This is a genomic window from Herbaspirillum rhizosphaerae (assembly GCF_046025915.1).
GTDB classification, from domain to species: domain Bacteria; phylum Pseudomonadota; class Gammaproteobacteria; order Burkholderiales; family Burkholderiaceae_D; genus Herbaspirillum; species Herbaspirillum rhizosphaerae_A.
This window is the reverse complement of the sequence record NZ_JAQQFR010000001.1, coordinates 285846-340750: the sequence shown is the minus strand read 5'-3', so window position 1 is coordinate 340750 and position 54905 is coordinate 285846. Positions and strand designations below refer to the sequence as shown.

At 57.4% G+C, this 54905-nt stretch carries 59 protein-coding genes and 1 pseudogene (1 of these 60 only partly in view); 33 read left to right on the top strand and 27 right to left on the bottom strand.

What is annotated here, in order from left to right:
- Window positions 1-34 precede the first annotated feature (34 nt).
- From PQR63_RS01600 to PQR63_RS01560, 9 genes and pseudogenes are all read left to right on the top strand, one after another.
- On the top strand, window positions 35-511 hold the full coding sequence (locus PQR63_RS01600; protein WP_408165361.1) for a DUF3455 domain-containing protein: 477 nt from the start codon (window positions 35-37) through the stop codon (window positions 509-511).
- A 176-nt stretch (window positions 512-687) separates the two neighbouring features.
- Window positions 688-1248 carry a sigma-70 family RNA polymerase sigma factor gene (locus PQR63_RS01595; protein WP_408165046.1) on the top strand — a complete coding sequence of 187 codons (561 nt, stop codon included), beginning with the start codon at window positions 688-690 and terminating at the stop codon, window positions 1246-1248.
- 26 nt (window positions 1249-1274) lie between these two features.
- Window positions 1275-1955: an anti-sigma factor gene (locus PQR63_RS01590; protein ID WP_408165044.1), complete on the top strand. Its 681-nt coding sequence runs from the start codon at window positions 1275-1277 to the stop codon at window positions 1953-1955.
- 423 nt (window positions 1956-2378) lie between these two features.
- Window positions 2379-2489, top strand: a pseudogene (locus PQR63_RS01585) (aldehyde reductase); the annotation flags it as partial.
- Between the two features lie 162 nt (window positions 2490-2651).
- A complete protein-coding gene (locus PQR63_RS01580; RefSeq protein ID WP_408165042.1) occupies window positions 2652-3164 on the top strand; it encodes a sigma-70 family RNA polymerase sigma factor in 513 nt (170 codons plus the stop codon).
- On the top strand, window positions 3154-4155 hold the full coding sequence (locus PQR63_RS01575; RefSeq protein ID WP_408165041.1) for a FecR domain-containing protein: 1002 nt from the start codon (window positions 3154-3156) through the stop codon (window positions 4153-4155). The genes PQR63_RS01580 and PQR63_RS01575 overlap by 11 nt, the downstream gene beginning before the upstream one ends.
- A gap of 124 nt (window positions 4156-4279) precedes the next feature.
- Window positions 4280-6664: a TonB-dependent siderophore receptor gene (locus PQR63_RS01570; RefSeq protein WP_408165039.1), complete on the top strand. Its 2385-nt coding sequence runs from the start codon at window positions 4280-4282 to the stop codon at window positions 6662-6664.
- A gap of 227 nt (window positions 6665-6891) precedes the next feature.
- On the top strand, window positions 6892-7953 hold the full coding sequence (locus PQR63_RS01565) for a M29 family metallopeptidase (protein WP_408165037.1): 1062 nt from the start codon (window positions 6892-6894) through the stop codon (window positions 7951-7953).
- A gap of 60 nt (window positions 7954-8013) precedes the next feature.
- Window positions 8014-8571: a sugar O-acetyltransferase gene (locus PQR63_RS01560; RefSeq protein WP_408165035.1), complete on the top strand. Its 558-nt coding sequence runs from the start codon at window positions 8014-8016 to the stop codon at window positions 8569-8571.
- 86 nt (window positions 8572-8657) lie between these two features.
- Here the strand turns inward: PQR63_RS01560 and PQR63_RS01555 are convergent, their stop codons facing one another.
- The 3 genes from PQR63_RS01555 to PQR63_RS01545 form a co-directional block, all read right to left on the bottom strand.
- Window positions 8658-9452 carry an HAD family hydrolase gene (locus PQR63_RS01555; RefSeq protein WP_408165034.1) on the bottom strand — a complete coding sequence of 265 codons (795 nt, stop codon included), beginning with the start codon at window positions 9450-9452 and terminating at the stop codon, window positions 8658-8660.
- A gap of 61 nt (window positions 9453-9513) precedes the next feature.
- Window positions 9514-11052, bottom strand: a complete 1539-nt coding sequence (locus tag PQR63_RS01550; protein ID WP_408165032.1) for a methyl-accepting chemotaxis protein — start codon at window positions 11050-11052, stop codon at window positions 9514-9516.
- A 296-nt stretch (window positions 11053-11348) separates the two neighbouring features.
- Window positions 11349-12176: an AraC family transcriptional regulator gene (locus tag PQR63_RS01545; RefSeq protein ID WP_408165030.1), complete on the bottom strand. Its 828-nt coding sequence runs from the start codon at window positions 12174-12176 to the stop codon at window positions 11349-11351.
- Between the two features lie 223 nt (window positions 12177-12399).
- Between PQR63_RS01545 and PQR63_RS01540 the strand changes: the two genes are divergently transcribed.
- The 4 genes from PQR63_RS01540 to PQR63_RS01525 all read left to right on the top strand — a co-directional run bounded on the left by PQR63_RS01540 (window position 12400) and on the right by PQR63_RS01525 (window position 16168).
- Entirely contained in the window at window positions 12400-13161 is a 762-nt protein-coding gene (locus PQR63_RS01540) for an SDR family NAD(P)-dependent oxidoreductase (RefSeq protein ID WP_408165028.1), read from the top strand.
- Window positions 13162-13177: 16 nt separating this feature from the next.
- Complete coding sequence (locus tag PQR63_RS01535) at window positions 13178-13585, top strand: VOC family protein (protein ID WP_408165026.1); 408 nt, start codon at window positions 13178-13180, stop codon at window positions 13583-13585.
- 41 nt (window positions 13586-13626) lie between these two features.
- Complete coding sequence (locus tag PQR63_RS01530; RefSeq protein WP_408165024.1) at window positions 13627-13938, top strand: hypothetical protein; 312 nt, start codon at window positions 13627-13629, stop codon at window positions 13936-13938.
- A gap of 340 nt (window positions 13939-14278) precedes the next feature.
- The gene (locus PQR63_RS01525) at window positions 14279-16168 is read left to right on the top strand and encodes a methyl-accepting chemotaxis protein (RefSeq protein WP_408165022.1); all 1890 of its coding nucleotides are present in this window, start codon (window positions 14279-14281) and stop codon (window positions 16166-16168) included.
- A 33-nt stretch (window positions 16169-16201) separates the two neighbouring features.
- On the opposite strand, the gene PQR63_RS01520 is transcribed toward PQR63_RS01525, so the two are convergent.
- Window positions 16202-17599, bottom strand: a complete 1398-nt coding sequence (locus PQR63_RS01520) for an aminotransferase-like domain-containing protein (protein WP_408165020.1) — start codon at window positions 17597-17599, stop codon at window positions 16202-16204.
- A gap of 251 nt (window positions 17600-17850) precedes the next feature.
- On the opposite strand from PQR63_RS01520, the gene argE reads away from it, so the two are divergent.
- The 3 genes from argE (at window position 17851) to PQR63_RS01505 (ending at window position 21880) form a co-directional block, all read left to right on the top strand.
- A complete protein-coding gene (argE, locus tag PQR63_RS01515; protein WP_408165018.1) occupies window positions 17851-19086 on the top strand; it encodes an acetylornithine deacetylase in 1236 nt (411 codons plus the stop codon).
- Window positions 19077-20441, top strand: a complete 1365-nt coding sequence (locus tag PQR63_RS01510; protein ID WP_408165016.1) for an MmgE/PrpD family protein — start codon at window positions 19077-19079, stop codon at window positions 20439-20441. Before argE ends, PQR63_RS01510 begins: the two co-directional genes overlap by 10 nt.
- 170 nt (window positions 20442-20611) lie before the next feature.
- Entirely contained in the window at window positions 20612-21880 is a 1269-nt protein-coding gene (locus PQR63_RS01505) for an MFS transporter (protein ID WP_408165014.1), read from the top strand.
- 27 nt (window positions 21881-21907) lie between these two features.
- On the opposite strand, the gene PQR63_RS01500 is transcribed toward PQR63_RS01505, so the two are convergent.
- From PQR63_RS01500 to PQR63_RS01490, 3 genes are all read right to left on the bottom strand, one after another.
- Complete coding sequence (locus PQR63_RS01500) at window positions 21908-22822, bottom strand: cupin-like domain-containing protein (protein WP_408165013.1); 915 nt, start codon at window positions 22820-22822, stop codon at window positions 21908-21910.
- On the bottom strand, window positions 22819-23763 hold the full coding sequence (locus PQR63_RS01495; protein WP_408165011.1) for a Na/Pi cotransporter family protein: 945 nt from the start codon (window positions 23761-23763) through the stop codon (window positions 22819-22821). Before PQR63_RS01495 ends, PQR63_RS01500 begins: the two co-directional genes overlap by 4 nt.
- Before the next feature lie 84 nt (window positions 23764-23847).
- A complete protein-coding gene (locus PQR63_RS01490) occupies window positions 23848-24924 on the bottom strand; it encodes a rhodanese-like domain-containing protein (RefSeq protein WP_408165009.1) in 1077 nt (358 codons plus the stop codon).
- Between the two features lie 247 nt (window positions 24925-25171).
- Here PQR63_RS01490 and PQR63_RS01485 point away from each other — a divergent pair, with 247 nt between their 5' ends.
- Complete coding sequence (locus PQR63_RS01485; RefSeq protein WP_408165007.1) at window positions 25172-25342, top strand: hypothetical protein; 171 nt, start codon at window positions 25172-25174, stop codon at window positions 25340-25342.
- Between the two features lie 195 nt (window positions 25343-25537).
- On the opposite strand, the gene PQR63_RS01480 is transcribed toward PQR63_RS01485, so the two are convergent.
- The gene (locus tag PQR63_RS01480; RefSeq protein ID WP_408165005.1) at window positions 25538-25696 is read right to left on the bottom strand and encodes a hypothetical protein; all 159 of its coding nucleotides are present in this window, start codon (window positions 25694-25696) and stop codon (window positions 25538-25540) included.
- Window positions 25697-25772: 76 nt separating this feature from the next.
- On the opposite strand from PQR63_RS01480, the gene PQR63_RS01475 reads away from it, so the two are divergent.
- The 3 genes from PQR63_RS01475 (at window position 25773) to PQR63_RS01465 (ending at window position 28831) form a co-directional block, all read left to right on the top strand.
- A complete protein-coding gene (locus tag PQR63_RS01475; protein ID WP_408165003.1) occupies window positions 25773-26591 on the top strand; it encodes an IclR family transcriptional regulator in 819 nt (272 codons plus the stop codon).
- Window positions 26592-26787: 196 nt separating this feature from the next.
- Entirely contained in the window at window positions 26788-28125 is a 1338-nt protein-coding gene (locus PQR63_RS01470; RefSeq protein WP_408165001.1) for an MFS transporter, read from the top strand.
- 40 nt (window positions 28126-28165) lie between these two features.
- Window positions 28166-28831, top strand: a complete 666-nt coding sequence (locus PQR63_RS01465) for a hypothetical protein (protein ID WP_408164999.1) — start codon at window positions 28166-28168, stop codon at window positions 28829-28831.
- 108 nt (window positions 28832-28939) lie between these two features.
- Here PQR63_RS01465 and PQR63_RS01460 read toward each other — a convergent pair whose 3' ends face one another.
- Both PQR63_RS01460 and PQR63_RS01455 read right to left on the bottom strand, forming a co-directional pair.
- Window positions 28940-29344: a carboxymuconolactone decarboxylase family protein gene (locus PQR63_RS01460; protein WP_408164997.1), complete on the bottom strand. Its 405-nt coding sequence runs from the start codon at window positions 29342-29344 to the stop codon at window positions 28940-28942.
- A gap of 156 nt (window positions 29345-29500) precedes the next feature.
- Window positions 29501-30835 (bottom strand): aminotransferase-like domain-containing protein, encoded by a 1335-nt coding sequence (locus PQR63_RS01455; RefSeq protein WP_408164995.1) that lies wholly within the window; start codon window positions 30833-30835, stop codon window positions 29501-29503.
- Between the two features lie 101 nt (window positions 30836-30936).
- Here PQR63_RS01455 and PQR63_RS01450 point away from each other — a divergent pair, with 101 nt between their 5' ends.
- Window positions 30937-31554, top strand: coding sequence for a DJ-1/PfpI family protein (locus PQR63_RS01450; RefSeq protein WP_408164993.1), 618 nt, complete (start codon window positions 30937-30939; stop codon window positions 31552-31554).
- 35 nt (window positions 31555-31589) lie between these two features.
- On the opposite strand, the gene PQR63_RS01445 is transcribed toward PQR63_RS01450, so the two are convergent.
- Window positions 31590-32537, bottom strand: coding sequence for a GlxA family transcriptional regulator (locus PQR63_RS01445; protein ID WP_408164991.1), 948 nt, complete (start codon window positions 32535-32537; stop codon window positions 31590-31592).
- 202 nt (window positions 32538-32739) lie between these two features.
- Here PQR63_RS01445 and PQR63_RS01440 point away from each other — a divergent pair, with 202 nt between their 5' ends.
- From PQR63_RS01440 to hutG, 4 genes are all read left to right on the top strand, one after another.
- Window positions 32740-33540: an SDR family NAD(P)-dependent oxidoreductase gene (locus PQR63_RS01440; protein ID WP_408164990.1), complete on the top strand. Its 801-nt coding sequence runs from the start codon at window positions 32740-32742 to the stop codon at window positions 33538-33540.
- A 61-nt stretch (window positions 33541-33601) separates the two neighbouring features.
- Window positions 33602-34360, top strand: a complete 759-nt coding sequence (locus tag PQR63_RS01435; protein WP_408164989.1) for an SDR family oxidoreductase — start codon at window positions 33602-33604, stop codon at window positions 34358-34360.
- 170 nt (window positions 34361-34530) lie between these two features.
- Window positions 34531-34821, top strand: a complete 291-nt coding sequence (locus PQR63_RS01430; protein ID WP_408164987.1) for a putative quinol monooxygenase — start codon at window positions 34531-34533, stop codon at window positions 34819-34821.
- A 101-nt stretch (window positions 34822-34922) separates the two neighbouring features.
- Window positions 34923-35729 carry an N-formylglutamate deformylase gene (gene hutG, locus PQR63_RS01425; RefSeq protein WP_408164985.1) on the top strand — a complete coding sequence of 269 codons (807 nt, stop codon included), beginning with the start codon at window positions 34923-34925 and terminating at the stop codon, window positions 35727-35729.
- Window positions 35730-35825: 96 nt separating this feature from the next.
- Here the strand turns inward: hutG and PQR63_RS01420 are convergent, their stop codons facing one another.
- Both PQR63_RS01420 and PQR63_RS01415 read right to left on the bottom strand, forming a co-directional pair.
- A complete protein-coding gene (locus PQR63_RS01420; protein WP_408164983.1) occupies window positions 35826-36323 on the bottom strand; it encodes a Csu type fimbrial protein in 498 nt (165 codons plus the stop codon).
- Between the two features lie 372 nt (window positions 36324-36695).
- Window positions 36696-37379 (bottom strand): GntR family transcriptional regulator, encoded by a 684-nt coding sequence (locus PQR63_RS01415; protein ID WP_408164981.1) that lies wholly within the window; start codon window positions 37377-37379, stop codon window positions 36696-36698.
- 101 nt (window positions 37380-37480) lie between these two features.
- On the opposite strand from PQR63_RS01415, the gene PQR63_RS01410 reads away from it, so the two are divergent.
- From PQR63_RS01410 to PQR63_RS01395, 4 genes are all read left to right on the top strand, one after another.
- On the top strand, window positions 37481-38206 hold the full coding sequence (locus PQR63_RS01410; RefSeq protein ID WP_408164979.1) for an HAD family hydrolase: 726 nt from the start codon (window positions 37481-37483) through the stop codon (window positions 38204-38206).
- Between the two features lie 88 nt (window positions 38207-38294).
- Window positions 38295-39200 (top strand): amino acid ABC transporter substrate-binding protein, encoded by a 906-nt coding sequence (locus tag PQR63_RS01405; protein WP_408164977.1) that lies wholly within the window; start codon window positions 38295-38297, stop codon window positions 39198-39200.
- Between the two features lie 80 nt (window positions 39201-39280).
- Entirely contained in the window at window positions 39281-40312 is a 1032-nt protein-coding gene (locus PQR63_RS01400) for a threonine ammonia-lyase (protein ID WP_408164975.1), read from the top strand.
- Between the two features lie 51 nt (window positions 40313-40363).
- Window positions 40364-40780 carry a VOC family protein gene (locus PQR63_RS01395; protein WP_408164974.1) on the top strand — a complete coding sequence of 139 codons (417 nt, stop codon included), beginning with the start codon at window positions 40364-40366 and terminating at the stop codon, window positions 40778-40780.
- Window positions 40781-40805: 25 nt separating this feature from the next.
- On the opposite strand, the gene PQR63_RS01390 is transcribed toward PQR63_RS01395, so the two are convergent.
- From PQR63_RS01390 to PQR63_RS01380, 3 genes are all read right to left on the bottom strand, one after another.
- Entirely contained in the window at window positions 40806-41174 is a 369-nt protein-coding gene (locus PQR63_RS01390; RefSeq protein WP_408164972.1) for a VOC family protein, read from the bottom strand.
- Window positions 41175-41366: 192 nt separating this feature from the next.
- Entirely contained in the window at window positions 41367-41756 is a 390-nt protein-coding gene (locus tag PQR63_RS01385) for a hypothetical protein (protein WP_408164971.1), read from the bottom strand.
- Window positions 41757-42050: 294 nt separating this feature from the next.
- Window positions 42051-42359, bottom strand: coding sequence for an ArsR/SmtB family transcription factor (locus tag PQR63_RS01380; protein WP_408164969.1), 309 nt, complete (start codon window positions 42357-42359; stop codon window positions 42051-42053).
- Between the two features lie 111 nt (window positions 42360-42470).
- On the opposite strand from PQR63_RS01380, the gene PQR63_RS01375 reads away from it, so the two are divergent.
- The gene (locus PQR63_RS01375) at window positions 42471-43559 is read left to right on the top strand and encodes an NADH:flavin oxidoreductase/NADH oxidase (RefSeq protein WP_408164967.1); all 1089 of its coding nucleotides are present in this window, start codon (window positions 42471-42473) and stop codon (window positions 43557-43559) included.
- Between the two features lie 238 nt (window positions 43560-43797).
- On the opposite strand, the gene PQR63_RS01370 is transcribed toward PQR63_RS01375, so the two are convergent.
- Window positions 43798-43920 carry a hypothetical protein gene (locus PQR63_RS01370; protein ID WP_408164965.1) on the bottom strand — a complete coding sequence of 41 codons (123 nt, stop codon included), beginning with the start codon at window positions 43918-43920 and terminating at the stop codon, window positions 43798-43800.
- Window positions 43921-44040: 120 nt separating this feature from the next.
- Complete coding sequence (locus tag PQR63_RS01365; protein WP_408164963.1) at window positions 44041-44400, bottom strand: hypothetical protein; 360 nt, start codon at window positions 44398-44400, stop codon at window positions 44041-44043.
- Window positions 44401-44589: 189 nt separating this feature from the next.
- Here PQR63_RS01365 and PQR63_RS01360 point away from each other — a divergent pair, with 189 nt between their 5' ends.
- The 3 genes from PQR63_RS01360 (at window position 44590) to PQR63_RS01350 (ending at window position 47159) form a co-directional block, all read left to right on the top strand.
- Window positions 44590-44979 carry a hypothetical protein gene (locus PQR63_RS01360; RefSeq protein ID WP_408164961.1) on the top strand — a complete coding sequence of 130 codons (390 nt, stop codon included), beginning with the start codon at window positions 44590-44592 and terminating at the stop codon, window positions 44977-44979.
- Window positions 44980-45258: 279 nt separating this feature from the next.
- The gene (locus tag PQR63_RS01355; RefSeq protein WP_408164959.1) at window positions 45259-46050 is read left to right on the top strand and encodes an SDR family NAD(P)-dependent oxidoreductase; all 792 of its coding nucleotides are present in this window, start codon (window positions 45259-45261) and stop codon (window positions 46048-46050) included.
- A 329-nt stretch (window positions 46051-46379) separates the two neighbouring features.
- Window positions 46380-47159, top strand: coding sequence for a substrate-binding periplasmic protein (locus PQR63_RS01350; protein WP_408164957.1), 780 nt, complete (start codon window positions 46380-46382; stop codon window positions 47157-47159).
- Window positions 47160-47365: 206 nt separating this feature from the next.
- Here PQR63_RS01350 and PQR63_RS01345 read toward each other — a convergent pair whose 3' ends face one another.
- From PQR63_RS01345 to PQR63_RS01305, 9 genes are all read right to left on the bottom strand, one after another.
- Complete coding sequence (locus PQR63_RS01345) at window positions 47366-48142, bottom strand: DUF4189 domain-containing protein (RefSeq protein WP_408164955.1); 777 nt, start codon at window positions 48140-48142, stop codon at window positions 47366-47368.
- Between the two features lie 445 nt (window positions 48143-48587).
- Window positions 48588-49094, bottom strand: a complete 507-nt coding sequence (locus PQR63_RS01340) for a GNAT family N-acetyltransferase (RefSeq protein ID WP_408164954.1) — start codon at window positions 49092-49094, stop codon at window positions 48588-48590.
- Between the two features lie 221 nt (window positions 49095-49315).
- Window positions 49316-50077 carry an ABC transporter substrate-binding protein gene (locus PQR63_RS01335; RefSeq protein WP_408164952.1) on the bottom strand — a complete coding sequence of 254 codons (762 nt, stop codon included), beginning with the start codon at window positions 50075-50077 and terminating at the stop codon, window positions 49316-49318.
- A 219-nt stretch (window positions 50078-50296) separates the two neighbouring features.
- Window positions 50297-51019 (bottom strand): DUF4088 family protein, encoded by a 723-nt coding sequence (locus PQR63_RS01330; protein ID WP_408164950.1) that lies wholly within the window; start codon window positions 51017-51019, stop codon window positions 50297-50299.
- 360 nt (window positions 51020-51379) lie between these two features.
- Window positions 51380-51889 carry a hypothetical protein gene (locus tag PQR63_RS01325; protein WP_408164948.1) on the bottom strand — a complete coding sequence of 170 codons (510 nt, stop codon included), beginning with the start codon at window positions 51887-51889 and terminating at the stop codon, window positions 51380-51382.
- Window positions 51825-52277, bottom strand: coding sequence for a YeeE/YedE family protein (locus PQR63_RS01320; RefSeq protein ID WP_408164947.1), 453 nt, complete (start codon window positions 52275-52277; stop codon window positions 51825-51827). Before PQR63_RS01320 ends, PQR63_RS01325 begins: the two co-directional genes overlap by 65 nt.
- Window positions 52278-52287: 10 nt before the next feature.
- The gene (locus tag PQR63_RS01315) at window positions 52288-52782 is read right to left on the bottom strand and encodes a YeeE/YedE family protein (protein ID WP_408165360.1); all 495 of its coding nucleotides are present in this window, start codon (window positions 52780-52782) and stop codon (window positions 52288-52290) included.
- Window positions 52783-52827: 45 nt separating this feature from the next.
- Window positions 52828-53514: a GntR family transcriptional regulator gene (locus PQR63_RS01310; RefSeq protein WP_408164945.1), complete on the bottom strand. Its 687-nt coding sequence runs from the start codon at window positions 53512-53514 to the stop codon at window positions 52828-52830.
- Between the two features lie 149 nt (window positions 53515-53663).
- Window positions 53664-54905, bottom strand: the 3' portion of a protein-coding gene (locus PQR63_RS01305; RefSeq protein ID WP_408164943.1) for an amidase. It continues 18 nt past the right edge of the window; the window shows 1242 of its 1260 coding nt (coding positions 19-1260); its start codon lies off the right edge, out of view; it ends in the stop codon at window positions 53664-53666.

Below are 54905 nucleotides of genomic sequence, written 5' to 3'. Positions count from 1 at the left end.
TGTTGTCGCCTGTGGATTGTCTGCGTGCGCCCCTATGTCCCCCATGTATTCCCAAGACAAGCTTCCGGACGGTGTCAAAGTTCCGGCAGGCAACAGCGTTGCCATGCAGACGGTTGGCGTCGGTGAGATCACCTATGAATGCCGCCCTAAGAAAGATATGGCCGGACAGTACGAATGGGTATTCATCGGGCCGGACGCCGTTCTGAATGACCGCAAAGGCATGCAAGTCGGCAAATACTTCGGTCCGCCAGCCACTTGGGAGAGCAAGGACGGATCCAGGATCACTGGCGCACAAGTTGCCGTGGCGCCGAACGGAGCCGGCAATATTCCCCATCAGCTCGTGAAAGCAAATCCAGCCAACGGTAGCGGCGCGATGACCGGTATCACATACATACAACGGGTTGCTACCGTCGGCGGCGTTGCACCTGCGATGCCATGCGATGGTAACAAGATCGGTGCAAAGCAGAATGTGCATTACCAGGCTGACTACATCTTCTGGAAGGCATCCTGAGTTTTCGTCGGGGCAGACAAGGCGTTTGCCTGGCATCACTCTTTGATGCCAGGTAGGTCGCCCCTGGCCAGGCCGCCTTCGATGGCATTGCTATAATCCGGCAGTGCTCTTACTCTTGGCTCATTCTCTCCATCAAGCGCTCACCGAAGCGCTCACTGCAGACATCTCTCATCAACGTGGCCTACGACACTTCATTGTTTGACCATCAATCCGCACTGCTGGCATGTGCTGCCGGCGATCGTCGGGCATTGGAGCGTCTGTACGCTGAAGAAAGTCGCTATCTGTTGGGGGTGGCGCTGCGCATTGTCCGACAACGTGCGTTGGCAGAAGATGTTTTGCATGATGCCTTCGTCAACATCTGGACGCGCGCGGGCAGCTTCGATCCTGAGCGGGGTTCTGCAAAGGGATGGATGTATTCGGTGGTGCGGCACCAGGCACTTGACACGGTGCGCGCTTCGCAGCGTGACAACCTCAGTGAGGTTGCGGTCGAGGATATCGCTTCAGATGAAGGGGATGATGACAGTTCAGTCAGTTGCTCAATTGACTTGCGCGCGTCCCTGGGAAAGCTGGATCAATGCTTAACCCTTCTTGACGAAAAAAAGCGCACAAGCATTGTCTACGCTTATGTAGATGGCTGTTCGCACAGCGAGATTGCTGAACGACTCAAGGCCCCTCTGGGATCCGTCAAGGCGTGGATCAAACGTGGCCTTGCCGCGTTACGGGAGTGTATGACATGAATGAATCGGACGCTGAATTGCAATCCTTGGCGGGCGAATATGTCCTTGGGACATTGACGATGGCGCGTCGTCAGGAAGTCGAACATCGCTTGCTGGTCGATTTGAAATTACGCCAGGAAGTGGATGCCTGGGAGCATCGCTTGCATCCACTCACCGCACTTGCCGAGCCACAGCAGCCAAGCGGCGGATTGTGGCCACGAATCGAACGCAGCTTGTTCATGCCCGCCGCTGTCAGAAAACAGGGCGGCTGGCACGCATGGTGGAACAGTTTGCATTTCTGGCGCTGGACAGCTGCCGCAAGCCTTGTCGCTTCTTCATTGCTGGCGGTGCTGATGGTGAGCGGAAATCCATCAACGCGTGCACCTGAATTCATGGTGGTGCTGGTCGCGCCGCAGGACAAGTCGCCTGGCTGGATCGTACAAACAAACAGCCATCAGCAACTGGATTTGATACCACTGACAAGCAACCCGCCTCCCGACCAAAAAGCATTTCAATTCTGGACCAAGGGCGACAATTGGAAAGGGCCGGTTTCTCTTGGCATCGTCAAAGCGGGCCAGTCGCAACGCATCGGTTTGAGTCAACTGCCGGCCTTGCAGCCCAACCAACTTTTCGAGATCACGCTTGAACCCAGCGCAGGCTCGTCGACTGGCAAGCCGACCGGTCCTATCTTGTATATCGGACGAGCAATCCAAGTTGTCTCGTCTTGAGCGTATTTGCGCTTTCCAGAATCTCATGATGATCCCCGATCAGCAATTGCTCTCGGCGACTCTGTTCACGACATGATTGCCACGCCGGAGATTCCGGATACGAATTTCTTCCAGATCACATGCACGTGCCGAGGCCAACATTCAATGCAATTCAACATTCAGCCAGAGACACGCCTTTGTTGAGATCGACGCCGCTAGAGCACTTCGTCGCTCAGCTGCTTGGCATTTTCTCTCGCATCTTCCATTTGCCTCCTGGTATCTACCTTCGCTCGCCGATGTGCCACATATCTCAGAGATTACGAAGTCTTAAAGTTGTGGATAGATATTTCATGACCTACAAGCATCAGGTGATGATGAGTCGCAAGGCTTGTAGTCAGCCCCGTCTGGGTGAGGCCGCCGTGCCGCTGCTGGAAATCACTATGAGCGACCGGTGAAAAGGCCCAGCGTCTGCTCGTCTGGCCTCCGCGCCTGCGAGAAGAGGTGATAGTTGCAACTGCCGAAAGCCTCCTTCGACTGGGGTTGTTGCAAGGCTAAAGATCCTGGGGAAAGATGCCGAACAGCCGTGTTTCAGCCGGAATCTGACATCCGGAAATCGCTGCGCCGGGTGTTCGAAAAAAACAACTAAGCCCGCGCGCACGTTGGCGTGGCTTGTTTTACCGACTATAATGAGAACCATTCTCATTATTTTCTGTCGTCATGACCGACGCCGTACGTCCCCATTTCCAAGACGTCGCCGGCCTCTACACCGGCCATCATCGCTGGCTGCTGGGCTGGCTGCGTCGCCGCACCGATAATCCGGAACTCGCGGCCGACCTGGCTCAGGATACCTTTGTACGGATCATGATGTCGCGCCGCGACTTCTATCTGGAAGAAGCACGTACTCTCCTGGCAACCATCGCGCGCGGGTTGATGATCGATCATTTCCGCAGGTGCGCGCTGGAAGCCGCCTTCCTCGATATGCTGGCGCAATTGCCGCCCGAGCACATTCCTTCGCCCGAAGCGCGGATGATGGTGCTGGAGACGCTCAACGAAATCGACGCCATGCTGGCCGCGTTACCGGCCAAGGTGCGCCGTGCCTTTCTGCTGTCTCAGCTGGATGGCCTTGGCTATGCCGAAATTGCCAATCGTCTGGAAGTCTCCCTGAGCTCAGTGCAGCAATACATGAAGCGCGCTTTCCTCGCTTGTTATCGCGTCCAGTATGGCGAATGATTCCCTCGCCGCGGGCGACCACATCGTAATGGTTGCCATCGACTGGATGGTGAAGTTGCAATCCGGCGTCGCCACCGAACAAGAACATGAAGCCTGCCGCCGCTGGCGCGCCGAAGAAACGCGCCACGAGCAGGCATGGCAGCGGCTGCAATCGCTCAGCGATCGTGTTTCCACCTTACCCCGCGCACTGGCCCACGGCAGCATTGGCGCCGGCGATACCCGGCAGCGCCATAACCGCCGCTTTGCCCTCAAGACCTTGTGTGTCGCCATGGGTGTCGGTCTGGTGGTCGCCAGCGGTAGCGATGTCGTACCGTGGCGGGCGCTGATGGCCGAATACGCCACCGAAGCCGGCGAGCATCGGCGCGTGGTGCTGGCTGACGGCACGGCGGTCGAACTCAATACAGCCACAGCCATCGATACGACCTTTGACGAACAACGCCGCATAGTACGTTTGCACCGAGGAGAAGTCCTGGTTACCACGGCCAAGGAAAACGATCGCGCATATCGTCCCTTCGTGGTTCACACCCGCTTGGGTCAGGCGCGCGCGCTGGGTACGCGTTTCCAGGTGCGCGACAGCGAGGTCGGCATGCGGATCGCGGTATTCGAAGGCGCGGTGGAATTCCAGCCAGCCGGTGTATCCAGCGGCAACAACGGCCTTCGTGCGATCCGCATCGACGCCGGACATCAAGGCTTGTTCAACCGGCACGGACTGGTCGGCGACCTGTCACCCGCCAATGAAGATGCCGTGGCCTGGACCGACGGCTTCATCGTGGCCGACCGCATGCCGTTGGGCGAACTGGTAGCTGAACTGGATCGCAATATGCCGGGTAAGCTGCGCTGCGATCCGGCCATCGCCAACTTGCCTATCTCGGGCGTGTTTCCGCTCGACCAGCCTGCGCATATTCTTGCCGCTGTCCGACGAACCTTGCCGGTGCAAATTGATACCTTCACTTCTTACTGGATCACCTTGCGTCCGCGCGCCGGGACTTAAGCCCGGAAAAAGTTGCAACACGTCAGAAATAAGTAAGTCGAAAATTTTTTCAATTTCTTCTGCAGGTTTTAGCGGCTCGTTCGGTTTACCTGGTAGCACCTTTGCCAATTACTGTAAAAACCGCATGAAAACCCTGACTCGTTTCCCTTCCCGTCCGACTTTGGCCCGATTGGCAGTACTGGCCGCCTTCGCCATGCCGATGGCAAGTCTGCAAGCGCAGGCCGTCGACAATCAACGCCAGGCCTACGACATTCCGGCCGGCCCGTTGGACCGCGTTTTGAACAGCTTCGCTCGCCGCGCCGGCGTCCTGCTCTCGTTTGATCCCGCGATTACCCATGACCGTCAGACCACCGGCCTGTCCGGCCGTTATACCGTGACTGAAGGTTTCGCCACGCTGCTGAGCGGCTCCGGCTTGCAAGCGGTGAAAAACGCCGACGGTGGTTACGCACTGGCCGCGACAGCGACAAGCGGCAGCAACAGCAATGCGGTGCTGCCCACCGTGACCATCACAGAAAGCGCTGATCCCACTGCACCCTATGCCGGTGGCCTGGTTGCGCGCGGCGGCAGTCTGGGTGTGCTCGGTACCGCCAGCGTCATGGATACGCCGTTCAGCACGACCAACTACACTTCCCAAGGTATCGAAGACGTGCAGGCGCGCGCCATCGGCGACGTGATCGCCAATGACGCTTCCGTGCGCAATACCAACGGCAATGGCGGCTTCGGCGACAGCTATCAGATCCGTGGTTTCACCATGTCGGCCAACGATGTGGCGTTCAATGGTTTGTACGGCATGGTGCCGCTGACCCGCATGCCGATCGCGATGGTGGAACGTATCGAAGTACTGAAGGGACCTGGCACACTGATGTACGGCATGGGCCCGGCCGGTGGCGTCGGCGGTGCGGTCAATCTGGTCTCCAAGCGGGCGCATGAAGATCCGATTTCCAGCGTGACGGCGACTTACCTTTCCAATTCACAGTTCGGCCTGAAGGGCGACATCGGTCGCCGTTTCGGTGAGAACCAGGAATGGGGTATCCGCGTCAATGCGCTGTACGCAGATGGCAATACCGGCCTGTCCGGCAGCAACCAGCAGCAAAGCATGGGTTCGGTGGGTCTGGATTACAACGGCAGCCGCGTGCGCTGGAGTCTGGATGCCTATACCCAGCACGAAGACACACGTAACTTCCGTCCCCAGTTCAGCCTGGGAACCGGCCTGACCTCCGTGCCGGATGCACCGTCGGGCAAGAGCAACCTGTATCCGGGCAACACCATGCAATCGGACGACAAGGCAGTAGCGTCCCGTCTGGAAGTTGACATCAACGACACACTGACCGCCTACGGCGCCGTGGGTTATCACGTGGCTCAGTCGGCACAGAACTTTCCGCGCGCAACGATCACCTCGGTGCAGGGCGCTACCAGCGTGACCAACGGCTACTACGATCAGAAGGTCACCTCAACGTCGGCGGACATCGGTCTGCGCACACGCTTCAATACCGGTGGTATCAAGCACACGCTGATCGCGGGCGCCAACATGCTCGATCAGCAGACCGACTACTTCTATCAGATGTCGCCGACAAGCGTGACGTCGAATCTGTATACGCCGGTGTCGCTGGGTGCCATCAACTTTGCCCGTGGCACGGAAACACCACAAAGCCAGTCCCGTCTGACCAGCTTTGCGTTGACTGATACGGTGCAGATGTTCGATGACCGCTTGCGCATCAGCGCCGGCCTGCGTCGCCAGCAGGTCTACAACCACAGTCTGACGACAGCTTCGCAGACTTCCAACACGACGGCCATTTCGCCGGTATTGGGTGTTGTCGTCAAACCGGTGGAAAGTCTTTCTCTGTACGCCAACTACACGGCGGCACTGACAGCCGGCGGCTTTGCCGGTGCGCAATACGCCAACGCTGGCCAGGCTTTCGCACCATCCAAGTCCAAGCAATATGAAACCGGCGCCAAGGTTGACTGGGGTCGCGTCACGACCACTGCCGCAGTGTTCCAGATCGAGCAAAAGAACAGCTCCACTGAGGTGATAAACGGTCTGACATATGCTACCCAAAATGGCCGCGCGCGCATTCGCGGTCTGGAGCTGGCGGGCTACGGCGAGATCCTGCGAGGATTGCGTTTTAATGCCAGCGCCACTTTCTTCGATACCGTGCAATCGCACACCGCAGGCGGCGCAACCGATGGCAAGGAAGTCGGCGCCGTACCGGGCAACAACTTCAACCTGGGCCTGGATTGGGATACCCCCTGGCTGCAAGGACTGGCGTTGAACACCCGCGTTACCCGTACCGGTTCCATGTGGTACAACAACACGAATGCACTGAAGGTGCCGGGCTGGACCCGCGTTGATGCAGGCGCCCGCTATGTCACCAAGACCGCTGGCCAGGTCGTGACCTATCGCGCCAACATCGAGAACCTGTTCGACAAGAACTATTGGGTGATGCAGAACGGTTATGTCGGCACTTCATCCGGCCGCACTTTCGTGTTGTCGGCGCAAGTGGACTTCTGATGTCGTCGAGGTGAGCAGTGCAAAAAAACGCCCGCGATGTTTGCGGGCGTTTTTCTTTGGAAGTATCACGAGAGCCATCACCTATGTCAGTCCGTGTCGCTGAGACGTATTTTCCTGCCGGCAAGGCCCTGCGTGCAAGACGCCGCCCAATGTCGATTAAAATGCAGCCTGGCAGGAAATAACGCGCCTTTCCACGACTTCCTGACGCGACACATTGACCCTTGACGATGCACCCAATAGACAATCAGAAAACCGCTGTGCACTCCTTCGGCACCATCGCCAATGCGTCGGTCGATATGGCGCAAAAGCATCTGCACGATATCCTCAGCATTGCGATCGAGCATGCGCCTCCGCATGCCGCCGTGGTGGTATTCGATACGCGCTGCGATCTCGCGGTTGCCTTGACGGAAGCTTATCGGCGCTGCCTGCCGACAGCGACGTTCATCGATTTTGATGCGGTCGCGCCGGATGCCGTGCTGGGCGCCTTTGCCACGCTTGCGCCAGACGATCTGGTGATACTGATTCAATCCACCAACTTTCGTCTGGAGGCGTTTCGCCTGCGCGTCGAGCTTTTCAAGCGCTCGCTCAAGGTCATCGAACATCCTCATCTGTCGCGCATGCCCGGAGCGCAAGCCGATCACTATATTGCGTCGCTGGCCTACGACCCGGCGTATTACCGCGACGTCGGTTATGCATTGAAGGCGCGTATCGATCGCGCACGCAGCGGCGTAGTCGATAGCGGCGGTGAGCGTCTGGTCTTTGGCGCTCCGTTCGAATCGGCAAAGTTGAATATCGGCGACTACAGCGAGATGAACAACGTTGGCGGCCAGTTTCCCATCGGTGAAGTGTTCACCGAATCTCAGGATCTGGAAGCGGTGAACGGGCGCGTGCGTATTTTTGTTTTCGGCGATACCTCATTCCGGGTGAACAAGCCCGAGCAAGCCATTACCCTGGTAGTGACCAAAGGCCGGGTAAGCGAGGTAATCGATTCAACGCCGGACTTCGATCAGGTACTGGACAAGATCCGGGCCGACGAAGGAGAAGTATGGCTGCGCGAACTTGGCTTCGGCATGAACCGCGCGTTTTCACGCGAGCGCATGGTCGATGACATTGGCACCTACGAGCGGATGTGCGGCATCCATCTCTCACTCGGGGCCAAACACGGGGTCTACAACAAGGCCAATATCCGACGCACGACGGCGCGCTATCACATTGACGTGTTTGCGGTGACCGAGGCGGTCTATCTTGATGACGAGCTGGTGTATCGGGATGGGGCCTGGCGGGTTTGATGAAGCTTACCCAGACCATTCGCAGATGGCGTACCAAGCAAGGTTGTGCGGGAGCAGCGAATGATGAATGACGACCATATCAGGGTGATTCCAAGGAAGACGCCGGAATCCGCAGCCATGGTTGCGAATGTTCAGAGAGCGATGGCAATCACCGCCATGCTTAACCGGCTGACATTCAATGACGCAGAGGAAATCCGTGCAGTTTTCAGCGATCTCATTGGCAAGAAGGTCGACGAAAGTTTTATCTTGATTCCGCCGTTCTATTCGACGGGCGGAACCGATATCCGCATCGGCCGGAACGTTTTTATCAATCAGAACTGCACCATGTATGACCTCGCTGGTCTCGATATTGGTGATGATGTGATGATAGGATCGAACGTGAGCATCATCACGAGCGGCCATCCCATTTCTCCGTCTCAACGACACACCGCTGTTATCGCCAAGCCTATCAGGATTGAGCGAAACGTCTGGATCGGCGCTGGTGCAACCATCATCGGTGGCGTGACGATTGGCGAGAATTCCGTGGTGGGAGCAGGGTCGGTCGTTACCAGAGACGTGCCATCGAATACGCTCGTCGGCGGCAATCCGGCGAAAGTCATTCGTTCCATTGCGGACTAAGCTATCGCATCACGGAGTGCTACTGACTCTTAACGCGTCAATAACTCATCAATGCATCAGCGTACGCCATCGACTCAACCATCAACTCAGGCACGCTTGTTTGCGCCGATATCGTTTAACACGGCTTGCGCCGCTTCAACAAAGCCAGCACCGCCAGGTCCTTCTGTAATCCACGCTGGTGCTTTCGGCAATTGCGTCAGGCATTGCCGTATGGTCGAGACACCGACCGTATGCCGGTAATGCACAAACATTGGTGCATCGTTGAGCGAGTCACCACTGTAAAGCAGCGATTGCTGCGCCAGGGCATCATCGATCCCATAGTGTTCCGACAGCACTTTGCGTGCGGCGGCAAGCTTGTCGTAACCGCCTGTCCAACCCAGAATCCAGAGATTGTTGATGGTGGTCGTCAAACCTGCTGCGGCCAGCGCAGCGGCAATGTCACGTTCCAGTCCGGCATCTGCGCTGCGGGCAAAGGCGAGGCTGGTCAGGCGGAAGGTCTGATCGTCGGCAAACCGGGCTTGCGGTATCTGGCGCATGATGTCGTTCGCCGTGGCGAGGAGCTGCGGCATCATGTCCGCGGCTTTGGTACCGTGCCAAAACGTTCGGTTCAGTCCGTGCCCATCCTTGTCGCGATAAAAGAATAGCCCGCCATTCTCACCGATCACACCGTCGACCGGCCACATACGCGCCATCTGATCGCACCAGCCTGCCGGTGCCGCAGTCACCGGAATGACAGTGACGCCGGCATGCTGCAATCGCTCCAATGCGCTATAAGTCTCAGCGGCAAGGCGACCGTTAAACGTTAATGTTTCGTCCATGTCGGTCAGCACGAAACGGACGGAGGAAAATAGGCCGGCAGGGCGTTCTTGGATTGGCGTCATCAGTAAGTTTGAAAATCTTTCGGAATAAACTCCGTCAGCAGCGGGAGGGCGGGTATTCGCCTCAATGCTGACCTGCCTTTTCTTCCAGCACAAACCGGCTCATCAACTGCGCCAGGTTGGCCGCTTGTTCCTGCATGGAGGCCGCAGCCGCCGCGGCTTGCTCCACCAAAGCGGCATTCTGCTGAGTCACTTCGTCCATCTGCGTGATGGCGCGGTTAACTTCTTCGATTCCCGAGCTTTGTTCCTGGCTTGCCGCACTGATTTCTGCAACCACGTCCGAGACTTGTTTGACGCTGGTGACGATCTCCTGCATGGTCGTACCTGCCTGCGCCACCAGCGAAGAGCCGGTATTGACCTTGTTGACGGAGTCTTCGATCAAGGCCTTGATTTCGCGCGCCGCACTGGCGCTGCGTTGCGCCAGGGTACGCACTTCAGAGGCCACGACCGCAAATCCTCTGCCTTGTTCGCCGGCGCGCGCCGCCTCGACTGCCGCGTTCAACGCCAGGATATTGGTCTGGAAAGCGATGCCATCAATGACCCCGATGATGTCGGCAATTTTGCGGGACGAATCGTTGATCTCGGCCATGGTGCCGACCACCTTCTCAATCACCATGCCGCCGTTGCTGGCGACCCCAGATGCCGATACCGCAAGCTGGTTGGCCTGGCGCGCATTGTCGGCGTTCTGACGGACGATGGAGGTGAGTTCTTCCATCGACGATGCCGTTTCTTCCAGAGCGCTCGCTTGCTGTTCGGTGCGCGACGACAGGTCGAGGTTGCCGGCAGCGATTTGGCTGGAGGCTGTTGCGATGGTGTCCGTGCCTCTGCGTACGCCGGTCACCATCGAGGACAGGTTGTCGCGCATGGATTTGATCGATTTGAGCAGGCTGTTGCGGTCATTGTCGCGCAAGCCGATTTGCACCGACAAATCCCCCTTGGAGATGCGCTCGACGATGCCCATGGCGTTGGCCGGCTCACCGCCCAATTGCCTCAGGATGGAGCGCAGCATGTAGGCGGCGATGGCGGCAATCACGGACATCAGAGCCACACCAATCAATAGCAGTATCAGGGCATTGTGATAGAAGGCCTTGTTGATGTCATCGATATACGCACCGAAACCAACGGTCCAGTCCCATGGCTCAAACTTGATCACTGCGTAGAGCTTTTGCACCTTTTCGGTCGTATTGGGACGTGTACCCACCGCTTGCAAAATGCCGATCTCGCGGCCAGCCAAAGCGGCGCGATATCTGTCGCCATCTTCCTTGGCGGTCTTGTCCTGTATGCCGACACGCTTGGGATTGGGGTGGACGTAATTGACGTCATCCGTATAGCCACGTACGAAGAAGTAATTCTGATCCTTGGCATAACTGCCGATGATCAGTTTGGCCTGCGCCTGCGCTTGTTCGCGCGTCAGCTTTCCGCTTTGCTCCATGCCGTAAACTTTTTCCAGCGAGGCCTTCGCCAGCGTGACCAGCAACGACAGCTGTGCTTCCCGCTCATCGAGCATGGTGTTCTTCAAGGTGTTCAGCGAGACCATGGCGATGATCAGAATGCCGAGCAGGGTTGGAGCACACAGCAGGATAATTTTTGTACGTAATTTCACGAACTTCCCCTTCGATTTGAACACTTGTTCTTGTGTCGTAATTTGAGCAATACGATCTATAGAATGTACCGTAAAGTCATCGAAGAACATGCAAGAAAAAGTTAATCGAGTCGAATTTTTTAATGCGCCGATAGATGCGCAGACTAGTGCACCGTGACCAATCGTGCCGTTAAGAATTGAGCGGCAGATGGCCGGGACCGATACAGCGACGCATGGTCTTTCTTCTCCAGGTCGACATCAGACTGCGCTGCCTGTTTTCAGATACACGAGCGTTTCGAGATGGCGCGGTTGCGTCTTCAGCTCTGCAAGCCTGCCGAAACGTTTCGCATGTCGGCCACAATGCGAGCAGCATCGCGTGCTGGCGACAGACCGAAGGCTCTCGCGTATTCGCGGCTGAACTGCGTCGGACTTTCGTAGCCGACTTCGAAGGCGGTGGTGGTGACGCTTTTCCCGCCGACCGTCAATAGCGTGCGTGCTTGCAGCAGACGAATACGCTTCTGGTATTGCAGCGGGCTCATCGCAGTGACGGATTTAAAGTGACGATGAAAGGCGGAGACGCTCATCATTGCTTCTTCCGCCAGCGAGTCGACCGGCAACGGTTCGGCGAAATCACGGCGTATCAACTGAATGGCACGGTTCACACGTGCCATCGCGGTATCGGGGGTAGTGATCTCTCTCAACATACCTCCATGCGGCCCTTGCAGCACTCTGAATAAAATTTCCCTCTCGTACGCCGGCGCCAGTGCAGGAATATCCGCAGGCTTGTCCATGAGCCGCAGCATGCGCACCCAGGCATCCATCAATTCTTCGGTCATCGCCGCCACGGAGAATCCTGCCGCAGCCGCATCGGAATGAATAGATTCAGGCAAGTCCCCGAGCAAGCTTGCGATCACAACCGGATCCAGTGTCAATGCGACGGCAAGGTAAGGCGCGCCGGAAGCCGCCGGCCATACCGTGCCGACCGCGGGAAGATCGACGGACATGACGAAGTAATTGGCCGGGCAGTAATGCAGGACGCGTTCGCCCACCGTCATCGACTTGCTGCCTTGCAGGATCAGGTTGACCATGGGTTCGTAGACTGCCGATAACTCATGCTCCGGAATCGCGCCTTGCACCATTGCCACGCGGGGGATTCCCGTTTCTGTTCGACGATTCTCGGCTCTCGCCGCCAAGGTCCGAAGTTCGTTTAATTGATTGTCCATAGGCGACATCTAACCGCAGTAAGGCCAATGCTGCAAGCCAAAAGCAGGAATAGGCAGGTTTGAGGCAGGAAACGGCATGCGCCGGCCGGTGCGGACTTTTACCATTCATGGATGCCAATCAAGCCCTATTCGAAGGGAATCAAACATGAATGACATGAACATTGTCGTAATCACTGGCGGCAGCAGAGGCATCGGCGCTAGCGCCGCATTGCAATGCGCAAAGAAAGGCATGGGTATCATCGTGACCTACAACAGCCACCCCGCAGGCGCTGAATCGGTTGTCCGAAAAATTGAAGTACAAGGCGGCAAGGCTGAGGCGATTGCGTTGGACGTGACCAAGATCTCTTCCTTTCCGGTTTTTCGCGAGAACCTCGCTGCTGTCCTCGCGTCAACATGGGGCAGAAATAGCTTTGATGGCCTGGTGAATAACGCCGGCTACGGCAACTTCAACGCGATCGAGGGAGTGACGGAAACGGAGTTTGACGGTTTGCTGAACGTGCATCTGAAAGGGCCATTTTTTCTCACGCAGACATTGCTGCCATTGATGGCCGACGGATCGCACATCATCAACATGACAAGCGCGACGACCCGTGTGGCAACCCCAGGTGCAGCGCCGTATGCCGCATGTAAAGGCGGTCTGGAAGTGTTGACGCGCTACATGGCGAAGGAATTCGGCCCGCGCAGGATTCGCGCAAATGCGATTTCTCCGGGAGCAATCCGTACCGACATGACGAGCGAGGCATTTGACCAGAGTCCGGAGTTTGAAAGCATGCTGGCCGGACAAACCGCACTCGGCAAGATCGGCGCGGCAGATGACGTAGGGCGTGTGATCGCCGGCCTGCTGTCTGACGACAACGCTTGGATCAATGCGCAGACGATCGAGGTCGGCGGCGGCTACAATATTTAACCCAAGGAGAACATCGATGCTGGATCACGTATTTATCTCGGTAAGCGATATCGGGCGATCCATCGCGTTTTACACCGCAGCGCTGACGCCGCTGGGCATCGTCAACCGTCTTGACTATGACGGCAAAGACGGTCCGCCGGGGCATCCGGATCTCAAAGGATTTGGCAGCGACGGTCGTGTCTATTTCTGGCTGCGGGAAGGGACGGTCGAGGGAAAAGCCGCGCATGTCGGTTTTGTTGCCAGGAGCAAGGAAGAGGTCGATGCCGCCTACCAGGCAGCCATTGCCGCCGGCGCCATCGATAACAGCGCGCCGGGAGCGCGTGTTTACTATGATCCGCGCTACTACGCCGCCAATTTCATGGACCCCGACGGCTACAGCATCGAGGTGGTTTACAAGAGCTGGCAGCATTCGCCGCCTGTGTGAAAACGGATAAGGATCGCAATCAAGCGAGGAGAAATGGCGTCATGACCGAAGCAATTGAAATTACAACTTTCCGGCTGACCAAAGGGCGGACATGTGAAGAGTTCGTGGCGGGCAATGCCGATGTGGATGTCTGGCTAAAAAAACAGTCCGGCTTTCGCTCGCGCCGGATCGCACAGCGTGACGATGGCGTGATTGTCGACATGTTGATCTGGGCATCCGTCGATGATGCCACGTCAGCCATGCACAGCTTGATGGACGAGCTGCATGACAGTGCGGTTCACACCTTGATTGATCAGCGTACGGTGACGTGGACGGTGTCGTCCACGTTTCACGTTGTTGATTCACATCGTTGACTAAGCCGCCGCGCGCAGGCGAGCGTTAGTACGGGTATCCGTTCAACGATCGGGCGCGCCTGCGGCCCGGCTCTACCTCTACCGCGATCCCGGTTCAGATCCCCGGTCAACGGCAAGAGAAGTTATTTCCAGCAAGCATTTCTGTCATGCCCGATCAGCAGTACAGCGGCAAAAAGAGAAGCACGGTCTGTCCATCGCTCCTACCTTCTGTAGTGGCTATCATCGACTCAATGAACAAGACCGTGTAACGGGACTGTTCATACGGACTTGTAGTCGCAAGACGCCGTCGTCAGTTTTTTCAGATCGCGACACCGTCGCGACAGTCGAGCGGGAGCCAGACATGATTTCTTCTATCCGTACCAAAATTCTTCTTATTGCTGCAGGCACCGTCATCTTTTCGCTGGCGTTGACAAGCGGCGTCATCTACGCGCTGGTGCGCGCCGACAATCTGGACACCATTCGCCATCATCTGGAGTCCCTCACCAGCGCCAATGCACTGGCGGTCGCGGAATGGAGCAACGCCAAGGCGGTGGCCGTCGCTGCGACCGCCGCCGAAGTCGATTCCGGCGACCCGCGCGCCATCGTCCAAAGCCTCCTGAAATCAGGTGGCTTTTCGCTCACCACAGCCGGCTGGCAAGACAAGTCTTTCATTTCGTCAACGCTGGGTTTGCCGGCCGACTACGATCCCACCACGCGTCCCTGGTACAAAGAAAGCATCCGCGAAAAGACTTCGCTCATCACCAAGCCATATCGATCCGCGACGGGTGTCGTGCTGGTCTCCTTCACCGCGCCGGTGCTGCGTAACGGCAAGGTGGAAGGAGTGGTCGCCGGCGGCGTGTCGTTGGAAAAAGTGCGCGATGTCATTGCGGCGATCCATCCCACGCCATCAAGTATCGGCTTTGTCGTCGACAAAGAAGGCACCGTCATCGCACATCCTGATGAAAAGCTCTTGCTCAAGCCGGCTACCGAATGGCTGACCTCGCTCACGCCGGATGCGCTCAAATCAATGGCGACCAACGCCGATGTAATGGAGGCCGACGTCGATGGTGCAGCCAAACTGTTGCGCGCCAAGTCCATCCCCGGCACCGACTGGGTGCTGATCGTCTCCCTTGACCGGCATGAGGCGACCGCAGGCATGCGCAGCGTACTGAATGCATCCGTCATTGCGCTGGTGCTGCTGGCGGCGTTGGCGACCTTGCTGAGCAGTGTGTTGACCGCCCGCTCATTTCGCCGGCTGTCGGAAGCGCGCGATGCCATGGATGAAATCGGCTCCGGCACCGGCGATCTGACGCGTCGCCTGCCGGTCGTCGGCCACGACGAGGTCGCTCAGATCGCCACCTCATTCAATACCTTTGTCGAAAAGATTGCGGATGTGCTGAAGCAGATTCGTGACGGCAGCGAATCGGTATCGATGGCGACCAGCGACATTGAATCCGGCAACCGCGATCTTTCATACCGTACCGAAATGGCGGCTGGAAACTTGCAGGAAACATCGGCATCGCTGGAGCAGCTGACCGGCTCCGTCGATCAATCCGCGGAAGCATCCACGCAGGTCGCCCGGCTCGCCAAGGCTGCCAGCGAGAGCGCACTTACCGGGCATGAGGTGATGGCCGGCGTGGTGGCCACCATGAACGACATTGCCAGGTCTTCGGCCAATATCGTCAATATCATCAGCGTGATTGACGGCATCGCTTTTCAGACCAACATCCTCGCACTCAACGCCTCCGTGGAAGCCGCCCGTGCCGGCGAGAACGGCCGAGGCTTTGCGGTGGTTGCCAGCGAAGTACGCAATCTTGCCCAGCGCAGTGCCGCCGCCGCCAAGGAAATCAAGAGCCTGATCACGGTCTCCGAAGCCAGCGTCAGATCAGGCAGTGCGCGCGTGCAGGAAGCCGGCCGCAACATGGTGGAAATCGTCGACGGCATTCAACGGGTAGCCGACATTGTCAACGAGATCAACGTATCGATGCGCGAGCAAAGCCAGGGCATCGGACAGATCAATCTTGCGGTCGCGGAGATGGATCACTCCACACAGCAAAACGCAGCGCTGGTCGAACAGGCCGCAGCGGCATCCATCACGCTCAAGCAAGAAGCTGCCAGACTCAACCAACTGGTGGCGTCGTTCAAGCTGGACAGCGAACCGGAGGAAGCCACGATTGCCCCCGTGCGGGCGCCATCCATGAAGACGCTGCCGGACCGCCGTCCTGCCATGCTTGCTATTCAGCAGAGTTGATGCAGCATCAACGACACAATCTAAAACGTCCGCTCAGCAAATGGATTTCAAAAATTTGACCAGCACCGGCTCGGTGCCATAGCAGACATTGAGCCGGAACCAAGGCGTTTCCTGCATGCTGTTGCGAAAGACCTTGCCCGGCGCAATGACGATGCCGGCCTCGGCCGCCAGCTTCCAGATGTCGGATGAGCTTTCGAAATTGGGATGGCGCACCCAGACGAATTTCCCACCCAGCGGCTGGCAGAACAGCTGAAACCCCAGCGGGCGCAGCATCTCGCAGGTCTCTATCATGCTGGTGGAAAGACGTGCACGCAGACGTTCCGCCGAACGCCGGTACAAGCCTTCGGTGAGCGCGTGGAAGACGAATTTCTCCGCCAACTGCGAACTCGTGATGCTGGTAATCATCTTCATGTTGGCCATGTCTCTGATCGCATTGGCCGGTGCGGCAACAAAGCCGACCCGCGCCGATACCGACAGTGTCTTGGAAAAGCTGCCGACATAAAACACGCGCGACAACTGATCCAGCGTCGCAATGCGCGGCATCGGTTCCGACAGCATGTCAGCGTAGGTATCGTTCTCGACAATGCGGAAATCATATTGCTCGGACAGGCGCAGCAAGCGATGCGCATTACCGGCGGAGATCGTCGAACCCGTCGGCGTCTGCAATACCGACTGCGTGAACATGACCGAAGGCCGATGTTGCTGCGCAAGCTTCTCCACCATATCCAGGTCGGGGCCGTCGTGATTACGCCGCACCGGCAAAGGTTCGATTCCCTGCATCTGCAGATTGCTGAACAGGTTGAAATAGCCGGGATCGTCCACCATCACTTTATCGCCTTGCCGCAGCAGGTAGCGGATGATCAGATCGACGGCCTGCGAAGCGCCGGTGGTCAACAGCATCTGATCGAGTTGCGAATGAATTCCCAGATCGCTCAGCCGTGATTGCAGCAGCACGCGCAAAGGTAGATAACCGTAAGGGTCGCCATATTGCAGCAGGCCGGAGTCGATCTTCGCAGCGACCGATTTCAGACTAGCCTTGATCATGTCGGTGTCCATCCACTCGGAAGGCAGCTTGCCGGAAGTCACGTTCAAAAACCCGTCTTCATTGGTCAGGTGAGAACGCAACTGCCACAGATGGTCGAAGGCCTTGGCAAATTTTTCGGTGGGATTGCGCTTCTCATGCAAGGTATGGGGACGCCGGATGAAGAACCCGCTGCGTGGACGCGACTCAAAATATCCCTGCGCCACCAGCCGCTCATACGCTTCCGCCACGGTATGCACGCTCACCATGTGCTGGCGGGCAAACAGGCGTATCGACGCGGCCTTGGTGCCGGCGCGCAGCGAACCCTTGTCGACGAGTTTTTTAAGTTGCTCGACGATCTGTTCCACCAGAGAAATCTTCGATTCGCTGGATAGCTGTATCAGTGCCATATGCCTCCCCAATCTGTACTGCTCCATCACCGCCACAGCGTCGCGAAGTTAATCATTGTCTGTATATCGCTCTGCGCGGCAAGCCTCACTACCATGGGGTCATTCTAATGAATCATCTGCATCGCGGATACGAAAATCTGCCGTTTTCATGGAGACGGGATTGGCGCGTGATTGTCTGCCATCTGTCAGAAATCTGTCATGGCCCGGCGGGGGAATCCAGGTGCTTATTTTGATGGAATTTGACTGAAAAAATGCACAACACACCATTGATCGTGCCGGACGTTCCTTCCGCCGACACACTGCTCATGCTGTCAAAACTGATCGGCTTCAATACCGTCAGCCGCGAATCCAATCTCGGTCTGATCGAATGGGCACGCGACTACCTGCAAGGACTGGGGGCCAAGGTACGGCTGACCTATGACAGCAGCAAAAAGAAAGCCAATCTGTTTGCGACCTTCGGCGACGGCCCGTCGTTCGGTACCGTCTTCTCGGGTCATACCGATGTGGTGCCGGTCGACGGCCAGCAATGGGATACCGATCCTTTTGTCGCGACCACCATTGGCGCTCGTATTTATGGGCGGGGCACCTGCGACATGAAAGGTTTCATCGCTGTCTGCCTGTCGCGATTGGCGCGTTTTTCTGTGGCGGAACTACATACACCGATTCATTTTTCGTTCTCTTACGATGAAGAACTCGGTTGTCTTGGCGTGCGGGGTTTGCTGGACGATTTACACGCTAACGGCATTGCCCCGACGGCTTGCGTCGTCGGCGAACCAACGATGATGCAAGCGGTCATGGCGCACAAGGGCAAGCGGGCGTATCGCTGCACGGTACATGGCCATTCGGCACATTCTTCATCGCCGCATCTGGCGATCAACGCCGTCGATTTCAGTGCCGAGCTGATCGTCAAGATCCGCCAGATCGCCGAACGGATTCGCGACAAGGAAGCAGTCGATACGGACTTCGATGTGCCTTACTCGACCATCGTCACGACAGTGGTGCAGGGAGGTACCGTGATCAATACGATTCCCGCCTCTTGTGAATTCGTTTTTGAGCATCGTTTCCTGCCGGGTGTCGATCCCGAGCTGGTTTTCGGCGAACTGCAAGCCTATGCGGAGCAGGTCATGCTGCCCCGCATGAAGTCGGGTAGCAATGACGGTCGGGTCCAATTTGAGATCTTGTCGTCCTATCCCGGTCTTAATGCCGCGCCTTCGGACGTACTGGTGCAGCGCGTCATCCGCATACTCGGCGCCGACCGCGCACACAAGGTCGGTTTTGGCACCGAAGCCGGTTTGTTCAGCACCGCAGGAATTCCCGCCGTGATCTGCGGCCCCGGCGATATCGCTCACGCACACAAGCCCAATGAGTTCGTCACTCTGGAGCAGCTTGCCCGCTGTGAAGCGTTCTTCGACGACTACGTTAAAGCAACCAGCGTGCACGGTGCGCCGCGCCTCAGACAAGCGCAAGGAGCGGCATCATGGATCTAAGCCGTATTCTGGCGGCGTGGTGCGCCGATGACCACAAAGTATTTCCAGAGTCCGCCATCGAGCGCGCGGAAGCAGCCATTGCCGATGTCGTCGGCTGTCTGCTGGGCGGGCGCCATGATCCGGCCGTGACCGGCGCCGGCAAGATCGTTCGCAGCACCGGTGCCGGCGGCAAGTCGAGCGCCGTGACGCATGCCGTCTCCGTGACGGCGCCATGGGCTGCGCTGATCAACGGATGCGCCGCGCATGCGCTCGATTTTGATGACAACTTCTTCCCGCCGGTGACGCATGCCAGCGCGGTACTGGTGCCCGCCTTGTTTGCGCTGGCCGAAGAAATCGATGCAAGTACCGACGCCATTGTGGATGCTTACATCGCGGGGCTGGAAGTGGAAGCCCAGATCGGCAAGCTGGTCAATCCTTCTCACTATGAGTCAGGCTGGCACGCCACATCCACCATCGGTGCAATTGGCGCGGCGGCGGCATGCGCGGTGCTGATGCGCCTCGATGAAGCGGGCGTGCTCAATGCCATCAGCATCGGTTCCAGTCTTGCCGGCGGCAGCAAGCGCCAGTTCGGCTCGATGGTGAAACCGATGCACGCCGGATTTGCCGCCATGCATGGCGTGCTGGCAGCACAGCTGGCCGCCAGCGGCGTGGTGGGTGTTGAAAACACCTTGCAAGGGAAATGGTCGTTCGAAGAACTGTATGCAGGCAGCGGCAATGTCGGCGTTTTTGCACCACGGCTGTTCCCGGATGCACCGCTCGCCATTGACGAGTACGGCCTGGTAGCGAAGCTGTATCCGTCTTGCATGTCTTCGCACCTCGGCATCGATGCGATGCTGGCACTGTCTGCTAGGCACCGTATCGACCTGTCGCAGATCGCCGCCATCGATATTCATCTGCCGGAATTCATGATCGCCAACCTGCGCTATCAGAAACCCGGCAACGCCATGGAGGCGCGTTTCAGCATGAACTATTGCGCCGCCGTGACCCTGGTGCACGGCGTACCGCGCATGCATCATTTTGCTGAGCCGGCCCTTGCTGACGCCGAGGTTGCAAGACTCCTGCCGCTGGTACACATGCACGTGCGCGAAACCTTGCCCGAGGCCGCTTCCTTGCCGTGGGGCGGCGATTGTCTGGCACGCATTACGTTTGCGGAGGGCAGCGTCATCGAGCATCGCGCCGTCTATCCGAAAGGATGTCCGCAGAATCCGCTCAGTCCGGCACAGCAACGCGACAAGTTCATGGATTGCGCCAACGGCAATGTGACGGGCCGGAACGCTGCGGCGTTGTTTGAGAAGCTGAGAAATTTCTCTCGTCTGGCGTCATTGCAGGATGTGGTTGCGGCCATGCGGGCGTAGCAGGTTCGCGGCAAGAACATCTGCGGCAAGAAAACCGGTCAGGCATATATCTTGCGAACATTGTGTTCGCAGCGTGACGATGCAGGTCGGAATGTAAGGTGTAAGGGCATCTCCATCGACCATATTGTGGCGATGGGATATTTCAATATCGATCTTTGTCAGGAACCGAAATGTCTCAACTTTCCGATCTGTCTGTCTCTTCCATGCCGGTCTCGCCGGCAGGATCGTTGGCGCAATCGGCAACCGCGCTGTATGGTCGCCGGCAAAAAATCTTCGTGCTCGTCACGTTATTGTTTTCATGGATACTGGCCAATGCGGATCGTATGGCGATGAGCATTTCCATCATCCCCATCACCAAGGAATTCGCGCTCGACGCACAGGCGGCTGGCATGGTGCTCGGATCGTTCTACGTCAGCTATGCACTGATGCAACTGGCAGCGGGCTGGCTGGCGGATCGCTTCGGTTCGCGCAAGGTGCTGGTCTTCTGTGTGGCCTGTTGGTCGGTGTTCACCAGTCTGACCGGCGTGGCGGGGTCATTATTCGGTCTGATCCTGATCCGTGTTCTGTTCGGTATCGGCGAAGGTGGGTTTGCACCGGCCAGTACTGTGACGATTGCTGAAGCTTTTCCGAAGAAAGAGCGGGCCCGCGCCAAGTCGCTCATCATCGGCGCTTCTTTTCTCGGCAGCGCTGTGGGTACCGGGGCGATAGCCGCATTGATTCATGCTTATGGCTGGCGCTTTGCTTACCATGCGTTCGGTCTGATCGGTGTCGTCGTGGCCGTGGTGCTCTGGTTCGCCGTGAAGGATTCGCCGGCACGCGTACGCGGCGAACGTCCCAAGGGATTATTCCGCACCTTGTTTCGCAAAATGATGTTGAAGAAAACTATGGTCATCTTCTTCTTCAGCAATATCGTCTACGTTGGCCTGATCTCCTGGATGCCGACATTCCTGATGAAGACGCGCGACATCGATATCGTGCACGTGGGTGCGGCGTCCGCCATTCCTTATCTGGTTGCGTTTGCCTCGCTCAATGTCGTTGGTTGGCTGCTGGATAAAGCAGGGCAGGGGCGCGACCGGTTGTTCATGATGGTCGGCGCCGCGATGGTCGTGATCTTTCTCGCGCTGATGGCGGTGGCGACATCCTTGCCGGTGTTGCTGACGTTCTGGACATTGAGTCTGGTCGGCTACACGGCGGTGTATGGCACAGTGTTTGCGATCCCGCTGAAACACTTGCCCGATGAATCCGTCGGCACCGCCTCAGGCATCATCAACTTCGGCGGCCAGGTCGCAGCCGGTATTGCACCGGTCGTTATCGGCATGCTGGTGGGTTTTGGCAAAGGCTCTTTCACTTTGGCGTTCACCTTTTTGCTGGCGGCAGGTGTGGCGGCTTTGATGATTGCATTCACCTGGAAGGCGGAGGATCACGACGCAAGCGCATGAACCACGTGAGCAGCGGTGCGCGTCAATCTAAACAACTTTCAGCGTAGCGTCGTCCTTCAACACCAACGGCAAGCCTCTGGCCCAGCGATTGGCAGACAAGGAAAAACTCAGTGCGCGCACCTGGTGATACCAGCCTGCAGGTAAATACAACAACTCGCCCGGCTGCATGATGCATTCAATCATGCTGGCCTGGCGAGCCAGCGGAAATTGATCGTAGTCCGGTGCCTCGGGGTTGAAGGGCGAGCCGAACAAGATAGCGTTTGCTTCGCACGGGTAGAGGAATTCATCGTGATGTGGGGGCGACAGGAAGATCCGTTTGCTACCCCAGATCTGCGCAAAAATATTATCGTCATAGTCGCAATGCAACGGCGTCACCGTTCCCGACGGGCCGAGCCAGAAGCGCGGTGGTCCCATCTTTTTGAAATAGCCGGGCCAGTGGCAGAGCGTATTCAATTCGCGCATTTCCAGATTGCCGACATAAGGCGGCAAGTCCTGCACGCTGTCGGTAGCTAGATCAAGAACCAGATCAAGATACGCCAGCAGAGACATGTCCTGCATTGCCCGGTCGGGTGCGAAAGCAGTATTGATGTAGTCACCGGTTCTTGCTCGCACATGTAGCCCGCCAAATCTGTCGCGCAGCGTTTGCGGCGTCAGAGAAGACAACGGCCATTTGCCGACGAGTCCGGTGATGATGAATGGCAGTCCCTCCGCTGTACGCTGCACGAAGTCTGCAGACTTCGGCACGCCGATGCGCGGTACCGCAGAAATGGCCGGCAGATTGCGACTGGCATGCTTGATTGCCTCCCGCATGTCCTGTATTGACACCACGCCGCGAACCAAGGCGTCTTTTTGTTCGCGCGCGTGTTTTCTGGCGAGCGTGTCTGCGGGGGAGGCCTCTGCCGACAGTGGTCGCGGTGGCAAAGATCGTAGAGATCGCGTCATTCTTTGGCGACAGGTTGAGAACGGTCGGGCATCAAGCGAACCAAGCGCTGCTCGATCACGCCGATGAAGGGAAGAAAGATCACCGCAATCGTGAGATTAAAAAGCAGATGCACGATCGCCACGACCAGGCTGGCTTCGGCCAGACCACCGATCAGCAATGCCACGGGCTGGATGGCCAGATAGAAAAGAATCGCGCCGACCAGATTGAACATCAGATTGGCCAGCGCCGTTTTCTTGGCCGCGCTGTTCATCGCCATGCTGGCAATCAGCGCTGTCGATGTCGATCCCACATTGGCCCCTACAACGATGGCAATGGCGGCGACCGGCGACAGAAAACCCTGCTGAACCAAGACAATCGCCAGTCCGGTCGTCACGCTGCTGGACTGCACCAGCGCGGTAAACAATGCGCCGATCAGCATACCCATCAAGGGCGTTTCCGCCTTCAGCAGCATCGCTGAAAACCATGCCTGGTCTCTCAGCGGTTTGAGTTCCGTCGAAATCAGATCCAGCGCGAAGAAGATCAGACCAAAATAGAAAATCGCTTTGCCCGCCAGTTTGATACGCCATGGCACGACCGAGATCAGGGTGCCGGCGACAATCAGGATAGGGCCGATGCCGGTCAGCTTGAACGATACCAGCCAGGCCGTGGCGGTGGTGCCGACATTTGAGCCAAGTAGTATGCCGAGGCTGGCGCGCAAGCTGAGCACGGACGCGTCGACTAATGTCGCCGTCAGCGAAGTGACGGCGCTGCTGGATTGCAGCAGCGCCGTAGCGAAGACACCAATGCCAAAGCTGGCAAACCGGTTTGCGGTCAGACGCGGCAACCATTTGCGCAGGCTGTCTCCTCCCGCCATCTGGAGCTCTTTACTGAATCCTTGCAATCCGTAGAGAAAGAGGACGACAGCAGAAATGGCGGCGAAGATGAATTGGAGATGGCTCATGGCGCAATGATTGAATGATCTGAGGATTGAACGGAGGATACCTTCAACTTCCCACGCTGCACATCGCCAGATGAAAATGCCGGCCTAACTGCGCTCGCCGTCACACACCACCGGCAGCGACTCGCTCCGCCATTTCAACATGCCGCCTGCCAGATTAGCGACTTGGGAAAAACCTGATTTGGCCAGCAACGCACTGGCCTGTGCCGAGCGCACGCCTGAGCGGCAGACCGCCACGACGGGGCGGCTTTGATCCAGCTCATTGAGGCGACTGCTCAGTTCGGACAGCGGAACCAGCCGCGCACCGGCGATGTGGCCGATGCTGTCGACGAACTCGGGCGCTTCGCGCACATCCACGATCTGCACCTTGGCAGCGTGTTCCAGCAAGCTCATCGGCTCAATTTCCCAGATGCCGCTGAAGCGCAAGGTGAGCGGCGCCCATGCAGGTGTCTCGGGCGTTGGCGCATCGCCATCGGGTTTGCCGCAACGCAGGTTGGCCGGCACGGCGACATCCATCAGTTTGGGATGCGGCAGATGCAGATTGTTCATGTACCCGGCGAAGTCGCCGACATCCGCATCGCCGCCCAGACGAGGATTGAAGCGCCGCTCTTCGGCGACGCTGCTGACGGTAATGCCGCGATAGTCGTGCGCAGGGTAGAGCAGGCAATCGTCGGGCAGCGTCAGAATTTGTTCGCGCACGGAAGAGAACAATTGCTGCGGGCTGCCTTGTTGAAAATCGGTACGGCCGCAGCCGCGAATCAGCAGACTGTCGCCGGTAAAGGCCATGCGCTGATCGTCCAGTACGTAGGTCAGGCAACCGCCGGTGTGGCCGGGCGTGGCGCGCACGCTCAGGGTACGGCTGCCGAAGCCGATGTGGTCGCCATGACTCAACAGTTGGCCTACCAGGGCGGTATCGGCCGCGGCTGCTGCCGACAGAGCGATACGGCTACCGCATCGTTCATGCAAGCGCCAGGCCCCGGTCACATGGTCGGCGTGCACGTGTGTGTCGAGGGTGGCAACCAGCCTCAGGTCGAGTTCTTCCAGCAGCGCCAGGTCGCGCGGCACCAGTTCGAAGACCGGATCGATCAGCACAGCCTGGCCACCGTCACCCAGCAGATAGGTGTAAGTGCAGGAAGTCGGATCGAAAAGCTGGCGAAAAATCATTGCGGACTCTGAAAGTGGATAGGTGCGGACAGGCGTCGCACCGACGCTTCCATCATAACAAACGCGTCCGGTTGAGCCACGCCCGTCCAGATGAAAAGGGCGAAGGACTGTTGATTCACCGGTGTTGTAACGTGGATAAATTATTGATTTTCGGACAATCTCGGCTGTCAAATATAACAAACTGGTGAGTATAATGTTCCCAAAAGAATGCTTGTCGCTGGGCCGGACACCGGTCCACGGGGGAAAGATGAATCAAATGGGAATGCCGTTGCTGGGGGTTCTGCTGTCCGCACTTTGCTTGCTGATCGTGGGACTGGGCGCGCTCGTGCGCCAAAAGTTCGCCAAGCGTCGCTTGATCCAGCTGCGGGCCGAGTACGAGGCCAAGAAGTGTTGCCGTACCAAGGAAGAAGGTCGCTGAGGTCGCGCCGTCAACCTGCGCCGTATATCACTAAGCGTTTTAGCCCGCCGTTTCCACTTCCGGCAACACATGCACCAGCTCACCCGAGGCGAGCAAGGCTGCGGCATCGTATGTGGCTGGACGTGTCCTGCCGCTGCTGACTGATCGCCGGGTTGAGTTGTTGCAGGATCGCGTTGCTGCATGATGCTGTCTGCTCTACCGACGCCCACATAAAAGCCCGCGCAAGCGGGCTTTTTGTTGTCCGCAGTGAATCTCTTTGTGCGCAATCCTTCCTGAAGGAAATAAAAAAACAATCGAAACAACGAAGATTTTTCTAAAAATGGAAAGAGTTTGCAAAATGGAAGAAGTTTCCATAAAATTGATTCCATTCAATAACGCGTCGTGTGATTTGCTTTACCCGATCACTTGACCGAACTTTGCAAGGAACAACATGACCGCCGTATTGCAACGCAGTTTTCGCATACTTGAAGAGTTGGCCGTCGCTCCCGAAGGCAGAACGCTCACGGAGCTGGTGAGCGAGCTGGGACTTCCCCTGAGCGCCACGCACCGCTTGCTGGCTGATCTTATCGAGCAAGGCTATGTCCGCAAAGACGAACGTCGCGGCGAGTTTTTGCTGACGATGAAGATGCCGTCGCTGGGTTTGCGCTTCCTGAGCGCAGCCGGGATTGCCGATATCGCTCAGCCTATTCTTGAGAAGCTGGCCGCGCAGTGCGGCGAGCTGGTGCGGCTGGCGATCGTCGAAGACGATCAACTGATCTATGTCGCCAAGGCGCAAGGCGCCCGTCAAGGCATCGTGTATGACCCCGAGATGGGACGTCCGGTGACCTTGTCCTGCAGCGCGGCCGGTATCGTCTGGATGTCGACCAAGTCGGATGAAGAAGCCATGGCGCTGGTATCGAAGCAGGGCTTCGGCACGCCGGCCGAGTTCGGCCCACGTGCGCCGACCACCTTCAAGGCGCTGTTGCCGATGATCGCGCTGGCTCGCGGCAACAACTATGCGACTACACAGGACATGTTTTTGCCGGCGATGAGTTCGATGGCTACGCCCGTTCTGGGCGCGGCAGGAGAAGTCCGGGCCATTCTGATCATCGCCGGGCCGATGTCCAGATTGGGAGAAGAGCGCATGAAAGACCTGGCGCCGATCATGCAATCGACGGCCCTGGAGCTTTCTGAAGCCAGCAGTGTGTCGCCGATGTTCAGACGATCGCTGGGCATGCAGCACGGCAAGCAGGGCGCCGTCACATCATAAAAAAATAGTCATCCAAAACTAAGCAAGTTTCACCCAGTTTTCATTCCGATCAGTTCACCCAGGTGCGCTGAGGGGGGAAGTTTTGCGCGCGAAAAAGCCTGGCGCGAGAACAAAACCAAGATCAACAAGGCCATCAGAAAAATTTCATAAGGAGACACAGATGAGTAGTTCATCGAATCACACGGATAGCACTGCAATGGCAAACCGGGCAGTCAGCGCGGCGACGCTGGGCACGGCCTTGGAATGGTTTGACTTTACCTTGTACGGCGCCGTAGCCGCCACGATCCTGCCCAAGTTGTTCTTCCCCGCGATGGAACCGACATCGGCACTGCTGGCATCGCTGGCGACTTTCAGTGTGGGCCTGGCGGCACGGCCGCTGGGCGCGATCATCTGCGGCTACTTCGGCGACAAGATCGGCCGCCGCAATCTGATGCTCGGCACCGTCTCGGTGATGGGGATCACCTCGGTACTGATGGGTTTGCTGCCGACCTATGCGCAGATCGGCGTGTATGCCCCGATCCTGCTGGTGATCCTGCGCATCCTGCAGGGTTTCGCGCTCGGCGGTGAATCGACCGGCGGTCAGCTGATGGCGCTGGAGCATGCGCCGGCAAGCCGCCGTGGACGCTACTCCGGCATCATCGGCATGTGCGCGCCGCTGAGTCAGATTCTGGCCAACGCGGTATTGCTATCGCTATCCGCCTTCATGACGCAAGAGTCGTTTGAGAGCTATGGCTGGCGGATTCCGTTTGTCGCCAGCTTCATTCTGGTGCTCGTGGGGATCTATATCCGTGTCAAAGTCAGTGAGACACCAGCGTTCGTCGAGATGAAAAAGACCAGCGCCTCCAAGGCCGGTCGTCCACTGCGTGATGCTTTCCGTTTGCACTACAAAACCATCATTCGCATGATGCTGTTTTTTTGCGGGCCGACAGCGTTGTTCTATCTGGCGGTTGTGTTCACGCTGAGCTATCTGACCAATACGCTGGGTGTGCCGAAGCAGACCGGATTCAAGTTGCTGATGATCGCCAATGCGTGCGCCATCGCGGGCTCCATCGCCGGCGGCATCGTGAGCGACAAGATCGGTCGCAAGCGCGCTCTGTTGATCGCGTCTGCCGCCACCTTCGTCATCGCGCTGTGCTATTTCCCTGCGTTGGAAACCCGTAACTTCGCGGTGATGGCCATCGCGATGGGCTTGTTCATGGCCTTCACCCAGGTACAGACAGGTATCCAGCCGGTCGCCTTTGCCGAGGTGTTTCCTACCAATGTCCGCTACACCGGCTCCGCGCTTGCCTTCACCGGCGCCAGTCTGTTTGCCGGCGGGCCTGCTCCGGTAGTAGCGACCTGGCTGGTGAAGCAGGGCAACGGATCGCCGTGGGGTCTCGTGGCGCTTGTCGCGGCGCTGAACATTCTGTCCTTCGTGATGATCGCCATCGGTCCGGAAACCAAGGGCAACGACTTGAACCGCGTGGATACGGATTTCGGCGATAACGATCAGTACGCCGGGGTGGCACCGACGGAAAAACGCGCGTCGGTCTGAGCCGCCGAATGTGAATCAGACTTTGAAACAAGGAACAAACATGACCGTAAATGGAACGGGTCTGCTGGCCATCTGGAGCACCGTGGCGGCAGACGTCGAAACCGATTATCTGCACTGGCTGACGCGGGAGCACGTCTTTGAACGCGTCGGCATCCCCGGTTTCAGCTCGGGGCGCGTTTTTCGCCGCCGGGGAAGTGCGCCATCGGAATACCTGATTCTCTACGAGCTGGCCCATGCCGAGATCATGGGCAGCCTCGACTATCAGGCCCGTCTGAATCAGCCGACGCCATGGACGCAGCGCATCATGCCGGTGCTGCAACAATTTCGCCGTGGCGGTGGAACAATCGTGAAGCGCGCAGGCAGCGCCAATGCGTTCGGCACTTGCCTCGCAGTCGCCAGATTCGACGAAGCCATTCCTGCCGGCCTGAAGAACGACGCCTCACCGCAAGGACTGGCGCACATTGCCGCACAAGATCGTGTCGTGAACACCTATTTGATGGAAGTCTCGGCCGACGGCACGCAGATTGCCACCAAGGAAAAATCGATGCGTCGCGGTGGCGAAGGAATCTACTCAGGGATCCTGGCGATTGAAACGCTGGATGACGTCACGCTGGCCAAGTCCATCTCGGCGAGTGCCGCCAGCCTGTCCATTCCCGAGGCGACATTCGAGCAATACGATCTGATATTTTCTACTGTAAAGCGTTAACTCCGTCGTACCTTGAAACTTCAATCCACATGGTCTCCATGTGGATTTTTTTTGCTCGCAGATCGATACGTCCTGGCGGGCACTTATTCAAACTCGTCACCCACCGCGTTAATCAAGCTTCGGAATAAATTGCTCGTCGACCGGTATCCGGTAGCCATTCGCAAGCCGGTTGGTTTCGTTCGCCAAACCAACAACCGCAAGCAGCTCTGCGAACATTTCGTCCGTCATGCCTTTTGCTTTTGCCGCCGCAGTGTGCGAGTGGATGCAATATTCGCAGTTGTTCGTCACGCTCACCGCGATATACAGCATCTCCTTGGTCAGCGGATCGATCGCTCCCGGCGCCATCACCTGCTTGACGTTGGACCAGATGCGCTGGAGGGTGGCAGGGGAGCTTGCCAGGACTTTCCAGAAGTTGTTGATCCAATCCGACTTGCGTGTGGCCTTGATATCGTCGAACACTGCTTGCACCTCTTTCGGCGCAGCGCCATCTTCCACCATTTTCACCATCGCCATATGCGGCTCCTTGTAAAGATCTCTGTCAAATTTCGAATAGACGTCCGAGTCTGCTGATTTCATTTCAACTACAACCGGACATTCTACGTGGTGCCTGCGCAAGCGTTCGTGGACGAACTTTATCCTGGCAACACCGTGGAAATCTTGATCGCATTGTTAATACGCATAGCCCTCGATAACTTTTCTTACTGTCCTGAGCGCTGTCTGCAATGCGTCGGGTTCCACCGACCCCAGTGCGAGCCGGATGGCATGCGGCACGTGTTCGCCGACGGCAAACGGTTCAGCGGTCGAGACGGAGACATTTTCTTGCAATAGCGCCATCGCGACCTGATCGGCGCGGACTTCTTCCGGCAGCGGCAGCCACAGAAAATAAGACGCCGGATGCGAGATGGTACGCAGGCCCTTGAGGATTTTTCGGGCCATCGTCTGTCTGCTCCGTGCGTCGGCGCGTTTGTCTGCTTCCAGCCGGGCAATGCTGCCATCCTCAAGCCAGTCGCAGGCAATCGCCGTCATGACGCCGGGTGTGTTCCAGGTGGTGGCGCGGATGGCGCGTTCGATCTTTTGCACCAGCGGCAGCGGGGCGGCGACAAAGCCGACGCGCAATCCGGTCGCGACACTCTTCGACAATCCCGAGACATAGATCGTAGTTTCCGGCGCCAGCGCTGCAAGTGGCGGAGGTGGATCTTCCGCGAGAAAGGCGTAAGCGGCATCTTCGATAATCAGCAATCCGTATTGCCGGACGATCGCCACCAACCTTTTACGCTGCTCCAGATTCATCACCCAGCCCATCGGATTGTGCAGCGTCGGCATGGTGTACAGCGCACGCACACGCCGCTTCCTGCACAGTTTTTCCAAGGCATCCAGATCGGGGCCGTGTTCGGATAAAGGAACGGCCGCCAGCTCCAGCCGTTGCGCCTCAGCGAGTACCTTGAATCCCGAATAAGTCAGCGCATCCGTCGCCACCACATCGCCGGGATTGAGCAATGCCATGGCTGTCACCGCGAGGCCATGCTGTGCGCCACTGACAATCAACACCTGTTCGGCTGCGACGGACAATCCCCGGCTCGCGAGATGCTGCGCCACGGTGGCGCGTTCATGCGGACGTCCGGCATGCGGCTGGTAGCGCAGCAGCGCTTCCAGATCACCGGAGGACGCGAGCCGGCGCAAAGCGGTGCTCAGTAGCCGGGTTTGCTCAGGCAGGGAAGGGTAGTTGAAGTTGAGATCGATCACGCCCGCCGCCACCGCTTGCAAATCGACGCCCTGATCAGGCGGCAGGGCGGTCTCGCGGACGAACGTGCCGCGCCCGGTTTCCCCGCTGACCAGCCCCATTGCATCCAGCTCGGCATAGACCCGCGTGGCGGTGACCAGCGCCAATCCTTCCTTTGCGGCGAGCTGGCGGTGTGTCGGCAAGCGCGTGCCGGGCCTGAGCAGGCCGGAGCGGATATCTGCAGCGAAGAGATCGACCAGTTGTTTGTAGCGTGCGTGCGCCATGTTGTGGCTTGTCCTATGTATCCATGACAATAATTTGATTGTACTGATTGCGGGTTCTATGATGCCTCATCGCCATCGGACTTGAACAGGAAAACCGCGCCATGCACATCAGCATTCTGACCTTTGACGGCTTCAACGAACTGGATTCGCTGATCGCCTTCGGCATCCTCCATCGCATCAAGAAGCCGGATTGGCGCGTCTCTATCGCCGGGCCGACCAAACAGTTGCGGTCCATGAACGGTCTCGACATCGAATCTCACATTACGCTGGAAGAGGCTGGACGCGCCGACGCCGTCCTCGTCGGCAGCGGCATCAAAACCCGAGACGTGGTGGCCAGCGAAGAAATCATGGCGCGCCTGCAACTGGATCCGTCGCGGCAACTGTTGGGGGCGCAATGCTCCGGCACGCTGATATTGGCCAAGCTCGGTTTGCTTGACAAAGTGCCGGCCTGCACCGATCTCACGACCAAGCCGTGGGTACAGGAGGCGGGTGTGGAAGTCTTGAATCAGCCGTTCTTCGCCAGAGGCAATCTCGCCACGGCAGGCGGGTGTCTGGCATCAAACTATCTGGCGGCGTGGGTGATCGCGCGGCTGGAAGGAATCGATGCGGCACAAAGCGCCATCCACTATGTCGCACCGGTGGGTGAGAAGGATGAATACGTTGCGCGCATGATGAAGAACATCGCGCAGTTTCTGCCGCAGCCGGTGGCAGCCGCATAAATGCAAACGTAAGGCAGAGTGCTCAACCGCCTCTTCTATTTGGCTTCACGCACATCGCGCCGGATCGCTTGCGGCGGCACACCGAATCCGCGCATGAATACTTCCCGCATGTGACGCCGGTCACGGAAGCCGGTCTCTCTGGCGATCACTTCCAGCGGATGGCGGCTTTGCTCAATCATCAGTCGCGCCGCTTCCAGGCGCAATCCTTCGATGGCCTTGGCCGGTGATTGTCCGGTTTCTTCGGTGAACACACGGCTGAACTGACGCGGACTGAGATTGACGGATTCCGCCAGCTCATCGACTGTCAATTCCTTGCTGAGATTCTTGCGCGCATAGTTCAGTGCATTCTGAATGCGATCCGACTTCGGCGACAGATCGAGGATTTCGGAATGCTGCGATTGTCCGCCCGAGCGGCGCTGATACATCACCAGCTTGTGCGCGACCGAGCGCATCGCGTCGCTGCCCAGATCTTTCTCTACAATCGCCAGCGCCAGATCCAATCCTGCCGTCATGCCTGCCGACGTCCAGATCGGACCGTCGACGATGTAAATCCGATCATCTTCCACCTGAATATCCGGAAAGCGCTTCTGCATCTCGCGCGCAAAGTACCAGTGCGTGGTGGCGCGCCGTCCTTCCAGCAATCCCGCCTCCGCCAGCACGAACCCGCCGGTACAGATCGCCGCGACACGCCGCGCGCGCGCGGCGGCTTTTTTCAGGAAAGCTTGCTCTTCATCCGAGGCCGGAAAACTCAGCGGGTCACCGACGCCGGTGACGATCCAGGTATCTACCTGCGTCCGCGCAGTCGGCACCCGCGTTTCGACGCGCAAGCCGAGGGATGAGCGCACCTCATTCCCGGCCAGCGAATAGTTCTCGACCTGATAGAAGGTTTCTCCGGCGACCATATTGGCGTACTCGAATACCGCCTGTGTCGCCACCGCCATGATCTGAAACCCATCCTGCAGCAAGTATCCGACGCGATGCATGTTTGTTCCTTGTCCAATATTGTCTGAATATCGGCCTATGTCTTAAAACATGACCATAAACGTCATTTGAGACAACGTCAAGCGTCCCTATCATGTGTCCATGCATTCAAACAACTGAGCATTTGTCCTCAAGCCGGCGCTTAGGCCAACTTATCCGACGTATCTGATTTATCTGAAACACGACCAACACAGGAGCAACATCATGACGCAAGCACACCAAGGTACTGCCCTCATCACCGGCGCCTCTTCGGGCATCGGCGCCATCTACGCCGACCGCCTGGCCAAACGCGGTTACGACCTGATTCTGGTTGCCCGTAACCGTGACCGCCTCAACGCACTGGCCGACCGCATCACCAACGAAACCCGCCGTACCGTCGAGGTGCTGGTTGCCGACCTCAACGACAGGTCCTCGCTGGCGCAGGTAGAAGCCAAGCTGCGCAACGACGCCAGCATCACCTTGCTGGTCAACAACGCCGGCATCGGTACCCACACGCCGCTGCTGTCGAGCGACATCGACAAGATGACGCAACTTATCGACCTGAACGTCACTGCACTGACCCGTCTGACTTACGCCGCAGTACCGGGCTTCGTGGCACGCGGCAAGGGCCGGATCATCAATATCGCGTCCATCGTTGGTATTGCACCGGAAGTCCTCAATGGCGTCTATGGCGGCAGCAAGGCATTCGTCTACGCCTTCAGCCAATCGCTGCACCACGAACTGGCCGCACAAGGCGTGCGCGTTCAGGCCGTGTTGCCTGGTGCCACCGCGACTGAATTCTGGGAGCTGGGCGGATTGCCGGTAGAGCATCTCGACCCGAATATCGTCATGACTGCGGAAAACATGGTCGACGCCGCGCTGGTCGGATTTGATCGCGGCGAGCTGATCACGATTCCTTCGCTGCCCGATGTGAGCGAGTGGGAAGCCTATGAAGCTGCCCGCCAGATCATGTCGGCACATTTGTCGAACAAGGCCGTGGCGCCACGTTACCTCACTGCGAACTGATCCCGTCAGCCCGACTTCCTTATCAATTTACTCAATTTACTCAATTAACGAAAGAGCCATCATGAAACTCACCGACAACACCATCTTCATCACCGGCGGCGCCTCCGGCATCGGCCGCGGACTGGCCGAAGCGCTGCACGCACGCGGCAACACCGTCATCATCGGCGGTCGTCGCAAAGCACTGCTGGATGAAGTCGTCGCCGCCAATCCCGGCATGGCTTCCATCGAGATCGACATCGCCGACCCGGCCAGCATCGATGCCGCTGCAAAGACGCTGACGGCGCGTTATCCGGCGCTGAACGTGCTGATCAACAACGCCGGCATCATGCCCTTCGACGACGCCGGTGCACGGATCGACGACGAGGTATCGCGCAGCATTCTCGATACCAACCTGCTTGGCCCGATTCGTCTGACTTCGGCGCTGATTGATCAGCTCAAGCGTCAGCCGCGTGCGACCATCATTCACAACACGTCCGTGCTGGCGTACATTCCGCTGGCGACGACGGCGGTGTATTCGGCGTCCAAGGCCGCGTTGCATTCGTATGCGATGTCACAGCGCTTCATGTTGCGTGACACCGCCGTACGCGTGCAAGAGATCGCCCCGCCATGGGTGGATACTGATCTGGTCAGGAAGAGCGGCGATCCGCGCGCCATGCCGCTCGACGCTTTCATCGCGGAGACCATGGTTGCGCTGGAAAGCGACGCCGAGGAAGTGATCGTCGAAGCGGTACGTCCGCTGCGCGCCAATCCGGGCCCGGGCGAACACGCCATGTTCACCGGCTTCAACTTGTCGCTGATTGAGAATCCGATTCCAGTTTGACCTCGTCAGATGCTGGTCTGATTTCGATCTGGATCGTGTAGCAAATCGCCGCCTGTTCAGGGCGGGGATTTGTCATTTTTCATTGAAACTGAAACAAATCGGGCCTGCCGACGCCATGTGCCAATATCAGCGACAATGGCCGGACGTATTCACCACGCTAGGAAACCAAAATGACTCAACCCATCGCCGTCGTCGCCACCATCACCGCGCATGCGGGCCATCGCCAGGCGGTTATCGACGCGCTGCGCACGGCTGTAGCTGCGGTGCGCCTGGAACCAGGTTGCGAACAATATGTGTTGCACGAAGATATGGATGAACCGAACCGGCTGATCATGATTGAGCGCTGGAGCAGCATGGCAGATCTGGAGGCGCATGGACGCGGTGCGGCATTGGCAACCCTCGGTGGTGCCTTGAAGGACCGCGCCGATCTGCAGATCAGCAAACTGATCCCGGTGAGCTGACGCATCTGACGCACCAGCATGGCCAGATCCGCTTTGCCTGTCGTGTTCGGCAGGCACGAGCGCAGTCGCGGCATATTGATTGAATGATGAACGGAGCAGCAATGGCAGTCGATTTTTTCAATCTCACACGTGGAGAGCAGCCCCTGCTCATTTCCATACCTCACATGGGCACGCACATCCCCGACGGGATCGCCAATCGCCTGACGCCCGCTGCGAATCTGCTGGCGGATACCGACTGGCATTTGGCGCAGCTTTATGATTTCGCCAAATCGATGGGCGCGAGCATCTTGCAGGCGACGCACTCGCGCTATGTGATCGACCTCAATCGTCCGCCTGGTGACGAGAGCCTGTATCCCGGCCAAGCGACCACATCGCTTTGTCCGACCGAAACCTTTCCCGGTGAATCGATCTATCAGGACGGTCAGGCCCCCACAAAAGAAGAGATCGCCGAGCGCCTGGCGACATACTGGCGTCCCTACCACGACCAGTTACAGGCGGAACTTGCGCGACTGCGTGCACTGCATGGCGCCGTGTTGCTGTGGGATGCACATTCCATCGCGAGCCGTTTGCCGCGTCTGTTCGACGGCAAGCTGCCTGATTTCAACCTCGGGACCAACGAGGGGCGCAGCTGCGCTCCTGCGGTGCAAGACGCCATTGAACGTGCAGCGGCTGTCGCCGTCGGCCAGCGCTTTACCTCGGTAATGAACGGCCGCTTCAAAGGCGGCTACATCACTCGCAACTATGGACGGCCGCAAGACAATATCCACGCTGTGCAGCTGGAAATGTGCCAGTCGACTTACATGAACGAAACACCGCCTTTCGGCTATCGGCCAGACCTGGCGCAAGAGTCCGCTCCGGTTATCCGGGTCATCATGGAGGCTGCGCTGCAGGCCTTGCCGCGACCTTGACGCAGGCCACTTTGCGGTTTCATTGCCTCGTTGCCTAATGAAAAAAGCCCGACATCATGCACTGATGCCGGGCTTTTTGCTTGCTGTGAAACTGAATCAGTAAGTCAGCGTAACCGTCACTGTGTCCGTATAGACGCCGGCCAGCGGGGTCTGTGCGCTGGCGATACGGCCGTAGACAGTCAGGTTTTGGATCAGGCCGTTGCCGGTGCCGGCTTGTGTGTCGGTGCCGATAGTCGAACCCCAGTTGTTGGTGCGGCCGGAATCGCGATACAGCGCGTAGTTCAGGTTGCCGCCCAGCGAGCCGGTCAGTTTGCGCACGCTGGTGGTAGCGCCGGTGCCGGCGCCTGCATCCAGGCCGATGGTGTACGAAGTACCGTTGGTGCAGAGCACTGCAATGTTGCCGGTTTGGTCAACTTGCGAGCTGGTGTAGTTGCCGAAGGCGATGGTCGAACCGACCACAGTGCAGGAGGCCAACACGGTTGCAGTGACAACCAGGGTGCCAGTTGCGGTAGCAGCCATGACCGGAGCGCCGGAAGCCAACATGGCGGCAGCGAGGGTGGCGCAGATGACACGATTTTTGTTGATGGTGAACATGGCATTCTCTCCTGATTGATTGGCGCTTTCGTTCTTGTCCGATTACAAGAATTTCGAATTCGCCGGGCACAGGTGAACTTTACGTTTTCCACATACCCGCAGGTATCGGGGGAAACCTGACATGCTTGTCAATTCCATCGGGGAATTCCTGAGGAGCGTTGGCGTAGTGAAACAGCGGGAGGGCAGTTAGCCGCAAGCGTATTGGTGCGAGCGCTTATGCCGAAGTGGTCGGCAGCAGGGGGGAAGGAGCGGGGGAAGCCAGAAGGGCGCTTCAGGTCAACGAGGGATTGAGGCGCAGCCGATGTGAAAACACATTCAGCCTGCGCCAATTGCAGATGCGAAGGCAGATGCAAAGATGAGGGCGGTCAGCCGTCAGCTGTTCGTTGCAAGGCTCTTGAGCAAATCCTCAATCTCGCGACCAGTTTTCTCGATATGCACTCTGAGGAATTTCTCCACCTCGGCAATTTTCTTTTCCCGGCACAGCTCAAGAATCTTTTTATGATCGTCCTGCGATTGTCTCTTGTAGCCGGTCTTGTTCCATAGCAGGCGCAAGTAGGGTTCCAGGCTGATTCTCAGGCGGTCGAGAATGGCCGTCGTGCGCGGGCGGTTGGCTTTGCCATAGAGACATTTGTGAAAAACCACGTTTAGCGCAATCAGCTCGTCGATATCGCTGGTTTGTTCAAGCTGCCTGATCGTCGCTTGAGCCATTTCAAAATCCTGTGCATTCAGAGATGGCATCGCCGCCTTGATCAGGCTGCCTTCGAGCGTGGCGCGCAAGTCGGTGATTTCTGCCACATCGTCCGGCGACAGTGAATACACCACGGCGCCGCGCCGCGCCGCGACCTCCACCAATCCTTCATGTTCCAGGATCCGCAACGCCTCGCGAACCGTGACCTGGCTGACCGCGAACTGCTTCGCAATGGCGTCCTGGCGCAAAGGCTCGCCGCCCTTGAGCACGCCTTTCAGAATGGCATCGCGCAGCGCATCGGCGATCGACGCGGTGGCAGGTTGCCGTTTGGCAATGACGTCCTGTGCAAATGATTCCAATATTTTCATGTTCACCTCTCGGGCGACATTTTAACAAATTTGGTTGACGTCATCGATTATCGATAATAGCATTATCAATTATCGATAATCGATTAATGAAAGGAAGTCACATGAAACTAGACCTGACGCAATTCGACGCCTTGACGTTTGACGTCTACGGCACCCTGATCGACTGGGAACCCACGATCATTTCCATGTTTCACAGCACCGCCGACCAGTACGGCGTCACGCTGTCCGACGAGCAATTGCTGATGGAATTCGACAAGGCGCGGGCCGCTCTGCAAAAGCAGCGTCCCGCCTTGTTGTATCCCGACGTGTTGCGGGCCGCCTATGGCCAGTTCTGCCGTAACTACGGGATTCCCGAGAACGCGCAAGAGCGCGAGGTGTACGCCAACTCCGTGATGCTATGGCCAACGTTCGCCGACACACGCGCCGCCATGGCGCATCTGCAACAGCACTTCAAGATCGGCCTGCTAAGCAACATCGACAACACCTCGATTCAATTCTCCGAACGCAAACTGGGCATCAAGGCCGACGTTGTCGTCACCGCCGAAAACGTGAACGCCTACAAACCGGATCACGCGCATTTTCATGCAGCATTTGAAAGCTTCGCTGCTTTAGGCATTCCCAAAGAAAGAATTCTGCACGTAGGCCAGAGCCTGCGTGCCGACGTCATTCCGGCAAATCAGCTTGGCCTGTCGAACGTCTGGATCAAACGTCCGGGCCGTAGTCTCGGCTCACGCCCGGAAGACGCAGTCGGCGCCAAGCCCGACCTCAGCTTCGACACGATGCAGGAACTGGCGCTCTATCACCAGGCGCATCTGGCGTTGGCGTGATCGTAATCGCAATCCAGATGAAATCCGAGCTTGTACTTAAGTTTGGACTCAACCTCGCACTCAACTAGTTTTCAAACGGGAGAATGGTATGACCGGCAAGAACGCAGAATCGAAAACCTGCAGCAAATTCGCAGGCAGTATCGCTATCGTGGCCGCTTTGTTTTGCAGCGGCGTTCAGCTTCAGGCCCAGGCGCAAACAGCGGATTCGACCATCGCGCGCATCAAGGCAAGCAACAAAGTGAAGATCGGGGTGCGCGACTTCAGCGTGCCGTTCTCTTATCTGGATGCCAATCAGAAGCCGACCGGCTATAGCGTGGAATTGTGCGAAGCCGTGGTGGAGTCCCTGAAGAAGGAGTTGAATCTGCCGTCGCTGGAGGTGGTCATGCAATCAGTCGACCTCTCCACACGCATCCCTTTGATCCAGAACGCCACCATCGACATGGAATGCGGCTCCACCGTCAATACGCTGACGCGCCAGAGACAGGTCGATTTCTCGTATGTGACGGCGGTCGCCTCAGATCAGCTTCTGGTCAAGGCATCCTCGTCCATCAAAGAGCTGGAAGACCTCGCCGGCAAAGTAGTCGCGTTACCCAATGCTTCTACCAGCCTGGCAATGCTGACAAGCATCAACAACAAAAAGCATCTGAACATGCGCCTCATGTCGGTACGCGACCAGGCGGAAGGATTCCTCGCCGTACAGACCGGCCGCGCCGATGCCTACATCACGGACAACACCATCCTCTATGGACTGCGGAAAGACGCGAAGAATCCGGCGGAATTCCGGATCACCGGCCGTCCCTTGTCTTACCTGCCTTACGGGATCATGGTCGCAAAAAATAACTCGACGCTGCTGGCCATCATCAATCGCACGATCGCAGAGAAATTCCGTAACGGCGATGGAAAAGTCATGTACGACAAATGGTTCGGCCAGCTGAACATGCCGCTCTCGCCGTTGACCAAAGCGGCTTTCGACATCAACGCCATTCCCGAGTGATTGCATCACGTGGCCATGTGCCGTCCCAACTTTTGGGCGGCGCATGGTGCTTACCTAAACTTATCCATTGAGGCATTTCCATGCATGCCCTGCACGCCAACCCGAGTCAGAGTATCCGGCATTCATTGCTCGGTGAAATCAAGGTGCCTGTATTTCATGATGTCGAACAGGCCGCACAACGCATCAGAGACCACGTCCGCCGCACGCCTTTGCTGCGCTCTCCCGTGCTCGATGAAATCGCCGGCGCACGCGTCTGGCTGAAAGCAGAAAACCTGCAGATCACCGGCTCGTTCAAGGCGCGCGGTGCATTCAATGCATTGCTGAGCATGTCGCCGGACCAACGATCCCGCGGCGTCATCGCCTATTCGACCGGCAATCACGGACAGGCGATCGCCTGGGCGGCGAAGCAACTCAATACAAAAGCCACCATCGTCATGCCATCCGATGCGCCGAAGAACAAGATTCTCGGCGCCTTGAAGCAGGGTGCCGAGGTCAGGCAATATGATCGCCGTCACGAAAGCCGCGAAGCAATCGGCATGCAGATACTGGAAGAAACCGGCGGCACCCTGATTCCACCGGGTGATCATCCTGACGTGCTCGCCGGACAAGGTACCGTCATCCTCGAAGCAATCGCCGATCTGCAACGTGAAACGGAAGAGGGGCTGGACAACTTCATCACGCCTTGTGGTGGCGGCGGGCTCGCTGCCGGCAGCAGTCTGGTGCTCAAGGCCCTGTCGCCATCGACAGGCATCTTTGCGGTCGAGCCGGGGGACTTCGACGACACCGTGCGCTCGCTCGCCAGCGGCCGCCGCGAAAGCAACCCGGCCGGCAGCCAATCGATCTGCGACGCACTGCAAGCCGTGACCCCTGCCGAATTACCCTATGAAATCAATCGGCACGCCCTGACCGGTGCGGTGGCCGTAAGCGATGAAGAAGTCGCCGCAGCGATTCGTTTCGCGCTGGAGCAACTTCACGTCTTGGTGGAGCCTGGCGGCTGCGTCGCGCTGGCGGCTGTCCTCGCGGGAAAGCTCGCGCTCAATGGCGGCAACACCGTGCTCGTTCTGTCCGGCGGCAACATCGATATGCCTTTACTGGAAACCATGCTGCGCTAAATCCGGTATCGTTATGACCAAATCGCGCAAATTTCATCATCAAGGATTCCCATGAAGTCACTCTTTCATCTCGCCTACCACGTCCACGACCTGGATGTCGCACGCGATTTCTACTGCAAGTTACTCGGCTGTGAAGAAGGCCGAAGCACCGACACCTGGGTGGATATTGATTTCTTTGGCCATCAGCTGTCGCTGCATCTCGGCAAGCCGTTCGAGGTGACGAATACCGGCAAGGTCGGATCGCACATGGTGCCGATGCCGCATCTGGGCGTCATCCTGCAAATGGACGACTGGCGCAAGCTCGCCGACTCCTTGTCGGGAAGCGACGAAGTGAAATTCGTCATTCCTCCCAGCATTCGTTTCGCGGGTGAAGCAGGTGAGCAGGCGACCATGTTCTTCAGCGACCCATCGGGCAATCCGATTGAGGTGAAAGGGTTTGCTGATCTGGCGCAGGTCTACGACAAATAAATCTGGCGCTATTGACCGCAGAGCGTCAAATCGTCCGGCGATAAGCGCGGCTGGAGATGGCGACCGAGTTGCCGTCGGGATCTTTGACATTGGCAAACGCATAGCCGTGGGCTTGATGCGTGCTGCCGAAAACCAGGCCGCGCTGCGCGCTTTCTTCCTTGAAACCATCAACATCGCGCACGCTGAACATGAGTTTCACGCCGACTTGCCCCAGCTTCACGGTTTTGGCGGCCTGATGGATCAGGATGCTTGTTCCGGCGTCGGGCGCGTGCAATTCAATCAGTCCTTCCAGCATCTCTCCGGTGGTCTCGAAACCGAAGAACTTGCTGTAGAACTCAGCGGTGGCGGAGGGATTTTTTGCGTAGATGAGGATAGTGTTGAGTACGGCCGACATGGCGCTCCTGACGATGTGGTTGAAATCTACGGGATCGCCACTCTAACAAGAAAGCTATTTTTTTCAGCGCTAAATTTAAGCATGAGTTTAGCGTAAGTTCAGCATAAATTATGCTCAGATCGGACAATGAAAAAAGGCCGCCATCGGCAATATGGCGGCCTCAATGTCTCTAAGGATGATGGCACTAGCGCATCAATGCTGCTTCGATCCCGGATTGGACTTTTGATCGTTGCCGCCTGCCTGTTGGTTCTGCCCGCGATTTTGTTGGTCTTGCTGCTTTTGTGCAGTGCCGCCGGCGTTGCGTTGCTCTTCCGCCTGGGTGTGCTGGCGTCCACCGCCCTGAGTGATGCTGGAATCCTTGAAGTTGCCGCCTTGTTGTTGACCGGCGCCGGAGTTTTGCTGATTTTGCTGGTTGTGCTGATTGTTGCGTGTTCCCTGATCAGCACCACCTTGCTGTTGATTTTTCCCCGGCGAGCTCTGATCTTGCTGTGCCGATTTTTGTTGGCCAGCTTGATTGGATTGACCAGCTTGTGCTTGTTGTTGCTGGTTATCGCGTTGTTGCTTATTGTCTTGATTGGACATCGTAATTCTCCTCGAAGGACGGTCGTGGACATTGCTCATGTTTGCTTGTGACTAGCTGCGGGCGGCATCGCCGGAACGCAGATAAGCTCACCAGCGGAGTTGACCGGAAGCTCCGTGGCGATTGCTTATCTTGCTCGGAAAAGAAAGGCGGGACTATCGGTGGATGGCGATTAGTCGTGTGGGGAAACGCGCCACAATGTGTAGGGGAGTGCGCATCGTTCGACCAGCGCGCATTGTTATTGCACCGCCAAGACAAACTCGACAGATAACGCCGCAGCGGCGTCAGCTTGCGCCCTAGGCCGCAGCGCCTTGGGCCAATATCGCCGCCAGCAGTCCGGGAAACCGGTTCTCGACGTCTGCGCGGCGCAGCCGGTTCATGTGCATGGTGCCGGTTGTTTCCGTCAGCACCAGGCCGGACTCCCGCAAAACCTTGAAATGATGCGAGACCGTCGACTTCGGCCGACCGCCATCCAGTTCGCCGCAGCTGGCGGATTCCACCTGAGCCAGTCGCCGGACAATGTCCAGACGAATCGAATCGCTCAAGGCGTAGAGCACGCGTTCAAGGGCGAATTCGTCGGGGGCAGGGTGTTTATAGGGACGCATCAGCAACATCATACACCTTGGGTTATACTTGTTCCATTGTTCGTATATATTCGAAATAACGAATAATAGTAAACACGCAACATTCATTCCCTCATCAGCAAAAAGGTTTCCATGTCCGCTCTGTTCCAGCCCTTCAAACTCAAAGACGTCACCCTGCGCAATCGCATCGCCGTGCCGCCGATGTGTCAGTACATGGCCGTCGACGGCCTGGTCAATGACTGGCATTTGTCGCACTATGCAGGCATGGCGCGCGGCGGCGCCGGGCTGGTCATCGTTGAAGCAACGGCAGTCGCCCCCGAAGGACGCATCACACCGGGTTGTACCGGCATCTGGTCGGATGAGCAGGCACAGGCATTCGTCCCTGTGGTCCAGGCGATCAAGGCGGCAGGTTCGGTGCCAGGCATCCAGATCGCCCACGCGGGCCGCAAAGCCAGCGCCAATCGCCCATGGGAAGGCGACGACCATATCGCGGAAGGCGACGCCCGCGGCTGGCAGACCATTGCGCCATCGGCCATCGCCTACGGTGCGGGTTTGCCGAAGCAACCACGCGCCATGACACTGGACGATATCGCTCGCGTGCGCCAGAACTTCGTCGATGCCGCGTTGCGCGCACGCGAAGCCGGTTTTGAATGGCTGGAACTCCACTTCGCCCACGGCTATCTGGCGCAAAGCTTCTTCTCCGCGCATTCCAATCACCGCGATGACATCTATGGCGGCAGCGTCGAGAACCGCAGCCGTTTCCTGCTGGAGACCCTCAAAGCCGTCCGCGAAGTCTGGCCGGAAAATCTGCCCCTGACAGTACGTTTCGGCGTGATCGAATATGACGGCCGCGACGAACAGACCTTGCTCGACTCGATCGGTCTGGTGAGTCAGTTCAAGACCGCCGGCATGGACATGATCAGCGTCAGCGTCGGCTTCACGATTCCCGAGACATCGATTCCATGGGGGCCGGCCTTCATGGGGCCGGTGGCAGAACGCGTACGTCGCGAAGCGGGCGTGCCGGTATCGTCGGCCTGGGGTTTCGGCACACCGGAGATCGCCGAACGCGTCGTCAAGGAACAGCAGCTCGACGTCGTCATGGTCGGCAGGGCGCATCTCGCCAATCCGCACTGGGCTTACTTCGCCGCCAAGGAGCTGGGCATCGAGCGCGCATCGTGGACGTTGCCTGCGCCTTACGCACACTGGCTTGAGCGCTACTGATTCAGAAGTCACCAGCGTCAAACAGAAACGGCCTGCAGCAATGCGGGCCGTTTTTTTATGGCGCAGCGAAACCCTGCTTTGCGGATGAGCAGTATTTAGACAGCTGAAGCTTGAGGAGAATTGCGGAACGTACGAGGAAGAGGGCGCTGCAGATGAAGAGACTTGCGTGGTTTGTGGGCAGCGATATCCAACTGCCCACAACATGCGCGACGCCCGGCGTTGCGCCAGGCTACGCAATTTACTTGGCGGCTTCTTGCTCAGCCATTTCCAGGCCCAGCTCTTCGAGCATGCTGTTGACCAGCTTGTCAAAAAAGATACGGTAAGTCGATTCCATGTTTTTAATACGACGCAGTTTGCGCATGATATTCCTTTAGTTGATTGAGAGAAATTTTTTACAGCATGACTGCTGAAGGTGCCGAAGTATATCTCAATCGCGCGGAGCGCCTTGTTTGGAGCGGTGCGCATGAGGTGCCGGCGCGTCCTAATCCCATTCGCCGGTCTCTTGCAGCAGCACTTTCTTGCCCTGCATGATCACCAGCGTGCCATCCTCCTGCACCTCATAAAGGGTCGTACCGTTCCTGAACTCATAGCCGAGAAAGCGGCAGGGCGTAACACCATCGGCGCACAGCGTGTGCATCGATTTACCGCGCAACTTGATGCGCTTGCCGGTCTTTTTGCTGGTGCCGACGTAAGACACGTTGTCGCAGCCCACCGAACCCTCCCCGCAATGCTCCTCAATATCGATGACGAAAGACAGCGTTGTCAGCGTACTTGCGCCGGCATCCACGCTGACCAGGCCGAGGGCAACAAGTAACAAGGGAAGAGCAAAGTATCGTTTCATGTCGCAGGCTTTGAAAGTGAGAGAAAGAGACATCGAATCATACCGAAGCGGCATCCGCGGTTGACCGCCCTAATCAACTGCATGAATTGCAACCAAGAAATAAGGAACTGCCTGATAGTACTTTTGCACATCCTGGCTAGTATGTTGACATCATCCGGTCTCGTTCAATCGCAACAAAAGAAGGGCACAATGGACGTCGCAATCACCTACTTTTCTCCTCTCGGTTCTCTGGTAACAGACATGTTGCTTTGGGGAGCGGGCTTCTTCTTAGTCTTGTGGGGATCGGTTGCGGTACATGAACTGGAAGTCGAACTCATCGGCCATCAGCGAAAAATGCTGAAAACGGTTGTGAATACGGACTTCAAACCATCCTGCGGTGAAGAGTGGTTTTTGGCGCCGGGGTTTGAACTGCAACATACAACCCCTTCGCGCCGCCCACATCTGAATCTGCTGAAAAACACGGCAAAGATCGCCATCATCATTATCATCGGCATCCTCCTGCTATTTTCTGTCGATGCACTTTCGCAGCAGCCGGTTTTGAATGCTTCGGTAAAAGTCTCTCCTCACGTGAATTTTTAACAGTCGTAGTGCTCTTGCGGACGCTGCACTCGGAAAATCGATTGACCGTCTTCACAGTGCGACGCGATTGCCGGCAATTGAGGCCAGCCTCATTTATCCAGGTCATGTGATCGCGCATCTTGCCAGTCTTGCCACGAATTCTCACTTGTCCGATGCCGGCAGTGACTTCCTGATAGAGTAATGTGGCAGCCGAAACGGCAAGCACCAACTGACAGCCGCTAGCATCAGCTGATAGCCGATTCAGGCAGCATTTTCCGCAGTCAACCAAGGAGAAGTGACATGGATTTGCAACTCGACGGCAAGATTGCCCTCGTAAGCGGCAGCACTGCCGGCATCGGTTACGCCATCGCTCACACGCTGGCCCAAGAGGGCGCGAGCGTGATCGTCAACGGCCGGACGCAAGGCAGCGTCGACGAGGCGGTGGAGCGTATACGCTCGGAAACGAAGGGTAAGGTTCAAGGCTATGCCGGAGACCTCAGCAAAGCGGACGCCGCGAATGAGGTTGTGCGACGTCACCCCGGCATCAACATTCTCGTGAACAACCTCGGCATCTTTGAACCCAAGGCATTTGAAGATATTCCGGACGAAGACTGGCTGCGCTTCTTTGACGTCAATGTACTGAGCGGCGTGCGTCTTGCGCGTTTGGTACTGCCGGAGATGAAGCAGGCGAACTGGGGACGGATTATTTTCATCTCCAGCGAAAGCGCGGTACAGATTCCCACAGAGATGGTCCACTACGGCATGACCAAGACTGCCCAGCTTGCAGTGTCCCGCGGTCTGGCGGAATCGGTCGCCGGCACGGGCATCACGGTCAACAGCATATTGCCCGGCCCGACCAAATCGCGTGGCGTCGGCGACTTCGTCGAAGAGATGGCGCGATCGAGCGACAAGAGCTTCCAGCAGGTCGAGGCAGAATTTTTCGAACACGTCCGTCCGACTTCACTCATCAAACGCTTCGGCACGCCGCAAGAAGTTGCGTCACTGGTGGCCTACGTCGTCAGCCCGCTCGCATCGGCCACCACCGGTGCGGCGCTTCGTGTCGACGGCGGTGTGATCAAGAGCGCCTTCTGACGGAGCGAGAGCTCTCGGATAGCAGGCGATTAAATTTGAAAGCCCGATTCGGCATCAGCTGAATCGGGCTTTTTTATACGATTCTGTAAGAGGGGTGGCATCTGCTTATGGCCGTTCACTTTCATCACACTTCATAAGCAATGTCTAAGACTCTTGCTTATAGCTGTTGTTGCATTGGTGTCGATCCAATGAAATCGCGAACTTACGCGCGAGCTGGCAGCTTCCTGGCAGTTTTAAGCTTCACTCTCTTCCTACAGTCGCGTTTATTCAGGTTATAGTGCAGAAACAATACGGCAAAATATTAAATAAAATTCGCTGGGAGACCGCGCATGCCTATTTTGATTCGATGTGTCTTATTGCTCGCATTGATCCCGTTGGCGGCTTCGTCGCAAGAAAAAGAATGCCGGAAAGTGGTTATTTCAGCCGACTCCGACTACGCGCCCTTGCAATGGTACGACGGTAAACATCTTACCGGCGCCAGTATCGAAATCGTGACGACCGCTTTGGGAGCGCTCAACGTCCCCTATGAAATTCGCTATGTCGGGCCCTTCCATCGCGTACTGAAAAGCGCACAGGAAGGCGAGATCGACATGATCTCTTCTCTTAAAGACACTCCCGAAAGACGCGAGTATTTGACCTATACCAACGTCGCACTATTCTCCAATCCGATTGCCGTATTTGTCGCCAGGGACAAGAAATTCAGCTATTCAGGCTGGAATGATCTGATCGGAAAAAAGGGCGGCGTCACGCTTGGCAACCAGTTTGGAAACGGCTTCGATGAATTCTTGCGAAAGAATTTGCAGGTAGAGGCCGAGCAAAAGACTTATATGAATTTTAAGAAACTGGAACTGCGTCGTATCGATTACCTGATCACCGGGTACTACAGCGGATTGGTCTACCTGACCACGTCAGGGCAGAACGACAGATTTGTTGCCTTAAAACCGTATGTCTCGGAATCTGACAATTTCATCGCCATAACGAAGTCGAGTCCATGTATCACCCACCTGAAAGCACTGAATCTTCAATTGGAAAATATGCGTCGCGAAGGCAAATTGAAGTCGATATTGGACAAGCATATGGCGTTGCTGGCAAAGCGCGAGAACCAATAATAAGTCGACAATACGTACGCGCACTTAGCCAGGGGATGCAACGGTTTGGTAAATCGTAGGCCCAAGCAATGAGCGTTGAAAACGTATGTCGACGTCACCTTAATAGATCGGGCGAGTACTACTTGCTGATGACGGTCGTCCGATAAGATATCGCATCAGAGGGTTTGGCTGAGGATGCCTGCCGCCTATCGCCGGCACTGACTCCGCTATTTCTTGATCAGAACAATAATGCCGCCTGCACCGGCATTGTCTTTGTTGACGCCTTTCAGGACATTGTTGCTGACCTTGTTGAGCGTGTAATTGTCTGCGTTGTAGTTGCCAGTCCCGGATACATAAACCGGATTGCTGCCACTGATGGTGATCGTCTCTCCCTGTACAGTAACCAGCGCATCTTCCTGAATCTGCTTGGTGATGCCATTGGAGGTATACGACAGCACGATGACACCTCGGAAGACGCCATTGCCGACGGCGTTGGTGACGCGCACGGTACCGTTTGCCGAGTAGCCGCGCGCCGTGGTGTAATCCAGCGTCCACTCACCCAGCATGGTGAATGTGTTGCTATCTTGCTTCGGCGTTTTTGCATTGGTTTGTCTGTCGTTTGCCTTGATTGTGTCGCACCCCCATGCACGCACGATGCAGCTTGATCCTCCCTGGCTTCGGCATTCGGACAGAGCGCGCTGTTGCACGACCGCGCTGGTGGCTGCGCCCTGCCACCATCCATAAACGGTAGAGCCTGCAGCCTGATCGGCAGCAAATGCGGCGCATTGGTTTTCAAAGCGTTTAACGATGCTGCAATCCGGGCCGCATTCTCTCTTTGCGCGCTCATCAGCGACGCCGTATGACGGATGATTGAAAGAGAATCCGTATTCCTTGCCCTGCAGCGTATCGATGGCCAGTGAGCCAGCCGCGAATGCCGTGCCGGCGGTAATTGCGGCAATTACACCGGCTGCCCCGGCGGCAATCTTTATCAGTCCACCACGCATACATTTCCCCTTTTTATTGTTGCCTTCTGTGAAGGCGGCTTTTGCATTATTTTTTGTACCGTTTCTGACTGCTGCCAGTTACCAGTTGCGACTGAGGTCGTCTTTGACGACAGCACGGATCAATTTATCGGAACTGGTGCGCTTAGACAAACATTTCCGTCGGTGAAGCTAAGGTTTGCATGCCGTGGAGAAATTGTTGTACAGCGGATGATAGGGCCCGCTCGTATCAGGGCATCAATCCTGCTCGGTCTTGCGCGCGACGCTCATGATCTTTTCTCGGGTTCTGACGTCGTTGGCATACGGAAATCAGGAAACGCCCGATAGCCCGAAGCCAGCGTGATAGATAAAGTAACACCTGACATCACGTCGTCTCCTCTCGGTCGAAAGACTGATTTGCCCGCCGTCGGCCTCGCGCCGATCGCGGGCTTTTTTATTGCGGGTCAAATCAAATGAGGAATCTGGCCATCGAGATATCGGCCAGGTAGTTGCCGTCAGGCAGCTTTATGCGTTTCTCAAAACGTCCTTCCTCCACAAAACCAAAACGCTGATAGAGGCGTATGGCACCTGCGTTGCCTTCGCGGACCCGAAGCTCAATTTTTTCAACGTGCGGATGTCGGCTAGCCCAATCAAACAGGGCGTTCATCAGACGTGTACCCACACCACATCCGGTGTGTCCAGGATGTACGACGATAGTCAGTGAAAAAACGTGGGACATGGAATCCAACGGCATTGGTTCAAGAAGCGCATGGCCGGTCGCGTTTCCATCGATCTCTGCGACCAGATAAATACCGGCGTCAGCCAGCCGGGCAATCTTCGACCTGAAGGCAGCCTCGGAAAACTCGTGCGGCTGTGATATCAACAGGCCGGGCGTCCTGCTGGTCTTCTGTTCTGCCAGGCAAAGCACTGCCGCGTCGGCAGGCAGTGCATTTCTGACCGCGATTTCTTGATGCATATCGGGATGAAAACGGGATGAAAAATTAGGTAAGGACAATGCCCCGTATGCGACTACGTCACACGTCTGTCAAAAAGCATCTTTAGAATCACGCCAATCGCGCAATTCAGCATTGCACCTACCGGAGCCGGCGGTCGGGAAACATACCGGCACCACATATCATTGCGACGTTTTGATAGTCTTCAGCAACGCAGCAAACCAGTAACCCGGCAACTCAGGTTTCAGTCGCCGGCTTTGGCCACGATCGCACCTTCGATGCCGTTCTTGGCCAGTGATGCCGCGACAAAACCGGATGCCGCCATCTCTTCGACAAACTTGCTCAGATAAGCAGCCGCCGCATCGCCGCGAGCCTTGGGTACGCCCATCGCCTGGCGGATGACCATGAAGCGCTGCGGCAGAATCCGCATGCCGCCGACTTTTGCCGAATCTTGCTCAAGCTGTTGCTTGACGCCTGCGGCTACGCTCAGATGCTGATCGATGAAGCCCTGCACAACCGCCGGAGAGGTGGGGATGCGCACGATCGTCGCCTGGTGCAATTCGCGGGTGAGAAAAAGATCGTAGGCGCTGCCCTTGCCGACCGCGACGGTGATGCCGGGCTTGTCGACTTGTTCATTGGCGGTGATCGGCGAATCGTTACGTACGGCGTAAAAACCTTCTATCAATACATAGGGACCGGTGAAACTGATCTCTTGCGCACGCTTGGGGTCAACTGCAAAAAAGCCGACGTCGGCTTTGTCTTGCTCGATGTTCTCCACCGAATTTCCCGCCGACTTCACCGCCACCAGTTGCAGCGGTACACCGAGCCGTTTGGCCAGCTCAGTTGCCAGATCAACGGACACGCCGACCGGCGCGCCGGTCTTGGGATCGAGGTTCGCTAATACCGGATTGCCGAGATTGATCGATGCGCGCAAAGTGCCGTGTGGCACAAACTGGGCGACCAGCGATTGATCAGCTTGTACGGAGGAGGGCGTGGATTGCGTCATCGTGGTTCCTGAAGTTTGTGCCTGCGCGGCAGAGTTGCATGTCAGCAGAATCGCCAGCACCGACAATACTGATACCGCCGCTGTTCGGTTCCTTCGTGTCGTGAATGTCTTCATCTTGGTGTGGCCTCGTTATACTCAGTCTTGTTTATTCGTCTTGTCTGATGCACAACTGATGATGACACAACCCTGCGAACCGCGTCGCCGCAGATCAGGAAGCGATCAGGCAAACACGCTGCGCCACCAGGCGATAGCGCGGGTGAGGAAGCTTTCTTCCTCTTCAAAGAGATAAGGCTTCTTCACGCGCAAGCGCTCCAGAATTTCCTTCTCGTCTTTTTCCTTGACCGTGCCGTATGCGATGCCCAGTTTCAACAAGCTGCGCAATGCGCCCAGCTTTTCATGCGCGACGCTGCCGCGGGCGTGTTCGACCGCGATCTTGGCATCGTGCAGTTGTTGCGCCAGCGACGCGGCGAGCCGCCATGCCGGAGTCTTCAGTTTCTCTTCCACGTGGGCGATGCTGACTGCGGACGATTTGATCTGCGCGGCGAGGATGTCGATTTGCGACTCATCGCCTTTGGCCTGCTTGACGATGGCCGTGGCCCACGCCTTGGACGCCGCCGACAAGTCGTCGGAACCCCAATCCTGGCGTACCGCGATATGAAAGCCGTAGTTCGACGCCTGCGAAATCAGGATCGCCACCACGTCCGGAAAATCCTTGTCCAGCGCGCGTTTAGCCCATGCATATTGGCCCGACATCATCAGATGCTGCACGGCTTCTTCAGTCAAAAAGGTCGTGTTGTCTGATAGTTTTGCCAACAAAAAACTATCGAACGACGGCGCGACAAAACCCGAGTCGCACTTCAATGACAGGCGGATGAAGTTTTTGAATTCGCGATCCAGCGATTCGTAGACTTCGTCCTTGACGTTCATGTTGATTTTTTTCATGTTCTTCTCCCGGATTACTTGCGGTGCACGTTAAGACTTTAGTTGCGAATCCTTCAATGTCAATCTTTGTGCCGGTTTGAAGCAGAGAGACAGACGACGGCGAAGGTTTCGCACTGGATGTTTGTTAACGGCAAGTATGGAGGAGAACTTTATCGCAGGAAATATTTTCCGAACAATAAATCAGTAATAAGCCAGCAATAAGTTCGCAATCAGTCAGAGAGTGATGACTAAAAATAAACACTGGAATGGCAACTAGGTCGTGCCGTCTGTGCGCGGGTGATATGCGGCGGATATGCGTCGCGGAAAGCGGTGAGACACTCGCCCTGCAAATTCTTCAGAGCCAGACGCAAAGGGACGGCGCTATTTTCCGACGAACAGCTTTCCGCCTTTGACGCTCAGACTGCCCATTGAAGGATGACGTGTGAGTATTGCCCACTGAGGTTGTCCGCTCGCCGTCATGAACGAAAGCACGCGCATGCCGTTGCCGAGTGACAAGCAGATTTCCGGCAAGGTACCGAAGCACTCCACATCAACAACTGTCTCGCCGATCAGCTTTTCGAACATTTTTTCCCAGCGTCGCTCGGAGGTCCAACTGCCTCCTAGAATGGATCGCGCACGTTCAATGCGCCAGCTCCACTCAATCATTAGCGTGACATCACCAGTGGGGTTGCCCGGCTCGCCATTCAATTTGCGTTGGCCATGCAGTTTACCGAACTCGATGAAGATGGCTGAACCGGCGCCCTGCCAGACATGCGAGACGGGCTTGCCGATCAGCGATGAGAAGAAGGGGGCGGCGAGCGACAAATCAATCTCCTCGTGCTTGCGATGCAGTGTGCTTTCTCGCCGCAGCAACACGCTCCAGAATTTCAAAGATCGCCATCCCGGCAAGCATGGCGATGATGAACAGCACCGGTTTCATGCTGCCTGTGGCCAGTGATGCCAGCGCCGGGCCGGGACAATAACCCGCAAGTCCCCAGCCTGCGCCGAACAGCAGTGCACCGGCGATGAGGCGGCGGTCGATGCGGGTGTCCGTCGGCAGGCGCAGGGGCGCACCCGTCAGCGATTGTTTTCTTGTGCCGATAAAGCGAAATACGGGAAACCCGATCAGAATCGCACCGGCCATGACGAATGCGAGCGAAGGATTCCAGCTGCCGGCCAGATCCAGAAAGCCGGTTACTTTTGCAGGATCGGTCATGCCCGATACGATCAGTCCGATGCCGAAAATCAATCCGGCGATGAGTGCCGTTACGATAGACATGCCGTCCTCCTCAGCCGAGCACATGGCGCACGACAAACACGGTAACGAACCCGGCTGCCATGAAGGTGACCGTCGCCACCAGCGAACGCACGGATAGCCGCGACAAGCCGCATACGCCGTGCCCACTGGTGCAGCCCGAGCCATAGCGCGTACCCAGTCCCACCAGCAAGCCGGCGATGATCAGCGTCGGCGTGCCGGCTTCGATGGTGACCGTTGGCAAGGATGCCGCAAGACCATATGCCAGCGGCGCAGCAATCAGTCCGGCGATAAACGCCACGCGCCAGAAGACATCGCCCTTCGATGGTCGCAATAGTCCGCCCAGGATGCCGCTGATACCGGCAATCCGGCCGTTGAACAAAATCAGTAATGCCACGGCCAGCCCGATCAGCAGCCCGCCGGCAAGAGAAGTCCAGGGTGTGAAGCCCGCCCAGTCGATAGTCATGTGGTTGTCTTTCTGAGTAGAGAGCGTCCGGAGAATGCGGCCCCGGCGCGACGCCAGCAGCATCATGGCATAAGTCTGATGTTGCTGAAGCGAGAAGACAAGCGCGACTTATCTGGCGGACGTCTTCGCCGGTGTGCCCATCTGCCGCAAGGTCTTCTCGTTGACCGAGTCCTGAATGGCGGCGAGGGTTTGTTCCAGATGCTGTTTGACGATTTTTTGCACCAGCCGGCCGTTCTTCTTGTTGAAGCCTTCGAGGATCATGCCGTGTTCTTCGTTGTCCACTTGCAGAATCTTGGGGTGCATGAAGATGGACAGCGAGACATAAGGCTCGGCGACAACGAGCAGATTTTTCACGATCTCGTAGAGCCGAGAATCTTCTTCGCTCATCATCAGCTTGATATGGAATTCACGATTCAGCGCTGACCATCGATGCGGATCGGTCGAGGCGCACATTTCTTCGTGGATGATATTCGCTGCTTCCAGCGATTCAGGCGAGATCGAACTCACCGCTTTCTTCGCCAGTAGCGGTTCCAGTGCGATGCGCAGTTCGTAGATCTCCGCCACATCCTTCACCGTCAGCCCTTTGACCACCACGCCTTTATTTGCATCGATCAGTACCAGACCTTCCGAGCGCAGGCCGCGAAAGGCTTCGCGCACCGGCGTGGTGCTCACTTCAAAACGTTTGGCGACTTCATCTTGCCGCAGCTTGTCGCCGGGGCGGTATTTGCCGGCGAGGATGTCGTTTCTCAGCAGGCTGAGAACTTGTTGTTCGATAGTCTTGAAGGCTTTCGGCATGCGTGGCTTCTATTGGGTGTCTCGGCTGGCAGGCGGTGTTCGTTCTCCTGCTCTTGGCGGCTCAATGGGTTGAGCTCTGTCTTTAGTACTACGACGGTATTTTGTCTTGCATGGCGGGCTGGCGCAAGCACTGCGCCGGCCCGCCATCATCACAGCGATGCAGGCTTCATCGACGGCAGGATCGTGCTCAGCCACTGGCCGGTTTGCAACAGGGCCAGATCGCCATCCGCGCGTCCGATCAGTTGCACGCCGTACGGCAGGAAGTCCGTCGAAAATCCCGACGGCGTTGTCACCGCCGGCAAGCCGAGCAGCGTCGCCGGTGCGCAGAAAGACGCGTCGCCGGTCTTCTCCAATCCCTTCAGCGCTGTCGTCGGCGAGGTGATCGTGATGATCGCATCGAGATCTTTCAACAGCGCGTCGCGACCGGCGCGCAGCTCGCCGACCTGCTCAATCAAGCCAAGGTAAGTCTCTTTGGAAATCGTTGCACCGCGGCTCACCAGCTCGCGCGTGTAAGGGCCGGCCAGCGCTTCGGCATCCTTGATGTCGTCGTAGATGGCGGCGCGCGCCTCGTAGGCGAGCACGTCCACCACCAGTTTGTTGAGATCGCGGATATCCATGCCCAGATCCGCATCGACGCATTCCACGCCCAGCGCTTCCAGGCGGCGCACCACGGCGTCAAAGTTTTGCTGCACATCGCCTTCCACCTGCGCCCATTGCGAGGAACGATAGACGCCGATCTTGCGCGGCTTCACGCCTGCGGCAAATGCCTTGGCCGATGCTGGTGCGGCAATGGCGTTGTCGCGTGCGATAACCGCGTGGCAGACCGCCGCCCAGTAAAAGCTCGATGTGATGAAGCCAAGATGATCCAGCGTCGGCGCCAGCGCATGCACGCCATCGGTCGGGATCAGTCCGAACGTTGGTTTGTAGCCCACCGCGCCGCAGTACGACGCCGGACGAATCACCGAGCCGACGGTCTGCGTGCCCAGTGCGATCGGCACGATGCCGGCACCCACGGCTGCCGCCGATCCGCTCGACGAGCCGCCCGGGCTGTGGCCGGTATTCCATGGATTGACGGTCGCACCCGGATCGCGCCAGGCGAATTCCGTGGTCACCGTTTTGCCGAAGATCACCGCGCCCGCTGCGCGCAGCCTGGTGACGATCCAGGCATCTTTTTGCGGCTGATAGCCTTGAAAAATCTTCGAGCCATAAGTAGTCGGCATGTCTGCCGTGTCGATCAGATCCTTGACGGCTACCGGAATGCCGGCGAGGGGGCCCGTACCGGCGTTCACGTCTGGATAGGCGTCGGGACGATAAGTGAACGCCTTCAGCGTATCCTCGATGCGGTCCGCCGTCGCGACCGCCGATGAGAGTACCGCCTGGTTTGTCTCTTG

What these genes read in the sequence shown, in the direction of transcription:
- PQR63_RS01600 (WP_408165361.1), top strand. Translation starts at nt 35, where the DNA reads ATGTCCCCCATGTATTCCCAAGACAAGCTTCCGGACGGTGTCAAAGTT.
- PQR63_RS01580 (WP_408165042.1), top strand. Translation starts at nt 2,652, where the DNA reads ATGACCGACGCCGTACGTCCCCATTTCCAAGACGTCGCCGGCCTCTAC.
- PQR63_RS01575 (WP_408165041.1), top strand. Translation starts at nt 3,154, where the DNA reads ATGGCGAATGATTCCCTCGCCGCGGGCGACCACATCGTAATGGTTGCC.
- PQR63_RS01570 (WP_408165039.1), top strand. Translation starts at nt 4,280, where the DNA reads ATGAAAACCCTGACTCGTTTCCCTTCCCGTCCGACTTTGGCCCGATTG.
- PQR63_RS01565 (WP_408165037.1), top strand. Translation starts at nt 6,892, where the DNA reads ATGCACCCAATAGACAATCAGAAAACCGCTGTGCACTCCTTCGGCACC.
- PQR63_RS01560 (WP_408165035.1), top strand. Translation starts at nt 8,014, where the DNA reads ATGATGAATGACGACCATATCAGGGTGATTCCAAGGAAGACGCCGGAA.
- PQR63_RS01555 (WP_408165034.1), bottom strand. Translation starts at nt 9,452, where the DNA reads ATGACGCCAATCCAAGAACGCCCTGCCGGCCTATTTTCCTCCGTCCGT.
- PQR63_RS01540 (WP_408165028.1), top strand. Translation starts at nt 12,400, where the DNA reads ATGAATGACATGAACATTGTCGTAATCACTGGCGGCAGCAGAGGCATC.
- PQR63_RS01535 (WP_408165026.1), top strand. Translation starts at nt 13,178, where the DNA reads ATGCTGGATCACGTATTTATCTCGGTAAGCGATATCGGGCGATCCATC.
- PQR63_RS01530 (WP_408165024.1), top strand. Translation starts at nt 13,627, where the DNA reads ATGACCGAAGCAATTGAAATTACAACTTTCCGGCTGACCAAAGGGCGG.
- PQR63_RS01525 (WP_408165022.1), top strand. Translation starts at nt 14,279, where the DNA reads ATGATTTCTTCTATCCGTACCAAAATTCTTCTTATTGCTGCAGGCACC.
- PQR63_RS01520 (WP_408165020.1), bottom strand. Translation starts at nt 17,599, where the DNA reads ATGGCACTGATACAGCTATCCAGCGAATCGAAGATTTCTCTGGTGGAA.
- argE (WP_408165018.1), top strand. Translation starts at nt 17,851, where the DNA reads ATGCACAACACACCATTGATCGTGCCGGACGTTCCTTCCGCCGACACA.
- PQR63_RS01510 (WP_408165016.1), top strand. Translation starts at nt 19,077, where the DNA reads ATGGATCTAAGCCGTATTCTGGCGGCGTGGTGCGCCGATGACCACAAA.
- PQR63_RS01505 (WP_408165014.1), top strand. Translation starts at nt 20,612, where the DNA reads ATGTCTCAACTTTCCGATCTGTCTGTCTCTTCCATGCCGGTCTCGCCG.
- PQR63_RS01500 (WP_408165013.1), bottom strand. Translation starts at nt 22,822, where the DNA reads ATGACGCGATCTCTACGATCTTTGCCACCGCGACCACTGTCGGCAGAG.
- PQR63_RS01495 (WP_408165011.1), bottom strand. Translation starts at nt 23,763, where the DNA reads ATGAGCCATCTCCAATTCATCTTCGCCGCCATTTCTGCTGTCGTCCTC.
- PQR63_RS01490 (WP_408165009.1), bottom strand. Translation starts at nt 24,924, where the DNA reads ATGATTTTTCGCCAGCTTTTCGATCCGACTTCCTGCACTTACACCTAT.
- PQR63_RS01485 (WP_408165007.1), top strand. Translation starts at nt 25,172, where the DNA reads ATGAATCAAATGGGAATGCCGTTGCTGGGGGTTCTGCTGTCCGCACTT.
- PQR63_RS01480 (WP_408165005.1), bottom strand. Translation starts at nt 25,696, where the DNA reads ATGGAAACTTCTTCCATTTTGCAAACTCTTTCCATTTTTAGAAAAATC.
- PQR63_RS01475 (WP_408165003.1), top strand. Translation starts at nt 25,773, where the DNA reads ATGACCGCCGTATTGCAACGCAGTTTTCGCATACTTGAAGAGTTGGCC.
- PQR63_RS01470 (WP_408165001.1), top strand. Translation starts at nt 26,788, where the DNA reads ATGGCAAACCGGGCAGTCAGCGCGGCGACGCTGGGCACGGCCTTGGAA.
- PQR63_RS01465 (WP_408164999.1), top strand. Translation starts at nt 28,166, where the DNA reads ATGACCGTAAATGGAACGGGTCTGCTGGCCATCTGGAGCACCGTGGCG.
- PQR63_RS01460 (WP_408164997.1), bottom strand. Translation starts at nt 29,344, where the DNA reads ATGGCGATGGTGAAAATGGTGGAAGATGGCGCTGCGCCGAAAGAGGTG.
- PQR63_RS01455 (WP_408164995.1), bottom strand. Translation starts at nt 30,835, where the DNA reads ATGGCGCACGCACGCTACAAACAACTGGTCGATCTCTTCGCTGCAGAT.
- PQR63_RS01450 (WP_408164993.1), top strand. Translation starts at nt 30,937, where the DNA reads ATGCACATCAGCATTCTGACCTTTGACGGCTTCAACGAACTGGATTCG.
- PQR63_RS01445 (WP_408164991.1), bottom strand. Translation starts at nt 32,537, where the DNA reads ATGCATCGCGTCGGATACTTGCTGCAGGATGGGTTTCAGATCATGGCG.
- PQR63_RS01440 (WP_408164990.1), top strand. Translation starts at nt 32,740, where the DNA reads ATGACGCAAGCACACCAAGGTACTGCCCTCATCACCGGCGCCTCTTCG.
- PQR63_RS01435 (WP_408164989.1), top strand. Translation starts at nt 33,602, where the DNA reads ATGAAACTCACCGACAACACCATCTTCATCACCGGCGGCGCCTCCGGC.
- PQR63_RS01430 (WP_408164987.1), top strand. Translation starts at nt 34,531, where the DNA reads ATGACTCAACCCATCGCCGTCGTCGCCACCATCACCGCGCATGCGGGC.
- hutG (WP_408164985.1), top strand. Translation starts at nt 34,923, where the DNA reads ATGGCAGTCGATTTTTTCAATCTCACACGTGGAGAGCAGCCCCTGCTC.
- PQR63_RS01420 (WP_408164983.1), bottom strand. Translation starts at nt 36,323, where the DNA reads ATGTTCACCATCAACAAAAATCGTGTCATCTGCGCCACCCTCGCTGCC.
- PQR63_RS01415 (WP_408164981.1), bottom strand. Translation starts at nt 37,379, where the DNA reads ATGAAAATATTGGAATCATTTGCACAGGACGTCATTGCCAAACGGCAA.
- PQR63_RS01410 (WP_408164979.1), top strand. Translation starts at nt 37,481, where the DNA reads ATGAAACTAGACCTGACGCAATTCGACGCCTTGACGTTTGACGTCTAC.
- PQR63_RS01405 (WP_408164977.1), top strand. Translation starts at nt 38,295, where the DNA reads ATGACCGGCAAGAACGCAGAATCGAAAACCTGCAGCAAATTCGCAGGC.
- PQR63_RS01400 (WP_408164975.1), top strand. Translation starts at nt 39,281, where the DNA reads ATGCATGCCCTGCACGCCAACCCGAGTCAGAGTATCCGGCATTCATTG.
- PQR63_RS01395 (WP_408164974.1), top strand. Translation starts at nt 40,364, where the DNA reads ATGAAGTCACTCTTTCATCTCGCCTACCACGTCCACGACCTGGATGTC.
- PQR63_RS01390 (WP_408164972.1), bottom strand. Translation starts at nt 41,174, where the DNA reads ATGTCGGCCGTACTCAACACTATCCTCATCTACGCAAAAAATCCCTCC.
- PQR63_RS01385 (WP_408164971.1), bottom strand. Translation starts at nt 41,756, where the DNA reads ATGTCCAATCAAGACAATAAGCAACAACGCGATAACCAGCAACAACAA.
- PQR63_RS01380 (WP_408164969.1), bottom strand. Translation starts at nt 42,359, where the DNA reads ATGCGTCCCTATAAACACCCTGCCCCCGACGAATTCGCCCTTGAACGC.
- PQR63_RS01375 (WP_408164967.1), top strand. Translation starts at nt 42,471, where the DNA reads ATGTCCGCTCTGTTCCAGCCCTTCAAACTCAAAGACGTCACCCTGCGC.
- PQR63_RS01370 (WP_408164965.1), bottom strand. Translation starts at nt 43,920, where the DNA reads ATGCGCAAACTGCGTCGTATTAAAAACATGGAATCGACTTACCGTATC.
- PQR63_RS01365 (WP_408164963.1), bottom strand. Translation starts at nt 44,400, where the DNA reads ATGAAACGATACTTTGCTCTTCCCTTGTTACTTGTTGCCCTCGGCCTG.
- PQR63_RS01360 (WP_408164961.1), top strand. Translation starts at nt 44,590, where the DNA reads ATGGACGTCGCAATCACCTACTTTTCTCCTCTCGGTTCTCTGGTAACA.
- PQR63_RS01355 (WP_408164959.1), top strand. Translation starts at nt 45,259, where the DNA reads ATGGATTTGCAACTCGACGGCAAGATTGCCCTCGTAAGCGGCAGCACT.
- PQR63_RS01350 (WP_408164957.1), top strand. Translation starts at nt 46,380, where the DNA reads ATGCCTATTTTGATTCGATGTGTCTTATTGCTCGCATTGATCCCGTTG.
- PQR63_RS01345 (WP_408164955.1), bottom strand. Translation starts at nt 48,142, where the DNA reads ATGCGTGGTGGACTGATAAAGATTGCCGCCGGGGCAGCCGGTGTAATT.
- PQR63_RS01340 (WP_408164954.1), bottom strand. Translation starts at nt 49,094, where the DNA reads ATGCATCAAGAAATCGCGGTCAGAAATGCACTGCCTGCCGACGCGGCA.
- PQR63_RS01335 (WP_408164952.1), bottom strand. Translation starts at nt 50,077, where the DNA reads ATGACGCAATCCACGCCCTCCTCCGTACAAGCTGATCAATCGCTGGTC.
- PQR63_RS01330 (WP_408164950.1), bottom strand. Translation starts at nt 51,019, where the DNA reads ATGAAAAAAATCAACATGAACGTCAAGGACGAAGTCTACGAATCGCTG.
- PQR63_RS01320 (WP_408164947.1), bottom strand. Translation starts at nt 52,277, where the DNA reads ATGTCTATCGTAACGGCACTCATCGCCGGATTGATTTTCGGCATCGGA.
- PQR63_RS01315 (WP_408165360.1), bottom strand. Translation starts at nt 52,782, where the DNA reads ATGCTGCTGGCGTCGCGCCGGGGCCGCATTCTCCGGACGCTCTCTACT.
- PQR63_RS01310 (WP_408164945.1), bottom strand. Translation starts at nt 53,514, where the DNA reads ATGCCGAAAGCCTTCAAGACTATCGAACAACAAGTTCTCAGCCTGCTG.